We start from the raw sequence: 55956 nt of genomic DNA on the forward strand, positions 1-55956 counted from the left end.
GCGGAAGCGCATGTCCTTAGTTATCCACAAATATCCCTCAGGCAAACGCGTACACGACGTTATGATGCGCGCGCCTTGGTTGCCCAAGGAATCAATCCCTATGAGTACTGTAAACAACAGCGGCTTGCTGTACGTTTTGCTGTAGAGCATACCTTCGAGGCCGTGTTCAATCAGTGGGTGGGGTTCCGAAGGCTGAGCCTGAAAGAAGGGAGTCAGAGTACGCTCTCGCAGATCTTGCGAATCTTCAATAAAGACGTCTTGCCCGTACTGGGTGAGAGGTTTATCCACGATATCAATCGTCACTATATGCTGGATCTACTGAGCAAGATCAAACAGCGCATGGCTTTAACGACAGCGGAAAAATGCCCAACCTAGTTCAATCAATTTGTTTCGCTATGCGCTGTTAAAAATCCAGGGGCTGGAACACCATCCGGCTTCAGCCGTTGATGTGGTCGAAATCCCTAAGCTTTCGGTAACGCACAATCCATTTCTTCGTATGGGCGAGCTCCCGGGGTTGATGGTTGCTTTTCGAAACTACGATGGCGCGAACCAAATTCGGTTTGGCCTTCGGTTGTTGTTGCTGGCCGGAGTCTGTAGGGGCGAGTTACGGTTGGCGACACCCGATCAGTTCGATCTGGAAAAGCGTTTGTGGGTCATGCCAGCGGAAGTGGTGAAACAACTCCAGCTAGCGATGGGAAACCTGGGAAGCAGGCCCAAAATGTGCCGCCCTACATCGTCCCGCTGTCGTTTCAGGCTCTGGAGGTAGTGCGGTATGTGCTTGATCAGGTTTTCCCCGCGCAACGCTACTTATTTGCGCACCGAAGCGACCTTAACAAGCGCATCAGCGAGAACACTCTGAATTGCGCGTTACGTCGGATGGGGTACGCTGATCAACTCGCTGGTCATGGGGTGAGGGCGACGATATCGACGGCGCTGAACGAGATCGGGTACCCGAAGGTGTGGGTAGGTGCTCAGCTTTCTCATGCGGATCCGGACAAAGTTAGTGCGGCCTACAATCACGCGGAATATGTCGAGCAGCGCCGGACCATGATGCAGGGCTGGGCGAATTGTCTGGATCTTTGGGGGGGCAGGGCCAGCTGAAAGCGGCAACCCCTCCGCTGGCAATTCGTTTAAGAGGCGCAGCTTCGCTGCCGTTACTGGAAAACGCGAAGGGAAATGCCGTTCTGTACAGCAGCAGCTTTCCACAGGCAGCCGCTCCAGCCGCGATGCTGAACAGTTGCGAGCATGCCCCTCATGGGGTTCAGCCGATTGCCTGTCGTGGTCGCTCCGACACGGACTGAAAAAGCTCACAGCTCTCACTTGTCTGACATCCAGTCTGAGCGCGCGGAAATGTTGGTCACGTTTCAGGCTTCGAGTAACTTGGCCATTGCTGGCTTTCCCCGGGCGGGCAGGCAAATCCTGTGATCAGATCAATCGCGATATTAAGGCTCGGCGCCTGCTGTCTCTGGGCCTGGGGAATCGCGATCAGCGCATTCCCGATTTGCAGCTTGATCCATTGCGGTACAAATTGGTTCTCCCGGTCTCAGGATGCGGATTCAGTCGTTACGACATGGCCGGCCTTCGGAGGGGGGTACGAAGTTTTTCCATGCTGTTTGAGACTTTTCAAGTCCGGTGCCGTACGCATGATTAAGCCTCTGCTATCGCAAATTTTCCGGTTGCTTCGTGTCTACAAGAGCCCCGTTGATTAGTACGCCTGCCTTTAGCATCCGATAAGTTGGTTACACCTGGTCAACTTCAGGTGTAACTCATTCATCATCTTGGCTGCTTGAGCATGAGTTATGGCTTATCGCTCCGACTCAACCGCTTGAGCAAATTCGCCCAAGGTTCTGAAGTGATAGTCTGGTTGGGTTACACCTTCTTTCGGTGTGGGCGAACCGCCAAAACCTTCCTGGTCATGACGGCGCTCGATCCAGCACACCGCGTACCCCAGTTGTTTGGCGACGCCGATGTCGTGGAATTGGCTTTGCGCTACGTGCATGTAATCTTCGAGATGATATCCATGCACCCGCTGGGTACCGCGCAAATACGAGAAGAACTGAGGATTGGGTTTGCAGTTTTCGACATCCTCGGCGGTCACGATGTCGTCGAATGGTTCCTGTAGCGTCTTCGCCATTTCGCGAACAGACCAATTGTCAGCATTACTCGCGGCTATTAAGCGGAAGTGCTTGCGCAGTTGTTTTAACGCATTGATCGAGTCCGGGAAGGCCGGCCAGTCGGAGATGGACATACGCAGACCCTCGACATCTGCGTCCGCTTGAGAAAGGCCAAACTCGGACGCCATGATGCGATAGATGTGGGGGAGCATTGTGGTGAATGTTACGCCCGGAGTTTTGGCGTGGAGAGCGGTTTCAGCGGCAGCGAAGCTCAGAAGAATCTGCTCATCTGTCAGGTCGCCTCGGCCAGCTTTCTCAGCGACAGGGCGGATGTAGTTCACTACACCCTGTTCAAAATCAATTAGGGTGCCGACGACATCGAAGGTCAGGACTTTATGCTGTTTTAGTTTCATTTTTGTTTTTTCCAACAGGATGTGTGGTTGTGAATTGACTTTATCCCACTGCATCGATGCCGGAAATTGACATGTTGTCATGCCTGGATCGAATTTTGTCATGGGCTGTTTTGCTGTGGTTTGCGTAACAATAACGGTGTTGTGGATTTTCGTTGTGCTTGCTTTTCCTGTGCCGAGTGGAGTTTAAGTAACTTGGACTCCTAAGCCTGAGAGGATGGTTTGGTAGTTGGTTTCAGGTAGCGCCTAGCGCGTCGTTTTATAGGGTATCGTCGATAACAACAGTTGAGGTGCGCGCTTATGAAAGTACAGAAACTCAGCGATCCATCCCGCCTGCCTGATTTGGCTCCATGGGGTGAAGTGGGACTTCCCGGCTCGCCCGTTGTTAGCCTGTCAGGAGTCAAAGTAGAAATAGGGGGGGAGTCGGTTGATGCTGGCGTATTCGAATGTACGCCGGGGCGTTATCGTCGTTCGGTGAAGGAGGCCGAAGTCATGCACTTTTTGACGGGGGCAGGGAGCTTTACACCGGATGGTGAGGAAACCCTTGAGTTCGGTGTGGGCGATACATTCTTTTTTGAAGCCGATACTTACGGAACTTGGAGTATTTCTCAAACCATGCGCAAGCTGTACGTCATTCTGAAGTAACGATTGTGGCCGGGCCCGTGTTCGTGGCTCGTCGGCATCAAGGCAGTCACGTCAACGGGCGCATCTGGAACGCGCCGTCGCGCGTGACGCTTGGCTTTCATTACATTAAGATTTCGCATTCACGGTGTGGTGGCATGGTGCTAGTGATGCGATTAGATATCGATTCCCTGCGAGCGTTCAAAACGGTGCTGGAGCTTGGTGGGGTCACTCGGGCCGCAGAGAAGCTTCATTTAACCCAGTCTGCCGTCAGCCATAAAATTTCTCGCCTGGAGGAAAAACTGGGGCGTCCAATTTTGTGTAAAGGTCATCAGGGACTGATGCCGACTGCTGATGGTTTGCAGTTGCTTAGTTTTGCTAATCGTCTAGTCGCGATACATGATGAAGCCGTTGAGTTTTTCAAACGCTCCGATTTGTCGGGTGAGATCAGATTAGGAACTACCGAAGATGCGATTGACAGTAAAATATCAGCTGTCTTTGGACGTTTTCGACGCTCAAATCCCCTCGCTTCGATAAATATCAGGGTGGCTCAAAGTCTGCTGTTGAGTGAATGGCTGAATACATCAGAGATAGATTTGGCTATTTTGCAAGTTTTCGTTCATCAAAAAATGCCTGGCGATACTGAGTTATGGCGCGAGGACTTGCACTGGGTAGAGTCGGTCAATCACCCATTGGTATTCAATGGTCGTGTACCTTTCGTCTCCTTCGATAAAAACAGCTTTTATGGTCTTGCCGCAAAGCAGAAGTTGGAAGAAGTTGGCTTGAAGCTTGAAAGCGTATTTGAGTGCCCAAGTAGGGAGGGGATAAAGGCTGCTGTCTTGAATGGGCTCGGCGTTACACTTCTTAGTAGCAGGAACATAACGGAGGGGTTGACTGAGGTGGCAGGAGGTTTGCCTAAACTTTCGCAGGTTTGTCACGTACTGAGGCCGCACCCAGGGGCGGGAGGCCCTTTGTTGAGAAATTTGGTTGATGCGATACTTAACGAATTTTTGGAGACGCCGCTTTCCTGATTCAGAATTTGTACTCAAGTGTATGAAGGCGTACAGGATTTTTCAGGCTGGCCAGGCTGTTGTTTAATATCGATCAGCGTCTAAGCGCTAAAGCGCTGAGAGATGACAACTGAACTTTACAGCATGCGCCCCAACACCGATCGGCCCCGAAGCTGATGCCACAACACCGCAGACAGATGCAACACCACTAATGTAGCCAGTATGGCGCAGAGCACATGATGCACCTGCCGGGCTTCTGCCAAGGTTGGCAGCGCATGAAGTATCTGCGGTAAGGGCATGACACCCAGGAGCATGACTGGGTGGTTCATCATCATCACACCGGTCAGCAATACACCGCTCACACAGACATAGACCAGTGTGTGGGTAATCTTCGCGATGCGTCTTTGTAGACTTGCAGCACCACAGGACTGTTCGAACGGTGACTTAAGGTACAGCCAAAGACGCCAGGCAAATATCGGAATGAACAGCGAGGTTATTTGTGGATTGAAGGCTTCCACCCACTGGCGAAGTGGATAATTCACGGGAAGCAAAGCCACGCCAAAGCCGCTCACTGTGGCCCAGAGGATGACCAGCGCCGACAGCCAATGCAGGTAGATACGGGTCGTCGAGTAGGGGGCGGGCATTGATTGCAAGACGGGAGGAACCATAGGGGCGCGCAGTGCTCGCTAGTAGGAAGTGTTTCCATTTACATTTAACGATACTAGCTGATGATCCCCTCTGCAAGAGCGCTCCGAAACGCCTGTTACGGAGCGACACCGGCATCCAGGGTGTGACTTGCTCGGCATCCATGTATGCGAACCGACGGCATTAAAGCGCTGAATCACGATGCCGATCAAACCAAACGAGCCTGTGCTGCGACTTTCAGTGTGCCTGGTTTCTTGCTCCATTTCCTCAGGCAGATATTTAGGAGAAGTCTTATGGCATGGTTTCGTGATGCGAAATTGTCCAGCAAATTAATTGCTGCATTCGGGGTATGCGCACTCATTACTCTTGTGATCGGGATGTTGGGCAGCCGAGGTGTCTCTCAGTTATCTACGAAGGCTGGCTGTATTTGGCTGTGGTCTTGGATCTGTTTTCTCGTCAGGTCGTTGGCTGGTCAATGAAGTCGCAAATGACCAGTGATTTGGCCATTGATGCGTTATTGATGGTGGTTTGGAGGCGTAAACCGAAGCAGGAGGTGATAGTTGACTCCGACCAAGGTAGCCAGTACAGCAGCTCCGATTGGCGCAGTTTTGTAAGCGGATGGCGAACACACCTACCGAACTCCAGTATTTAGGGCGATGGTGTTCGCGTATTTTTAAGCGGACGCGATCACCCTTATCGCCAGGATTTCCGTGCGCCAACGCAGGTCTTACCCCAAACTATTCAAAGCCCAGGTCGTCCAGGAGTGCCTCCAGCCCGGAGCGACGATTTCCAACGTGACTATCCATCATGGCATCAACGCCAACGTTGTCCGCAAGTGGCTACCGCTTTACCGGGATGAATCAACTGCAACCTTGCCGCCTTTCGTTCCCGTAAAGCGGTACCAAGACGAGCAACAGACGAGATGGTGATCATCTCGCTGCCTCTGGGCAATAAATCCATCACCGTAAAATGGCCAGCGTAGGATCCGGACGGCTGCGCGTATTTTATTCGTGGCCTGACCCAATGATTCGCGTCGATGCCTTCTGGCTCGCCACTGAACCCATGGACATGCGTGCCGGCACTGAGACCGCATCGGCCAGAGTGATTGCAGTATTCGGTACGGCGAAGCCGCACTGCGCCTACCTCTTTGCCAACCGCCGGGCCAACCGCATGAAGGTGCTGGTGCATGATGGCGTCGGTATCTGGCTGGCGGCGCGGCGGTTGAACCAGGGCAAGTTTCATTGGCCGAGCATCCATCGTGGGACGGAGGTGGAACTCGACCTCCAACAACTTCAGGCGCTGGTACTTGGCTTGCCTTGGCAGCAAACAGATCAGCCCAGCGCAAAGCAGCTTGCTCGAAGACCTGCTCAATACCGACCTTGAAGCCATCGAGGCCGAACTAAAAGCTCTTCATCCATCACCTGTCCAGGCAGAACCACGCCAGCAACCCAAGCGCGCGCCGTTGCCGCCGCAGTTCCCGCGGACTGTGATTCATCACGAGCCAGACAACACTCAGTGCGCTTGCGGCTGCCAGCTTCAGCGCATCGGTGAAGACGTCAGCGATAAGCTGGACTACACGCCGGGCGTGTTCACCGTCGAACAGCGTGTGCGTGGGAAATGGGCCTGCCGGCAGTGCGAAATGCTGATCCAGGCGCCGGTACCGCCGCAGGTGATCGATAAGGGCATCCCAACTGCCGGCCTGCTGGCGCACGTGATGGTAGCCAAATTCGCCGACCACCTGCCGCTCTATCGACAGGAAAAGATCTTCGGCCGTGCGGGCCTGGCCATCCCGCGCTCGACACTGGCGCAGTCGGTGGGGCAAACCGGCGTGCAGCTTCAGCCACTGGTCGATGCGCTGCGCGAAGCAGTGCTGGCCCAGCGCGTAGTTCACGCCGATGAAACACCGGTACAAATGCTGGCTCCAGGAGAGAAGAAAACCCACCGCGCTTACGTCTGGGCCTAAAGCAGCACGCCATTCTCGGCACTCAAGGCAGTGGTCTACGACTTCAGCCCCAGCCGTGCCGGCGAACATGCGCGTAACTTCCTGGGCACGTGGAACGGCAACCTGGTCTGTGACGACTTCGCCGGCTACAAGGCAAGCTTCGAGCTAGGCATCACCGAAATCGGCTGCATGGCCCACGCGCGCCGCAAGTTCTTCGATCTGCACGTCGCGAATAAAAGCCAGTTGGCGGAGCAGGCGCTTCACTCGATTGGTGGGCTATACGAAGTCGAGTGACACGCCAAGGAAATGATCGACGAAGACCGTTGGCGATTACGCCAGGAAACGGCGGTACTCATCGCTGAAAAACTGCATGAATGGATGCTGGCCCAGCGTGAACTTGTGCCCGAGGGATCAGCTACGGCCAAGGCCCTGGATTACAGCCTTAAACGCTGGGTAGCACTGATGCGCTACCTGGAAGATGGTGCTGTGCCTATCGACAACAACCAGATCGAGAACTTGATCCGGCCGTTGGCGCTTGGGCGCTCGAACGGGCTGTTCGCCGGGTCGCTTCGCAGCGGCAAGCGGGCAGTTGCGATCATGAGGTTGATCCAGTCGGGGCGCATAAATAGGCATGATCCGTATGCCTATCTCAAAGATGTGCTGACGCGGCTGCCGACGCAGCGGGCGAGTGAGATTACAGCGTTGCTTCCGCATAAGGGGGGCGCCCGTTTAACTACGCAACGCGTGTTCGGCGGATGCTTACATGGTTTCTAAGGTTATGCGTAACAAATCTTATACCAACGTCAACCGCTCCCATATTCTCGCCCCAGAGAAACATCATAGGTTACTCAACAACCACTTCATGGAGGATGCACATTGCAAATACCTATCGCATTGGTGGCAGGCATGGGGGCGCAAAACCGTTCGATTGGCAAACGCCGGGGCCTGTTGCGCGTCGTTCCTGATGACCTTCAGCGATTCGCCGAAAAGACGATTGGAAAGCCCGTGATCATGGGCCGAAAAACTTTCGAATCGATCATTGTATTAAGTGGCCAGGCGCTCACGAAACGCCCCAATATCGTGCTATCTCGCGACCCCACCTTTAGTAGAGATGATGCGATTGTTTGTCGATCACTGGATTCGGCACTTGAGCGTGCGGCGCAGGATAACCCTGAGGAGATTCATATTGGTGGAGGGTCTGAGATTTATAGCCAAGTTATCCATAGGGTAGATCGGCTTTACCTCACTCTCTTCCATGACGATCAGGAGGGTGATACTGAGTTTCCAGAATTCGAGAATGCGTTCACCGAGGTCTCGCGCCATGGTGTCAGAGAACACAACGGCTTGCGATACGAATGGGTAGATTACGTTCGACGTTGAATAGCTATGCTCATCACTGTGCAGCCTAAAACTTCGGTAAATCCGTGTAAGCCCCTGGAAGGGCACTTTCGAAGCGCCCTTTGGCTATCAAAAGCATTGGGAAGGTGACTTGACCGGACGCTTACGCAGTTTTTTGAAGGCGAATAATTTGGTTGCCAGTATGAGTCGCCGAGGCAGCAGCGAGCGGGGCATGATTTTTTGGGGCTTGCCGATGTAGCGGAACTGGATCGAAGTGTCGGCTGATGGCTTGGGTTTAGGTGGCGCCGGCTAAACGAGACAGTGTGGTGGGTGGCAGTGATTGCAGGATCTCGAGGTCCTCTTCAGCCAAACCCAAGGCGCGACAGCGTTGAAGGTGGCCTTGGCGCAACTCGTGTAGCACCTGGTTGAGCATGGTGCTGTTCGGCATGGCGAAGATCGCGTTCATGAGAGTGCTCCCGAATCGTCCTCAGGTGCGGCCTGGGTCAGGTCCACAATACGTCGGGCTAGTACCACCAGCTGGATCCACCGGTTCAGTTGTGCGTCGGGAAGGCGCTGAAACTCGAATGACAACCTGGCGTGGCCCACGAGTGGTGTCAGATAGTCAACACCTGTGACTGTTCGGCGCGAGCGATGCTCACACAGAGCACCAACTGCTCTACATGTTGGAACGCCCAGCGGCTGTAAGGCTCGGTGTGCCAGTTGGCCAGGGTTGTTCCACAGGATGATCGCCATCGCAAGGCGTTGTTCCGATGCGTTGACAGGCTCTTGCACGGTGAACCGGAAGCCGCCGTCGCCAACCATCACCATCAAAGGCCGAAGCACCGAAGCCTTGCTGCGCAGTGCCGACCTTGCCTGCTACAGCACCAAGCAGGCCCGACGTAACCAAGTAGTCTGCGCCTAGGCCGTTGTGGCAACGCTCAATCCGCCTTGCGCCCCTGTTCACCCTTGGCCAGGATAGCGGTGTATTCGCCAGGGTCCACGCCATTGAGGTAGTAGTTGCCCACATGGTGCAGGCGCCAGCGAATCGGATCGTGGGTGGTGTGCACGCGGGCGTTGCGCCAGAAACGGTCGAGGTTCCATTTGCTCAGCGCCGAGCTGGCGCCGAGCAGGGAAAACATCTCGCTGGATATCTTCAGCGACGCGCTGTCGGAATGGGCTCGCACTGTCGCCACCGCCAGGATCAGCTCGCTCTGCAAGGCCGTGTCGTGCTCATCCAGCAGGTGCTGGTCGAACAACCGCGCGGCTTCGCGCAGCAGTGATTCTGCCGCGCGCAAGGCCACAGCAAATTCGCCGATCTGGCGGATAACATGAGGCTCTTCGCTGGCGCGTTCTACACCACTTTCCACCCAGGGCCGAGCGTGCTGGCGCAGGTACTCGACTCCTGCCTGCAGGGCGCCGGCGGCAATGCCGGCGTCGATGGCAGCGTGCAGAATCTGGGGAAAGGTCAGCCCGGTACGTTTCATCGGTCCTTCGCGCAGCAACACGAAATCCGGATCGAGGATAATCTCTTCAAACCGCACAGTGCCGCTCACCGAGTGCTGCTGACCGAAGGCGCGCCAGTCATCCACCAAGGTCAGACCCGGGGTGTCGCGGTGTAGCCAGATACCCGCGCCGCCTTGCTCCGAGGCGGCGGCCAGCCAGATCCAGTCGGCCAGGTAGGCACCGGTCGAGTAGAACTTGCTGCCGTTGAGCACAAGTTGCCCATCTGCGCGGCGCTCCACACGGGTCTTCAAGGCAAATTTGTTCTTCCCGCCGACTTCAGCCAGGGCGTTGGCCAAGCGCTTGCCGGCCAATACATCGTTGACGATGCGTTGGCGTGCCGTTTCGCTGTAGTCCTCTAAGATGCCGCGCAGCATCACATAGTGAATCTGCAGCAATTGGCCGACGCCACCGTCGGCGCTGGAAATGATCCGCACCACCTCTACCTGGGTCTGTACCGACGCCCCCAGCCCACCCAGCGTCTCAGGCACGCCTATCGCGGTCAGACCGTAATCGCTGAGCCATTGGGCCTGGAGGCTGGGCAACTGCTCGTTATGTGCAGGATCGTTGGCCAGTTGGGCGATCCGCACGGCGGCGGCAATGGCGGCGTCCACGGCCTGGCGTTCGCTGCGTAGGGGAAGAGGAGGGGCGATGTCGCTCATGAATGAAAGTCTCGCTGGGCAGATAAAAAAGAAGGTCCACCCGTGTGCAGAGCAAGTTTTGCGCCAGCGCCCGTTCGCCCGCATGTGCGGGCTGTGGCAGGGCGCGGGTGCTGAGGATTGTGGCAACAGCAGCAATGGTTGCTGGTGGCCTGCTGCGCAGGCAACAGTCGGTTTTTTTCCAGGCATGGGCTTCAGCTTAATTTCATTTAAATCAACAGGTTGCTCTGTTGGCATGGTCGTTGCGAAGGGCTGCGTATCTCCCCGTTGTCGGGTCTTTCATTCGTGTTGATCGGAGTTCCCATGCCCATTGCTACCCACTTGCCTACTTCCACGCTGGACACGTTGTGGTTCACCCGTTGCCCAGTGCCCACCGCTTCCGGTATTGCGTTCAAGTTGGGTTGGCTGGGCGAAGAATTCGCCGGCAACGGTATCCGCGTCGCCACCTTGCAGGACACCCAGCAACTAGGGCGTCACCATTACGATCACGAACTGCCTGGGCTGTTTCGCGAAGGCGGCAACGTGCCGGCCCTGGCCGCGCGCGGCGCAGGTACACCGACGCGCCTGATCGGTCTGACCTGGATCGAGGAATGGCAAACCCTCCTCGTACGTCCCGACTCGGGTATCCGCTCGCCTGCCGATTTGCGCGGCAAACGTCTGGCGCTGCCGGCTTGGGAGGTGGGAGACCGTCCCGGCAGCATCGCCCGCGCCATGAGCTTGTCTGGCTACAAAGGCGCGTTGTCGCTGGCGGGCTTGGACTTCAGTGATGTCGACCTGGTGGAAGTGGCATTGCACCCCCGCGACGACAGCCTGCCACCGGAGGAAGGTTTGCAGCGCATGTGGTCGGGCCTGGACTACCTGGTACGCGGTGAAGTGGACGCGGTGTACGTCAAAGGCGCCTCCGCCGCCGACGCCGCCCAGCGACTCGGGCTGGTGGTGGGCATCGACCTGGATCAGGTCGCCACGCCGCGCCAACGCATCAACAACGGCACGCCACGGCCCATCACCATCCACCAGAACCTGCTGGACGAGCACTACGAAGTCGTCGTGCGTTTTCTCGCACAAACCCTGCGCGCCGCGGATTGGGCCAGCCAGAATCTCGACGCCTTGCGCGGCATCCTGGCGGAAGAAACCCGTGCCGCCAGTGCCGGTGTGGAGGCGGCCTATCGCGGTGACTTTCACACCTCACTGCACCCTGACCTGTCGGCCGAACGCCTGGAATACCTTGCGCTGCAAAAGAACTTCCTTTATCGCCACGGCTTCCTCGAACACGACTTCGACCTTACCCAATGGGTCGCCCCCCAGCCGCTGCAAGACGCACGCGCATTGCTGTCGAGCCGCGCACCTGCCAAGCCGACTCAAGGACGCTAAGCCCATGCCAGCGCATTTTCGCTACAACCGCCTGTCCTGGGCCATTGCCGGCACCTTGGCGCTGCACGGTCAGATGGCTTTCGCCGGCGACACGCCAGCAGCCGTTAGCAACGATGCGCTGCCCACCGTGACGGTCACCGCGCAAAAGCGCGAAGAGTCCGTGCAGGATGTGCCGTCTGCGATCTCCGTGGTGAGTGCCAAGGACATCGAGGCTACCGGTGGCGGCTTCAGCGCTGGTAAGGCCTTGCGCAACGTGCCCAATGCCATCGCCCCGGAGTTCTCCGGGCACCAGCGGCCCCGCTGGTACATCCGCGGCATGGGCTCCGGCGACATGGCTTCGACCACGGTCTACCCGGTAGGCATCTACACCGACGACGTTTACATCGACCCGCATGTCGCTACCGGTTTCCCGCTGTATGACATGGAGCGTGTCGAAGTCCTGCGCGGCCCTCAGGGCACGCTGTGGGGCAAAAACACCACCGGCGGCGCGATCAACTTTGTCTCGCGCAAACCCACCTTTGAAGACCCCGCGGGCTACCTCAAGGCCGATGCCGGCAATTACAACGCCAAGCTGTATGAGGGCGCCTACGGCGGTGCCTTGCTCAAGGACAAACTCGCCGCACGCGTGTCGTTCATCGACCAGAGCAGCGACGGACAATTGAAAAACCAGGTGGACGGTCACACTGTCGGCGATATCCATGACCAGGCACTGCGCCTGCAATTGCTGGCGCAAATCAATGATGACCTGCAAGCCACCCTGCAACTGCATGCCCGTGACTACAAAGGCCAGGGCATCGCCACGCGTGCCTGGGGTGCGGGGCCGGGTGGCACCACGCTGTTCGGCCCGGCCCCCAAGCCGAATACCGGGCACGCGGCGTTCACCGGCAAGGGCGACGATCGCATCCAGCACAATGGTGTGCAGTTGGCGTTGAAGTGGAACTTGGGCGACCTGCAACTGGACTCGATCACCGCGTTCGACGACATCCAGGAAAAGGCCCAAGGCCCGAACATGAGTGTTTACGAGTTCGGCCGTTCCTATTCCGATGACCACTGGAAGCAAGCGTCCCAGGAGCTGCGATTATCGTCGGCGAAGCACCAGCCGGTCAGTTGGATCATCGGTACCCACCTGTTCCACGAACACCTGGACAGCGCCGCCAGCAGCGCGTTGCTGCCGGCCGACTACAACCAGGCGTTCGGCGTCGCCGATTACGGCAGGACCTCTATCGACCAGAACACCGACAGCTTCGCTATATTCGGCAGCACCACCTGGCAGGTCAGCGACCCCTTGAGCCTTACCACCGGCCTGCGCTGGACCCGTGAAACCAAGGATATCGACCTGCAACGGGTCGCGGCCCCCGGCAGCAGCGATGTGTCGTTCGGCAGTGCGGACCAATGGTGGAAGCACTACACCGGGCCGCTGGTCACGACCGTGGTCCAGGACGAGAAGCGCACTTGGAACAAACTCACCTACGACATCACCCCCGAGTACCAGCTCAACGACAACGCCCGTGTGTATTTTCGCTATGCCAAGGGCTTCCGCTCCGGCGGTTTTAGCGGTGGTGCGCTGGTGCAGGCCGAGGCCTCGGTGGTGGCGCCGGAAAACGTCGACGCCTACGAACTGGGCGTTAAGAGCGAGTGGTTCGATGAGCGCCTGACCGCCAACGCCAACGTCTTCTACTACGACTACTCGGATATTCAGGTCAACGCCGTGTCGGTGCGCGACGGCCAGGTGGTGTCGTTGCTGACCAACAGCGGCAAAGGCGTGATTCGCGGCGCCGAGTTCGAGCTTGAAGCCTTGCCGATCAACAACCTGCACCTGAATGCCTCGGCGGGCTTGTTGCACACCCAATTGCAGGACTTCGAATCCGGTGGCGTTGACTACTCCGGCAACCGCATCGCGCGTTCGCCGTCGCGCACCCTGGCGGTGGGCGCCAGCTACCGGATCCCGCTGGACAACGGTGCCTCGCTCAATTTCGGCAGCGACTGGCGCTACCAGAGCCGCATCTACTTCCTGCCTACTGCCCAGGAAGACCACAGCGTCTCCCAGGGCGGTTACACACTGAGCAGCGCCAGCGCCACCTACCACTTCGGCGGGGGGCTGGACCTGGACCTGACCGCCTACGTCAACAACCTTACCGACAAACAATACAAAACCGACAGCGTGCCCTTGCCCTTCGATGTGGCCTGGGACGCGCGGGGCGATCGACGCACCTTTGGTATCAGTGCGCTGACCCGATTCTAAAACCATGCCGTTGCGTGCATCTCTGACCTTTTTACTGGAGTGACAAAGCATGACGATCAAACTCTTGTGGTACCTCACCACTCCCGACGGCCCGTACCCATGGGAAGAAGCCGGGCGCTGGGTGACCGGCTTCGAGCAACTCAAACAGATTGCCGTGGTCGCCGATCGGCTCGGCTACTATGGCTCGCTGCTGGGCACCAGCCCCAATGCCAATCTGGCCACCGCCGCCGCATTGATCGACGCCACGAAGCACCTGCGTTTCCTAGTGGCGCAGTACCCTGGCGAGTTGTCGCCGGCGGTGCTGGCAAAGTGGGCATTGAGCTTCGATCAGTATTCAGGTGGACGCTTGTTGCTCAACCTGGTCAACGGCGATGACAGCGGCCTGGCGTCATTGGGCGTACATTTCTCCCACGATGAGCGCTACAACTTCAGCCGCGAATACTGGCGCGCGTTTCGCAGCGTGTATGCAGGCGAAACCCAGGGCTTTGAAGGCAAGTACATCAACTTGGCGCCGCGTGACCCGCAAGACGCCAATCACCCCTTGGGCGGTTGGTTGGCGCCGACGCAATCCACGCCCATCGAGTTCTGGGGCGCGGGCACGTCCGATGCCGGTGTGGCTCATTCAGCCGACCTGCTCGACGTGTACCTGAGCTTTGCCGACACCCCGCCACGCTTGGGTGACAAGTTTCGCCGCGTCGGCGCCGAGGCCGCCAAGCGCGGGCGCACCCTGCGTTTCGGTACACGCTTGCAGATCATCGTGCGCGAGACCGAGGAAGAAGCGTGGGCCCACGCCGAGTTGCTGTTGCAGCGCACCTCGCTGCAAACCGCCCTTGATAGCGTGGCGGGGCAATTGCCTGCGGGCGCGACGCTGGACAGTTACGTCAGCGAGGATCCCCAGGTGCAGCGCAACCTGCAGACCCTGCGCGACGGGCGTCTGCCTACGGCCAGGGAGCTGGAGATTTACCCCAACGTATGGGTCGGTCCTAGCCTGTTCGGCTTTGACATCCTGCGTCCGGCGGCCGGCACCTATCTGGTGGGCAGCGCAACCCAGGTCGCCGAGCGCTTGCGTGAATACCAGGCGCAGGGCGTATCGGCATTCATCCTCTCGGGCTACCCGCTGATCGACGAAGCGCAGCGTGTGGCTGACCTAGTGTTCCCTTTGCTGGACCTGGACCATGGCTTCGAGATTCCCTCGTTGTCGGTGAGGTAAACCCATGCGGTCTTTTCCCTGGCGCGCCCTGGCGGCCAATCGACAAGTACGCCAGGGCGCCGGCCTGAGCCTACTGGTAATCGGCCTGGCGCTCGTCGGGCCGTTGCTGGCGCCCCACGGCGTCAGCGAATTGCTCGGGCCGGTGTACGGCGCGCCTGCGGCTGGCGCGCTGCTGGGTTACGACTACCTCGGACACGACGTACTGTCGCGTGTGCTGGCGGGCGGCTGGAGCGTTGTGTGGATGTCCTTGTCGGCAGCGATCCTGGCCTTGTTGGTGGGTGTCAGTCTGGGGTTGCTTGCCGGATTTTCCCGCGGTCCACTGGACCGGTTGATCCGCTGGAGTGCCGACCTGTCGCTGGCATTTCCCGAGTTGATACTGGTGCTGCTGGTGGTGTCGCTGCTGGGACGTGAACCGTGGTTGATCGTACTGACCGTGGCCTTTGCCTTTTTGCCTGGCATGATTCGCCAGACGCGTGCCAGCACCCAAGCCGTGGCGGAGCAGGAGTACATTGAGGTGCTGCGTGCCATGGGGTTACCGTGTCGACACCTGTTGTTTCGCGAGGTGCTGCCGAACATCCTCACGCCCGTGCTCGTGCATTTCGGCAGCATGCTCACCTGGGCCATTGGTATTTTGTCGGGGCTGAGTTTCCTTGGCTACGGCGTGGCGCCACCGGCGGCGGACTGGGGCCTGATGATTAGCGAGAATCAGGGCGGGCTGGTCCTGCAACCCTGGGCTGTGCTGGTCCCGGCCTGGCTGATTGGCGTGTTCGCCTACGCCTGCAATATGCTCGTCGAAGGCATCGGCCGGGTGCGTGCCGGCGTATTGGAGCACACGCCATGAAGCCGTTGCGCGTAGAAAACCTGCGGGTGCAACTGGACAACGGCAGGTCGGTTATAGCCGACATTCAGTTTGAATTGAGCGCGGGGGAAATCCTTGGGCTGGTGGGTGAGTCCGGCTCGGGTAAAACCACCCTGGCCACCGCGCTGCTCGGTCATGTGCGCAAGGGCGCGCAGCTCACGGAGGGGCGGGTGATTGTCGCCGGCGTCGACCTGCTTAGCCTCCAGCGTGAAGCGTTGCGCAACGCTCGTGGCGGCTTGATTGCTTATATCCCCCAAGACCCTGCGATGGCGCTCAACCCGGCGTTGCGCATCGTAAGCCTGCTGCAAGAGACCTTGGCGGCCCATGCGCCGACTTTATCGCGCGCGGCGCGGCAACAGCGCCTGCGCGATACCCTGAAGCAGGTCGGGTTGCCGGATGATGCGGGCTTCCTCCGACGGTTTGCCCATCAACTGTCGGGCGGTCAGCAGCAACGGGTATTGCTGGCCCTGGCGTTTATCCTGCGGCCAAAGGTGGTGGTGCTGGATGAGCCGACCACCGCATTGGATGTCACGACCCAGGCGCACTTTCTGGCTTCCCTTCGTCAGTTGTGCAAAATCCAGGGTGTGGCGGCGGTTTACGTTTCCCACGATCTGGCGGTGGTCAAGTCCCTCGCCGACCGCGTGATGGTGCTGTACGCCGGCAGGGTGGTGGAATGTGCCGAGACCGCGCAGTTGTTTCGCCAGCCTGCCCATCCCTACAGCCAGCGGCTGGTCGCGGCGGCCACGTTGGTGGCCAGGCCATCGACATCGCTGACGCCGCAACCAGTGCTGCTGGCGGTCAGCGAGCTGGCGGTAAGTTATGCAGGGCGCCCCGTCGTCGAGGGGGTGAGCCTGCAGTTGCATCCGGGCGAGTGCCTGGCGTTAGTGGGTGAGTCCGGCTCGGGCAAAAGCAGCGTGTCACGTGCGTTGGTCGGGCTGGCGCAGGACGCCACTGGGCAGTTGCAATTTGCCGGTGAGCCATTGAGCCTGACCGTGGGCGCGCGCCCGGCGGAGCAGCGACGCCGTATTCAGTACATTTTCCAGAACTCTCTGCGTGCGCTGAATCCGCGTCACACTGTTGCGCAAAGCCTGGCCACGCCGTTGTGGTATTTCTTCTGTCTCAAGGGTGCCGCGCTGCGCCAGCGTATTGAGCAGGCGTTGCTCAGAGTGGCGCTGCCCGTGGCCATGGCTGATGCCTACCCCGGCAGTTTGTCGGGAGGCGAACGCCAGCGCGTGGCGATTGCCCGCGCGCTGGTATGTGAGCCCCGGCTGCTGATTTGTGATGAGATCACCTCCGCCCTGGATGTCTCGGTGCAAGCGTCGATCTTGGCGCTATTGCGAGGTTTGCAGGATGAAGGAATGGCGTTGCTGTTCGTCACCCATGACCTGAACCTAGTGCGGGCGGTGGCGGATCGGGTGGCGGTGCTCAAGGACGGCAGGCTGGTGGAGCAGGGCACCGTTGCCGAGGTGTTCGAGCAACCGCGCGCGGCGTACACGCGGCAGTTGCTGGAACAGACGCTTTAGGGCCGCAAACGCTGGGTGCGCAGAGTCGGAATAGACAGTGTGGCCAGTAGATCCGCGAGCAGATTCACGAGCACCACAAATGCTGCTATCGCACTGACCCCGGCCTGGATCACAGGCACATCGCGCCGGCGAATGGCGTCGTTGAGCAAGCTGCCCACCCCGGGAAACGTAAAGGCGATCTCCACCAGCAACGTGCTGCTGAAAAACACGCTGAGCGTCAAGGCCAGCCCCTGGATCAGCGGCAGCACGGCATTGGGTAAGGCATGCCCGAGCACCAGTCGCCAGGATTGCAGGCCACGCAGGCGCGCGGCTTCGACGTAGTCACTGTGCAACGCTTCGATCATCGCTGCACGCACCAGGCGGATCAGGTACGGCGCGCCGGCCAGTACCAACGTCGCCACCGGCAGTACCAGGTAGCGGCCCTGCGCGAATGCCGAGCGCTCCGGATCCAGTAGCGATACCGCCGGCAGCCAGGTGAGCACGCTGGTGGAGAACAGCATGATGAGCGCAATCGCCAGCACAAACCCCGGCAGCGACTTGAATATCACCAGCACCGGCAAGGTCAGGCGGTCGATCCAGCGGTCGCGGTACAGCGCCAACAGCGTACCCAACCCCACGGCCAGCAGCAGATCGCACAGCGCAACCAGGCTGAGCAGCGCAAGGGAGTTGGCGAAACGCTGGTCGAGAAGTTGGGTCACCGCTACCTGTGAGTCCAGCGACAGGCCGAGGTCGCCACGCAACGCCGCGCCGAGCCATTGCAGGTATTGTTGCCACAACGGCAAGTGCAACCCCAATTGCTCACGCAGCACCTGTAACGACTCCTCGGGGGCGCCGGGCCCGAGGATCACCCGGGCCGGGTCCGAGGGCAGCAGGCGGATTGCCAGGAACACCAGCACGCTGATCAATAACACCGTGCCGAGCCCGGATAACAGGCGCCGTGCCAGCCAGCTCACGCTGGTTCCTTGAGCCACAGGCTGTCGAAGCGCCAGGTGGGGAACAAGGTCTTCTCGGCCTGGGCGCCGCCGACGCGGTGTCCGATACCATCGAGCAGGTTGGCGTAGCCCCAGATCAGCATCCCGCCCTTGTCGTGCTGAATCTGTTGCGCTTCGTGCACCAGCACACGGCGTTTTTCCAGATCGGGCTGGGCCAGGGCCTCCAGGAACAGGCGGTCGAAACGCGGGTCGCTGAAATGGGTTTTATTGGCGACGGAGACCGGTGCGTCGGAGTGCAGCCCGCAGGTCAGGAACGGCGCACCGATGCTGCCTCCGGTGCTCAACGGCCACTGGGTCAGCTGCGGGCCGTTAAAGGTGGCGCTGTCCACTTGGCGCACGCGAATGTCGACGCCGGCACGCTTGGCCTGTTCGGCGAATACCAAGGCCGAAGCGACGGCGCCGCTGTCCTGGTCTGCCACCAATTCCACGCTCAGGTGTTCCTGGCCGGCCTCGCGCAGCAGGGTTTTGGCTCGTTCCAGGTTGTACGGACGTTGCGCGATGCTGTGGTTGAAGGTCGGATCGTTGGGTGCGTACAAGTCGTTGGCCACGCGGCCCTGACCGTTGAGGGCGCGCGCCACCAACTCGTCGCGGTCTGCCATAAGACGAAAGGCTTCGCGCACCCTGGGGTCGTCGAACGGCGCCTGGCTGAGGTTCATGTCGAAGGTCAGCCAGTTGCCGGTCACGGAGGTCAGCACCTGCAGTTTCGGATCGGCCTGGACCAGGCGCAGATGTTCGTTGGCCAAGCCGTTTGCCAGGTCGATCTGCCCGGATTGCAGGGCCGCCAGGCGTGAGGTCTGATCCTTGAAGTCGATGATTTCCAACTCATCGGCATAGGGTTTGCCGGCTTTGTAATAGTTCTCGAAGCGGGTGAACAGCGACCGTTGGCCAGCGGTGAAACTCTTGAGCTTGTAGGGACCGGCCCCCACCGGGTTGGTCACCGGGTGATAGTCCACCGGCACAATGCCGCCGAAGTTTACCCAGGTTTCCGGCAGCGGCACGAAACCGGCACCGTCCTTGAATCGCACGCGAAGGGTTCGCTCGTCCAGTTTCTCCAAGTTGTCACGGTCGATCCAGTGCAACAGCGCCGCATAGGGTGAGGCCAGTTGCGGATCGGTGAGACGGCGGATGGAGAACACCAGATCGTCTGCGTCGATGGTCTTCCCGTGGTGGAACTCCAGGTCCTTGTGCAGGCGCAACGTCCAGGTGCGTGCGTCGGGGCTGACCTCGGCCTCTTCGGCCAGGGCCAGACGCGGCAGCATGTGCTCGTCCCATTCCCACAGTTTGCTGTAGAGCGCAAAGCCGCGAATGATGCCGCTGCCCACGGGTTTATGGGCGTCAAGGTTGCCGCTGCGACTGCCATCGATGACCCCCAGGCGCAAGCGCCCGCCATACTGCGGGCTGCTGGGCGCAGTGCTCGTTTTGGCCTGCGGTGTCGCACCGTCGCCACAGGCGCTTAGCAGGCTGCTGCCCAGAACCAGGCCGGAGCCTAGGGTCAGGCTGTTGCCGAGGAAACGGCGGCGGCTGAAATACGTCTGGTCCATTACGCCACCTGTTCGGTGGCGTGCGTCGGCTGCCGAGCAGCAGGCTGACGCAGATGGCGGAAATGCGGGAGGATATGCTCGCCCAAGCGGTAGTTTTCTTCCAGATGCGGGTAACCGGCGATGAAAAACAACTCGATGCCCACCGCGTTGTACTCCTGAATGCGCTCGACCACTTGCGCGTAGCTCCCCACCAGCGCCACGCCCGGCGGTACGCCGATGTAACCGAAGCCTGACCACACATTGGGGTGGATGAAAAAGTCGTCAAAGCTCGCCGCCTGTTTTTGCGCGTACTCCTGTTCAAAGCCCAGCTTGCGTGCCGAGCGCAAGCCATCGTGGGCGGCAAGTTGCTGGACCACGCCTTTGGCCAGGCCTTCGTCGAAGAAGCGGCTGGCTTCGGCGCGGGCCTCATCTTCGGTAGGGCGGGTGACCACGTCCACCGACAACCCGAAGCGCAGCTTGCCGTTGCCATGGGCCGCGGCGCGTTGACGCACGTCCTCTATCAATGCACGGATTTCTTCCGGCCGCTCGGCGCGCATCAGGTAGTAATCCGCATGTTTGGCGGCGAATTCACGCGCCGCTTCCGAAGAGCCTGCGGTACAGATCAACGGCAGCTCGGCTTTTTTCTGCGGCCCGCGCAGGCCGCCGCCTTCGGCGCTGTAATAGCGCCCAGCGTAGTGAAAACTTTCGTGGTCCCAATAGCCCTTGACCACGTCCATGAACTCGGTGGCGCGCGCATAGCGGTCGTCGTGACCGGTGACGTCGCCGACCTGGCGCTGCATCACTTCGGAACCGCCGTTGATGATGTTCCACACCAGGCGGTTGCCGCTGGCGCGCTGGTAGGTGGCGGCCATTTGCGCGGCCACGAATGGAGAGAAGTGAAACGGCTGGAAGGCACTGACGAACTTCAGCGTGCGGGTTTCCCGAGCCAGCAGCGAACACACGGTCCAGGGCTCTTCGCCGCTCGGCGCATTGACCATAAGCACACCGCTGAAGCGATTGATTTCTGCGGCGCGAGCGATCTGCCCCAGGTAGTCGATGTAGGTGAACGGGTCGCCCACGGCAAAGTCAGAGACGGCGCCGGTGTTGTTCGCAGGTGCTTGCCAGTCGCCCCGATTGCGCGGGTCGCCGGGCAGGAATTGGGTTTCGCCATGCAGGGGCAGGCGGGTGAAGAAGTCGATGCTCATCAAGCGATCTCCGGGAAAGGGTTAGCGGGCGCTTTCGACCTGCGCCTTGAGGTTGGGCCACAGGTCCACCAGCCCCAGGTCACGAATGGCCTGGTTGGTGAAACGGGTGGCCAGGGACTGGCTGAGGTCGGGCTGGGTGCTGATCAACTGGTTGTTCAGGGCGTACTGGGACAAGGCGGCAAAGTGCTTGAGTAACTGCGCGTCGGTTTTCGGCGCCCAGCGCTGGGCCCATGGCACCGGGTCGCCCTGGTCGTCGCGGCGCAAAACGCTTTGTGGGGTGCCGGCCAGGGACGAGAAGCGGTAGTACTCATCGGCGTTGTGTTCGTCAGCCAGCCATTGGCTGGCTTTCACCCAGGCGGTAGCGACCAGTTGAGTCAACTGCGGCTGACCATCGACAAAGCGCTCGGTACCCCACAGATCCGACACCAGGCGCCAGTCGGTATCACCCTGTTTGCTCGACCAGAGCACCCGGCCCACTTGCTTGTCTTCCAGCAGGTACGCCTCGCTGAGTAGCACCGCGGCATCGACCTTGCCCGCCGACACTGCAGCCGCGCCGACTTGCGGGTTGATATTGGCTATTTTGAAATCCTTGAGCGCCAGGCCCTTGCTGGCCAGGAACTCACTGAAGGCGAACTCCCATGGACGGCCACGGTGCAGGGCCAGGCGTTTTCCCTTGAGGTCTTCAATGGTGTGCGCCGGCGAATCCTTGGGCACTACCAGGTAAATGTTATTGCCGCTGCCGCCGGGCACCACCAGTTTGCCCGTCACGCCACCGGCCAGGGCGATAACCGAGGGCAGGTCGCCACGCACGGCGAAGTCCATGCCATTGTTGGAAAAACCCTCGTTGATTTGCGGGCCGGCATTGGCGTGGGGCAGGGCTTGCCACTCGAGGGCTACGCCACGTTTTTTCAGTTCCTGTTCCAGCCAGCCTTCTTCGATTACCCGCCCGGGAATGCCACCGAATACCGGCTTGCCGCCCTGGGTGAACGAGACAATACCGATGCGCACCCTATCGGGGGTATCTGCGGCCCAGGCCGTCAGGAGCGGGCTCAGGGCCAGCGCCAGTGTGGCGATCAGGCGTTTGTAAGGCAGGTTCATGGCTGTACTCCAGCAGGCAGGTTGAAACCGTTGTTGGCCAGGTAGGCCAGGGTCACGCGGGACAGCGCACGTACACCCACCGGCAGGGCGTTGTCGTCCACCAGGAATTTGGGCGAATGATTGGGCCAGGTATGGGTCGGGTCGATACCGTCGGGGGTTACGCCGAGGCCGAAGAACACGCCGGGGATCCTGCGCGAATACTCGGCGAAGTCGTCAGCGGCATAGACCCCGGACTCGATGTCCACCGGCAGCGAGGTAGAGGCCTTGAGCTGGGGCAGCAACGCGTCCACCAGGGCGCTGTTGTTGTAGCCGGCAGGATAGGTGGGCGTGACGTCGATATTGGCAGTGGCGCCGGCACTTTCCGCGATTTTGCTGGCGGTGCGGCGCAGGCGTTCGATCACATCGTCGCGTTGGTCCTGGCTCAAGGTGCGCACGGTGCCTTCCAGACGTACCTGGGCGGGGATGATGTTGCTGCGTACGCCTGCGTCAATGCGCCCGACCGAGATGACCGGCGCCGGTAACGCCACTAAATCCATCTGCCGGCTCGGGATGGTTTGCCAGCCCAGGACGATCTGCGCTGCCAGCGGGATCGGGTCGATGCCGGCCCACGGGAAGGCTCCGTGGGTTTGCTCGCCGGTCACCGTGGCCACGAAGGTATCCGCTGCCGCCGTGGTGCGCTGGCGACTAATCGACAGCGCCCCCGAAACGCCCGGCCCCACATGCAGGCCAAAAATCACCGCGGGCGCCGGATCAGCCAGCACGCCTTGTTCAATCATCAGGCGCGCACCACCTTTTTCGCCCACCGGTACACCTTCCTCGGCGGGCTGGAAGATGAACTTGACCGTGCCGGGCAGGCTGTCCTTATGTTTGGCCAGCACTTCGGCTACCCCGAGCACAATGGCGATATGGGCGTCATGGCCGCAGGCGTGCATCACGCCGACGGTCTTGCCGGCCTGGCTGAGATCGTTGCCGCTGTAGGGCACCGTGACAGTGGACGCATAGGGCAGGCCGGTCTGTTCGGTGACCGGCAGCGCATCCAGCTCCGAACGGATCGCCACCACCGGGCCGGGTCTGCCGCCGCGCAAAATCCCTACCACGCCGGTATGGGCCACGTCGGTCTGTACCGTAATCCCAAGCTCGCGCAAGCGTTTGGCGACACGCTTGGCGGTCTCGAATTCGCGATTGCCCAGCTCGGGATGCTGGTGAATGGCATGGCGCAGTTCGATCAGTTGCGGGGTCGCACGCTGAATGTCCTGTTCCAGTTGGTTCAACCGCTGCGGGTCGAGTTCGGCAGCGCTTGCCAGGGGCAATGCCAGCAGTGCGGCGATAAAGGCAGGCAGGGGGCGGATCAATTTCATGCAAAAGCCTCGGAGGTCAAACGACGAATACCGGGCTACAACGCAGAATGCATGCCAGTCACCTCAAACCCTTGTAACCGGCGCTTTGGCTAGTTTTTAGAGTGGCTTCTGCTGATCAGGCAGCGACCTATTGCTGATGGATTGCTGCTCCAGCAGCAGGCATTTGTATATTCCTTAATTGAATATATAAATATTAATTAATAATTATTTTATCTATGTGGCTTGGTTCAATATGACGCCCAAGTACTTTGGACACAGGACCGTAAGATGTCATTGCTCACCCACCCTAACGCCCGTGAACTGAGCAAGACGGTTCGGGCCACCGTACTGGTTTTCAAAGACCCGCGGTCCCAGGAACTGCTCAACCGTATCGAGCGCCTTGCCCCCAGCGAAGCCAACGCGTTGATCATCGGTGAGACCGGCACCGGCAAGGAACTCGTGGCGCGCCAGATTCACAATTTGAGCCGACGCAGCCAGGAGAACTTTGTCGCGGTCAACTGCGGTGCCTTTCCTGAAACCCTGGTGGAGAGCGAGCTGTTCGGCCATGAGAAAGGCGCTTTCACCGGCGCCACCCAGAACAAGGCAGGCTGGTTTGAAGCGGCCAATGGCGGCACGCTGTTCCTGGATGAAATCGGTGACTTGCCATTGGGCATGCAGGTCAAGTTGCTGCGGGTGCTGCAAGAGCGTGAGGTGGTGCGCCTGGGCTCGCGTACGCCGATTCCGATCAATGTGCGGCTGGTGGCGGCCACCAATATCAACCTGGCTGACGCGGTGGTGGCGGGCAATTTCCGCGAGGATCTGTTCTACCGTCTGCATGTGGCGACCATCCGTTTGCCGCCGCTGCGCGAGCGACCGGGAGACATCCTGCCGCTTACCGAGTTCTTTGTTGCCGAACACTGCCGGCGCCTGGGCTACAGCAGTGCACAACTGAGCATCGAGGCCGAACGCAAACTGCTTGCCCACAATTGGCCGGGTAACATCCGCGAGCTGGAGAACGCCATTCACCACGCCTTGCTGGTGTGCCGTCAGCAGTTGATCCAGCCGGGGGATTTGCACCTGGTGGAAATGAGTGCCGCGGTTCGCCAGGAAATCCAGGCGCCCCTGGGGCTGTCAGCGGCTGGAGGGGATCTGGAATCGGCCTTGATCAGCCTGTTCGAGAAGAACCTGGACAATCTGTTCGATCACATCGAAGAACGCGTCTTTCGCACGGCCTATCAGTTTTGCCATGGCAACCAGTTGCAGACCGGGCGCCTGTTGGGCATCAGCCGCAATATCGTGCGTGCGCGGCTGGAGAAGATCGGTGAGTTGCCACCCATCGGTGGCTACCCGGTCAAGCCTGAGTAAGGGGAGGGCGGCATCAAACGTGATGCTCCCCCAGTAATTCGCTGCGCAGTTGCACCTTCAGCCCGTGCAGGTGCGGGGACAGAGGGTCCCTAGGGTGGGGCAGGCCCACCTTGATTTCCCGCCGAATCTTCCCAGGGTGCGCCTGCATCACAATCACCCGGTCCCCCAGGTAAAGCGCCTCTTCGATGTCATGGGTCACCATGATCACCGTACAACGTTGCTGCACCCAGATGCGTTGCAACTCCTGTTGCAGGTACACGCGGGTCAACGCATCCAGGGCGCCCAGTGGCTCATCCAGCAACAACACTTTCGGCGTATTGATCAGCGCGCGGGCGATGGCCGCGCGTTGGGCCATGCCGCCTGATAGTTGATGCGGGTAGGCGTCGGCAAAGCCTTCGAGGTTGACCTTGGCGATATGTTCGTCGACCAGTTGCTGTTTGGCCGTAGCGCTCAGGCGATGGTTTTTCAGGGCCAGGGCAATGTTCTGACTGACGGTCATCCACGGGAATAAACGGTGGTCCTGGAACACGATGCCACGGTCCAGGCTGGTGCCGGCCACAGGTTGACCGTCGAGCTGGATCTGGCCCTGGTAGTCGTTGTCCAGGCCGAGGATCAGCCGCAGCAACGTGGATTTTCCGCACCCGCTGGGACCGACGATGCTGACGAATTCCCCCGGCGCGACCTTGAGGTCGATTCCGTCAAGCACCCTGAGGCGCTGGCCCTTGAGGTTGTAGTCCTTGCTCAGCCCTTTGATCTCAAGGGCGCCGGGCAAGGTGTGGGGGGTAAGCGAAACGATGTCCGGTGCGATTGCAGTCATTTCCAAGCCTTTCAAAGTCAGGGGCGCCAGCGCAGCAGGTAGCGGCTTAGGCAGGTGAATAACAGGCTCATGCCGTAGCCCAGGGCGGCGATGCTGATAACGCACAACAGGATGATCTCCATCCGCGCGCCAGCTTCGGCATTTATCATGAGGTTGCCTAGCCCTGGGCCGGCAGACAGGAACAGTTCGCTGCCCACCGCCGTGACCCAGGCGAACGCAATCGCCTGCAGCACGCCGGTGCACAGGCTCGGCATCGCGGAGGGTAGCAACACCAGGGCGAAGCGCTGGCGGCGGGTAAGGACCAGGGCCTGGGCCACTTCCAGATAACGGTGGTCGACCTGGCGCAAGCCCTCGAAGGTGTTGAGCGCCATCGGATAGCAGGCAGCCAGTGCGATGATCAATACCTTGGAGCTTTCGCCATTGCCGAACCACAACGCAATCAACGGTATCCAGGCAAGCATCGGTACTTGGCGCAAGCTGTGGAACAGTGGCGCGATCAAGCGCTCACCCCAGACTGACAGGGCCATGGCGGCGCCCAACAGTACGCCGGCAACCACGCCGAACAGCAAGCCCTCGCTGGTGCGCAACAGGCTGGCCAGCAGGTTGGTCAGCAGTTCTCCGTTACCGATGACCTCCAGCAATCCGGCGCCGATCTGTGCCAACGGCACTAGCGCATAAGCGCCGCTGGCACCGCGACTGGAGGCGTAGTCCCAGGCCACCAGCAACAGCAGCGGCAGCACACAGCCACGTGCGTATTTGAACCCCGAATTCATGGCACCACCCCTGCCGGTCGCCAGCGCTGCAAGTGGCGCTCAAGGCGGCGCAACGACCAGTCCAGCGCGAAGCCGACAATGCCGGTGACTACGATGCCGACCATCACCACATCGATACGCAGCATCTGCCGCGCCATTTCGATCATCTGGCCCAGGCCGCTGTCGGCTGCCAGCAGTTCGGCGGCGACCAGCACCACCCAGGCTCGGGTCAGGCCGACGCGCAGCCCGGTGACGATCTGCGGCGTCACCGCCGGCAATGCGACTTCCTTGACCAGAATCAGCCAGGGCAGACGATACACCGCCGCCACTTCGAAATAGCTGCGAGGAATACCCTTGACGCCTTGGCTGGTGGCCAGCGCGAGGGGGAAGAATGTCGCCTCGGCAACGATGACGATCTTGAACACTTCATCGATGCCGAACACCAGCACCAGCAACGGGATCAGCGCCAAGCTGGGGATCTGCCGCAGGCTGTGGAACAGCGGCCCGCAGTAAGCTTCCACGGTCTTCGACAAACCCATCAGCAGGCCAAACAGCAACCCGCTGGAGGCGCCGATGCTCAGGCCAAAGCCCAGGCGGCCGAGGCTGGTGAGCAAGTGGTCCGGCAACTCGCCGTTGCCCACCAACAGCTCGAAGGTGCGCCACACCTGCAACGGGGGCACCAGCAGCTGCCGAGGGAACACGCCGGCTGCGGCGACGCCTGCCCACAGTGCGAGCAATGCCAGCGGCGAAATAAGCCAATAGAGCCTGGACGCAAGCGCCGGCAGTGTAAATTTGCGCATGGAAACACTCTTGTCAGTCTGCTCGCTGCAGCTGTTGCAGCTTGTATGCCAAGCCTCAAGGCCCCGCAAAGACAGGTGGATGAAGACAGTCGCGCTGCTGCGTATGCAACGCGCTGCTGGAGCACTGCTGCTGGGGCAGCAATCAGGCCGGCGCAGGCACCTGGCGCCGCGCCGTGTGCCAGGCCGTGGCGATCACCAGGATCAGCGCCCCCCAGCACACAAACAGCGGGCCGATGCCGATCATGTAGCTGATCAACCCGCCTGCCAGGGCGCCTACGAAACCGCCGGCCATAGAGGCGAGGTGGAACAGACCCGATACCTTGCTCTTGTCCTGCACCTGCTGGCTGAGCATGTTCATGTTCAGCAGGTGCAAACCGGCCGCTGCAATGCTCAGCAAAACACCCGCCAGTGCCAGCCAGATGAAATCCTGAGACAGCCCGATCAGCACCAATGCCGACACGCCGAGCGCCAGGCTCATACCGTAGGCCAGGCCCAAGCTTAGGTGACGCAGCACATACCCCAGGCCGAACAAGGCCATCACCGCGCCGATACCTTCGATCACCACCAGTGCCACCGCGCGGTCTTGGGACAAGCCCGTTTCTTGCAGCGCATACAGGATGATGAAGGTGCTGAACACTGAGGTGGTAGCGCTGTTGAGTGCTTCCATGGCGCACGGTTCTCGGATATTGCGATGGCTAAGCAGTGTGCGGGCTTCGCCGAACATGGCCGACAGGTTGACGGCCGGCGCTCGCTCACTGGGCGGCTCGCCTTCCCAAAAGCTCAGGCTGTACACCGCCATCGCGCCGAAGCACAGGCTGATCAACGTGAAGGCCCAGTGGAACTGACCCTCGGTGCTGAATTGATTACCCAGCAGTGGCCCCAGCAGGCCCAGACCGAGGGTCAAGGCACCGCGATACCAGCCGGCCTTGCTCAACCCCAGATGCCTGAGCTCGCGCAGGAACGCGCTGTTCATCGCCACGATACGGAACGGAATAAACAGCCCGATCAACCACTGCGCCAGGGCCAGCCACAGCCACCCGCTGAACACCGGGATCAGCAGGTTGACCAGCATCGGACCAAGGCTGGACAGGAAGTAAATAGGCCTGGCTCCATAGCGCGCGATCACGAACCCCGCGGGCAAGGTTAAAAACACCATGCCCAGGGATTCCATGGCCGAGATGATCCCTACCTGCATGGCATTCGCCCCCAGCGACAGGGCGTACAAGGTCGTGACAATCTTGGCCATACCGATGGTGGCGCCACTGAAGGTGGCGAGCAGCATGAAGTTGACCAGGAAACCCGTGCGAGAAGTTGTCATGGGAGGACTCAGAACTTCGCCGTCACGGTGACACCGGCCGTACGCGGATCACCAAACGCGGCCCAGTACGGCGCGCTGCCGCGATTGAGGGACAGACCATGAGTCTGGTATTGCTTGTTGGTGAGGTTGTTGACGAAGCCGGTTATGTTGTATTTCTCATCCGCCGTGGTGTAGCTCAAGTGCGCATTGCTGACGGTGTAACCGCTCTGGTTGAGCCAGGACCACTGCGACTGTTGGTAGGCCGAGATGAAGTATTCCTTGCTCTGGTAACGCAGGTCGCCACCTAGCACCAACGATCCGGGAATATCCAGCGGGAAGCGGTAGTCGGCACCCAGTGCGTAGGTGTGGCGTGGCGCACGGATAAAGCTGTTGCCTTTCCACAAATCGCCGGTGAACTCACTGCTGAACACCGATGCTGCCAATTGCAGGTGCAGGTTGTCGGTGGCCTGGGCTTCCAGTTCGAACTCCGCACCACGAGCCTTGCCTTCGGCGCCGTTGGTCAGCAACGACACCAGGCTGCCGCTGGCGGTGGTGGTCGTGGCGCTGACCTGCATGTCCTGGTAGTCGTAGTAGAAGATGTTGGCGTTGGCATGCACACGGCCATTGAGCCACTCGGACTTGAGCCCCAGCTCATAGGAGTTGAGGGTCTCTGGCTTGACCGTACTCAACTGTTCCAGGCTGCTGGACAATCCGGTGTTGAACGCGCCAGAGCGGAAGCCTTTGGCGTAGCGTGCGTACACTCGTAGGTTGTCGTTGATGCGGTATTCCGGGGTCAGGTCGTAGGTCACTGCGCTCCAGGTCTTGTTGCGCTGGGCGTTGCCGTTGGTGGTGGTGCCTGCGGCAGTCACGTCCACCGGGTTTTGCAGGGAGGCGGCATCCCACCAGTCGCCACTGAAGTTACTGCCGGTGGTTTGCACCAGGTCCAGGTCGATGTCTTTTTTCTCGCGGGTCCAGCGCAGGCCGCCGGTCACGGTGAACTGGTCGGTGAAGTCGTAAGCCAGGTTGCCGAACAGCGCGTAGCTGGTGTTCTTGTGATCGAACGAAGTGCCGGTGTAGCTGGCTTCCGAGGCGCCGGCATCCGGCAGCGCCGAGGTAGCTCCAGCGCTTTGCAGGTCTTCATGGAAGAAATGCGTGCCGAGGATCCAGCGCAGGGTTTCGCTGGTGGGCGAGGCGATACGGAATTCCTGGGAGTACTGGCGCCACCTGTTGTTGGTGTAGCTGCGGCCGCTTTCTACGGGGGACAGATCGTCGTCGCCGATCGCCCGCTGTTTGGTTTCGTCGTAGGCACTGATCGATGTCAGGCGGTAGTCGCCCAGGTCGTAGCTGAGGGTCAGGGACGTGCCGTCGTGTTCGATTTTCGATTGGTTGTCGACGTTGCTGTCGATGTAACGATGGTCCGGGTTGCTGCGGCTATAGCCACCCAGCCACGGGAAACGGCCTACCGGCAACAGGCCCGCTGCGGTGCCGCGGGTCTGGCTGTCGTGCAGGCTCCACAATGCGGTGAGGTTGGGGTTGAGCTTGGCGAGAAACTGTACGCGTACGGCTTTGTTGTCGACGCGGTCGTAATCCTTGTCGTCGTAGACGTTTTTGATAAAGCCGTCGCGCTCCTTGGAGTACAACGACACGCGAGCGGCCAGGCGGTCTTCTACCAGGGTACCGCCGAGCGCGCCGTTAACGATTTTTTCGTTCTTGCTGCCGTAGCCGAGGGTCGCGTAGCCGTCGTTTTCGAAGGTCGGTTTTTTGGTCAGAATATTCACCGCGCCGCCGGTGGTGTTCTTGCCATACAGGGTGCCCTGCGGGCCGCGCAGGATCTCGATGCGGTCGAGGTCGAACAGCGGGTCTCCGCCGGCCAGCGGTGCGTTGAGGTAGACGTCGTCGACATACACGCCCACCGGAAAGACCGTGGCGGCGCCCTGATCACCCGTGCCGACGCCGCGAATGTACCAGCGCGGCCGTGCATCGCCATCGGGGTTGTTGGCCTGGGCGTTCGGTACGAACTTGATAGCTTTGCCGATGTAGTCGGTACCGGTCTGGCCAAGGGTTTCCCCCGACACTGCGCTGACGGCGTTGGCGATGTCCTGCACGCTTTCTTCGCGACGCTGGGCGGTGACCGTCACCGATTTCAGCGTGGGCGCGGTGTCTTGTTCGGCGGCGGGCGCTTGCTCCTGCGCCAGTGCAGGCAGGCCGTGTAAAGTGCCCGTCAAGGCTGTGGCCAACCAGATGCTGCGGGTGATCCTGTTAATGCTGTGCATAACCCCTCCGAAAGTAATTTACCTGTCGCTTTTCGGTTTGCTTAAGTTGTCTTTTTAATGGGCTGCAAACCTTGAAAGTAACTGTGTATAGCAGAGGGTGTGCCAAGTTTTAATATCGGTATAAGTTACTGATTTAATTCAATTAATTTATTTTTTTAAGTCAGGTTTTCAACTGCTCTCAGAAGGCTTGCTGCCCCAGCAGCAGTGCGTCAGCAAGCGCTGTTTTAAATTTCAACAGGGTCAGTTTCAGGCAGGCGAAAAAAAGGCCGGTAGACCGGCCGAGGTTGCGCGACATGAAACTAGACCGACAATCTTGAAGTGGCCCCCAGGACACTTTCCAGCACGCTGAAATCAATCCAGTCACGCACATCGAAACGGCGCGGGATGAAGTGCCAGCGATGCAGGAAGTCTGTGAAATCCTGCAGCGCCAGGATCGACTGTTCGTCGAGCATTGTGCGCAGGCGCCGATGGGCATCTTCGCCGTAGGCGGTGGCAACCCAGTACTCGCTGGTGTTGAGTTCGCGGGCGAGGAATTGCCGGGTTTTTTCGGGGTTGGCCCATGCCCATTGTTCAGCGCGCAGCACGCAGTCGACGATGGTTTCCGCCGCGTCGAAATGATGTTCCAGCAAGTGCTGATCGACGGTAAGGGTACGTGGCGTACCGTTGTTGGATCGGATCATCGGGTCGGGGTGCGAGCCGGTGTCGATAACGATGTGCAGGCCGAACTCATCGGCCAGTTGCACGGCGTGGGCGCCCTTGAGAAAAATCGCATCAATGTCGCCGCGCAGCAGGCCGATCAATTCGTTGTTGCGCCGTTGAGTACGATTGAAGCCGAACGATACCTGGGCGCCGTGGACATGGCGCACCTGTTCGTCGCTGTAGGTGCCGCCGTAAGGGTAGTCCACCAGGTCAACGTCGCTGACGCTCATGCCTTCGAGCTTCAGCGCATTCTCCAGCCCACGCAGGGCCTGGGCACGGGTGAAGTCGATTTTCACATTGGCCCACTTGGGGATCCCGAAGCGACGGTGCTTGAGGTCGCGGACGGTTTTGACTCCGCTTTCGACGGTGGTCAGGATCAGTTGTACTTCATCACTCCACGATAACCCCAGCAGGCGCGTGTCGCTGCCATTGGCATAGGCCCAGATCGCCGGAATGTTGCCGCCATGACGGACCGAACTGGGCAGGTGATGGTCGAAGTGCGCTTCGCGAATATCCCGTTCACTGGACTCGCGTAGCGCCTGGATCGTGGTGCCTGACGGCAGGAATGCCTCGGCCAGGCGCCCGGATTCAACCGCAATGCCGAGGCCTGTGGGGACCGGGCTGTGGGTGTACCAGAGGGTGTCGAGAGGTGTTTTGCTCATGGTAATCCTTGTTCAGCGCGACGGGCGGTCATGGACCAGCGGCAACACTTCCTGGCCGATTCGCAGGGCTTCTTCCAGGTGTGGGTTGCTGGCTAGGATAAAGGTCGAGAAGCCTGCGTCACGGTACTCGGCCAGGCGTTCGGCGACATTCTCATGGCTGCCCACCAGGCCCACGGTAGGGCCGGGCTTGGCCTTGGCGAAACCGGCCCACAGGTTGGGGCCGATAATCAGGTCTTCGAAGCGATCGACGTTCTGGTGATAGGCCGTCTGGCGTGCCGCTCCCACTGAATCGGAGCCGCCGACGAAAGCCTTGGCCTCTCTGCTGCTGCGATTGCCTACGGCATCGAACTGGCGACGCAAATCACGCCAGGCCGCTTCTTCGGTTTCCCGAGCGAACAGGTCGACGCGCAGTCCGAAGCGGACTTCGCGGCCTTCCCGTGCTGCGCGTTCCCGTACGCGTTCCATGTGCGGTTTGAGGGTGTCAAGGGGCTCGGCCCAGTTCAGGTAAACATCAGCGTGTCTGGCGGCCACGTCCAGCGCCGGTTCGGAAAACCCGGAAAAGTACACACCGGGCTTGCGCTCCTCGCGCAGGCCGGGAGGCAGGGCGCCATTTTCCAGTTGGTAGACTTGGCCGTCATAAGAGAACTGCTCGTGTTCCCACAGGCCCTGGATGATGTCGAGGAATTCACCTGTGCGGCGGTAGCGCTGGTCATGGTCGAGGAAGTCACCCTGGGCACGCTGGCTGGCGGGATTGCCGCCGGTAATGATGTTCCAGTCCAGACGGCCGTGGCTCAGGTGCTGAAGGATGGCAGCCTGTTGCGCGGCATAGGCGGGCAGGGTCCAGGTGGCCTGGAAAGCGACCAGGAAGCGGATGCGCCGTGTCTCACGGGCCAGGGCCGCAGCGACGATCCAGGGCTCGGGGCCGGTGGGCAACAGTGCGCCTTCGAAACCGGCCAACTCGGCGGCTTTGGCCACTTGGGCGATGTAGTCGATGTAGGTAAAACCGTCCGGCTGACCGTTGGGCCGATGGCCAGGGGCGATATGCCCCGGGCTCGAATTGAAGCTGCCGCGATTGTGCAGGTCTGTACTCAGTTGCTGGCCGTCGGTGCCCAAGGGCAACCGCCAAAAAAACTCCGTGCTCATGCAGACTCCGAAACGAAATGGCAATAGCCGTGGCTGTTGTAAGCCAAGTAGCAACGCCCATGCCATACCCGCATAGCGGTGTAATCACGGGCCCAATCCTGACATGAGCCGGGCCAGGTGCTGCTGTGGCAGCAGTCAGTCAGCAGCGGCTGCTGTGGAGTCAACACTGGCGGGCGCGCACCCTGCGGATCACGGGCGTGCGGCGGCTGGCACAACTCGTGCTGTGGCGTTGGGGTGACTATTTCACCTGATCATGGAGTTCAAGAAATGAGCAAGCCTGCCCCGTTGAGTGAAGCCCAACTGCAACAGGTCGAACAGACCAAGCGCGACACCGCGAAAATTTTCAGGGTCTTGAAAGAGACCCGCACGCTGACGGCGACCAATACCTTCCAGGCCCATGTCCGTGTGCCGGGCACTGACCTGTTGATCGTTGTAGCCACTCCGGGACCCTGGGACGATAACCAAAGCATCCGCGCAGTGGTCGCCAGTCATGACGGCGTGGTGCATCTGGATGAGTTTCTTCCGGCAGGCACGCCACTGAGCGAAAGCCGCCAGGGTGGTGGTGGTCGGCGCTACGCAGAGGTGTTTCGCGCAGCGCCCCAGATCAATGTGGTGATCCATGTGCACACACCGTACCTGGGTGGCTGGGCGGCCGCGCACAGGGCGTTCCCGCTCAACTATGCGGCGGCACAAAGGGTGACGCTCGCCCGCGAGCTGCCGGTGTATATCGACCGCCGCCAAGCGGAGTCAGGGTTCATTCTCGATGCGCTCGCCGCCGACCCTCATGTGCCGGCGGTGCTGGAAGCCAATGGCGGCGCGACGTTCTTTGGGCCGCAGCTGCTGCAATCGGCGCAATGGATCCTGCTGTTTGAAGAGGGCGCCTACTTCCAGACCCTGGGGGAAAACCTGGGCGGTGTGCAGCCGTTCGGCGAAGGTGTGCTGGAGCAGCAGTGGCGCATGACGGGGTTGTGGGAGGAAGGGCGCAAGCTGATTCAGCACTGAGGCTGCCCCCATGACATCCCTGGTTCCCCCCCGACTTCCTACGGCAACATCAATCGCCAACTGTCAGTGATCTCCCGCCCAAGCCGTTTCAGCCTAGAGACCCTGGGCACTCCGGGGCGAAGTGCTTCCACCAGTCCGGTCGATCGGGTTGCTGTTGATAGGTCTGCACCTGGTCCGCCGCGCTGCCCAGCAGTTGCTCCACGCTGAGTCCGCGGCGCAGCGTGTACTCATCCAGTTCGTTGACCGCGCGGGACAGCACTTCATAGCCGCCTGTGAACACGGCGGAGGTCATCTCGGTGGCGCAGGCACCTGCCAGCAGCAGGCGGGCGACGTCCAGGCCATTTCGCGCGCCGTTGGTGGCGATCAGCGGATAGTCATCACCCATGGCCTTGCGCGTCATCATCAGCCAGCGTGCGGTCAATGGCAGCGCCCAGGCCCCGCCGATGGCGGCGCTGGTGCCGAGCAGCGGTAACCCCGTTTCGAGGTCCGGCAGGAACCCCATGAAGCGTCCCATCACTACCACGCTGTCTGCGCCACCACGGCGAGCGGCCTGGGCCAGCCCGACCACGTCCTCGCTCTGCCCGGTGAGTTTGACCCACAGGGGAAGGGTGGTGGCCCGGCGGATGCGCGCCACGATGGCCTCGATGCGCTGTGCGCCGCGCTCCAGGACGATGGCGCCCTTGGCGGCTTCATCGCCATGGGGCGCTCCGATGTTCAGCTCCATCACGCGCAGTCCCGCTTGTTCGATTTGCCTCGCGTAGTCTGCACACTGTTCAAGGTCGCTGAGGATCAGGCTCGGCACCACGTAGGCTTCCTGGGCCCGTGCTTGCACATCCAGCGTCGCCAGCTCTGCCAGCCATTCGGCAAAGTCGCGCTGCACCAGCCCGGAACGACCGAACAGGCTGGCGTCGGGCGGCGGTGAGAAATCCCAAGGCAGTCGATTCCAGCTGGCGTCCAGCAGCACATAGTCGGTTTTGTCCAACTGCTGTTTGGCGGCCACCGATTCGTTGGTGGATTTGGCTACTACCGCACCTGCGCCGCTGGCCAGCGCTGCGCGGATCGCGTCTGGCGTCATGGTCTGTTCGCCGGCACCACAGATGACGGGGTTCTTGAGCAGGACCTGTCCTATTCGTGTGATCAGTCGTGTCATGTCGATTTAGCTCACAGGTTCATCAGGCGGGAAGCATTGCCGGAGGTCAGCTTGCGAATATCTTGATCGCTGTAGTCCAGGTCCAGCAGTTGGCCTATCACATTGCGAAACCCCTCGGCGATGCTGGGGTTACCTTGCTGGCCGAGATCGGAGCCGAGGATGGTCAAATCGACTGTGCCGGCTTCGATCACTTGCCGCAGGAACTGGTCGTCGTAGAACTTGAACTTCGAGCCGGGAACCCACATGCACATCGAGTGCTCCATGAACACACCCTTGCTAGCCAGTTGGCGCATATCATCCAGCGTGGCGTCCACCACATAGGTTGGATGGTTGACCAGCAGACGCTTGACCCCGCGCTTGCGGGCTTCTTCAAACAATGGCCATATCTCGCGGATATTCAGGTGCCCGGCGGACAACACCACATCTTCAGCGGCGATCAGGTCGAGGATGGCCTTTACCTCTTCCTTGAGGTGGCCGCTGTCGTCGAGCACGGTCAAAGGGATCGGTTGCAGCATGCGCTGGGTGGTCTGCGGGAATTTCTCGGTGAACTTGGCATCCTGGTGGTGATGGGCGATGTGGTTGGCCGAGGAGAATGTCGGCATCCACACCAGCTGTGCGCCCAGTTTCAAGCCATGTTCCACCGCGTGGACGTTCAGCCCGCCCACCGCGTTGTTGAGTGGGACGCCCGACAGCATGTGCACATTCAGCTCACTGAAGTGTTTGTTCAGTAGCGTGGTAACGGGTGTGCAGCTGTAATAGTGATCCTTGAGCAGCACGGCTTTGAGTCCGGCTTCGCTGGCCTCGCGCATCGCTTCAATGTGGTCGCAGTAGCGCGGCATGACTGACGGGCCACTGTGACAATGCAGGTCGATGGCACCGCGCATCAGGTCGTCGATGTGGGCCTTGCGCTCTTCGCTGACGGGTGTATTGACGATGGCGTTCATAAGGGTGACCTCTTGTTGTTTCGATGGGCTCAGCGACTCAAGCCATGGGAGTGACGAACCTGTTGAGACCAGCCGGTACGCAGTACCGCCTGGTCCGAACCCAGAATGAAAAAACGCATGCCTTTGGCGCTGTAGCGCGCGAGGTCGTCGCTGCTGGCGACAAAAATTCCCGCTGCCTTGCCTGCTTGTAACGCCGCGTCCAGTACACGATTGACGGCCGACTCGACTCGCGGGTCGTCAAGTGAGCTCGCGCCCAGGGAAACCGCCAGGTCGGCACGTCCCACCAGCAGGCAGTCGACCTGCTCGACGGCGGCGATGGCCGCCAGGTTGTCGAGGGCTTCGCGGTCCTCGATCTGGGCGATGATTGCGTGGCGACCATCTTCGGCAGCTATGTGTTCGGCCAAATTGACGCGGCCGTAACCGCCGGCCCTCGGCGAGTTGGAGAAGCCCCGACTGCCATTGCGGTAACGCGTGGCCTTTAGCAATTGGCGCGCCTGGTCGGCATTGACGATATGCGGCAACACCAACCCATCGGCCCCCAGGTCGAGGGCTTGCAGCAGGGTAGTGGGGCGGTCATCGGCAACGCGCACCAACCCCGCGATATCGCCAGCCCGGCACGCCAGCAGGCTACGGTCCAGGCTTGTGGGGTCGAAGGGCGCGTGTTCGGCATCCAGTACCACCGCATCCAGACCACACTCACCGGCGATCTCGACGACCGCATGGCTGGGCGTCTTGATAAAGGTACTGAGCAGCGATTCCCCGGCCCGCAACCGCGATGAGAACCTCAGGCGGTTCATGCCTGTGTCCGCTCGGCTTCGGCGAATTCGGCGGCCTGGTATTCGACCATATGTCGATAGTCATCACGAATCGGCGAGAACACGTCAAGGTTCATCACCACGTCGTCGCCGACCGGTTCTGCGTAATGAATCACATGCGCCGGAATTCGGATCATGCTGCCCGGGCCGCCTTCGACCACGTCGTCGCCCAGGTGAAAGCGCACGCGGCCCTGCACGATGATCACCAGCTGTTCGAAGGTATGGCTGTGGGGAAACACGTCCATGCCAGGGGTCAGCCAGTTCATCACACACAGGGTGTCATCACCCCTGAAAGCCACGCGCTCGACGCCTTTGCGCACAGTCTCGCGGGGCAGTTCGTTCCAATTGTGAAGCAGGGCTTTGGCAAGGTTCATCGGTCGTTCCTTTTGTTTCTTTTGTAGGAATAGTGTTTCTTTGTAAGATAACGCTAGCGCTCGCAATGAGGGATCGTCAAGTGGCTTTTTCGACCTTGACAGTGAAGCGCTACAAAACCTAGGATTGAGCCAAACAGAGAAACCATGTTTCTTTCAGTGAAATACAACCTCATCCTTTGAAGGCCTTTTACATGCGCGTTATCGAATCCCTACTGATTGACGGTCAATGGTCCTCGGGCACCCATCCCCTCCAGGCTGACGTGTTCAATCCCGCCACAGGTGAACAGATTGCCAAGTTGAGCCTGGCGTCAACGGCCGATCTGGACCGCGCCTTGGCAGCGGCCCAGCGTGGTTTCCAGGTGTGGCGCAAAACCTCCCCCTACGATCGCTCGAAAATCCTGCGCAAGGCAGCGGATCTGGTGCGTCAGCGCTCGGATGAAATGGCGGCCTTGATCACCCTGGAACAGGGCAAACCGCTGGCCGAAGCCAAACTCGAAGCGTTCGGCGCGGGGGACCATATCGACTGGTACGCCGAAGAAGGTCGGCGTGCCTATGGCCGGGTGATTCCACCGCGCGCCCGCGGTGTGCGCCAGACGGTGCTGCGCGAACCGGTGGGCCCGGTGGCCGCTTTCAGCCCCTGGAACTTTCCCGTCAGCCAGTTGGTACGCAAGATCGCCGGGGCTCTCGCGGCCGGTTGTTCAATCATTGCTAAGGGCCCAGAAGAAACCCCGTCGTCCTGCATCGAACTGTGCCGTGCCTTCCAGGACGCCGGCGTACCGGAAGGGGTGTTGAATCTGGTGTTCGGCGTGCCTGCCGAAGTCTCGGATTACTTGATCCGCTCGGACGTCATCCGCAAAGTCTCCTTTACCGGCTCCGTGCCCGTGGGCCGCTCACTCGGCGCCTTGGCCGGCCAGCATCTGAAGCGTTGCACGCTGGAACTGGGTGGACACGCGCCGTTCATTGTGTGTGATGACGTCGATGTGAACGCTGTGGCCGCCCTGGGTGCCGGCCTGAAGTTTCGTAATGGCGGGCAGATCTGTGCCTCGCCGACGCGCTTCTACGTGCAGTCTTCGGTGTATGAGCAGTTTGTCGAAGCGTTCTGCAAGGCTGGTGCCGCCATCAAACTGGGTGACGGTCACGACGCCTCGACGCAATTGGGCCCGTTGGCCAACCCCCGCCGTGTCACTGCTGCGCAGGAATATGTCGATGACGCCCTGTCCCTGGGTGCGCACCTGGCATTGGGCGGCAAGGCGACTGGGGGGGCTGGTTTCTTTTACCCCGCCACGGTACTGACGAATGTGCCTGAAGGCGCACGCGTCATGTGCGAAGAACCCTTTGGCCCGATCGCCTCCATCGTGCGTTTCGACACCGTCGAAGACGTGATCGAGAAAGCCAACAGCCTGCCGTTCGGCCTAGCAGCGTTTGCCTTCACCCGTTCGATCCAGCGCGCCACTTTGCTGGCCGACGAGCTGGAGTCCGGGATGGTCTCCATCAACCACTTCGGCCTGGCTGCGCCCGAGACGCCTTTCGGCGGTGTGAAAGACAGCGGTTACGGCAGTGAAGGCGGCAGCGAAGGCCTGGACGCTTACTTCACGACCAAGTTCGTGAGCCAGATCGGCTGAGCCCCTCGACGCATCGAGAACAATAACAATGAAAACCGTTGACTACATTGTCGTCGGCGCTGGCTCCGCCGGCTGTGCACTGAGCGCACGGCTGGCGAGTGCGGGCAAGCAGGTGCTGCTGCTGGAGGCCGGGCCTGCCGACAATCACCCGTATATCCACATTCCCGGCACCTTCATCAGGATCCATGGCACGCGTCGTACCTGGATGTACCGCACTGAACCTGAACCCTTCGTCAACCAGCGCCAGGTGTACATTCCCCAGGGCCGCACGCTGGGCGGCGGCAGTTCGGTCAACGCGATGATCTACATTCGCGGGCAGGCGGAAGACTATGACCATTGGGAGGCCAGCGGCTGTCCGGGTTGGAGCTGGCAGGACGTGTTGCCGGTGTTTCGCCGTTGCGAATCCAACGCCCGGCTGGGGGGTGAACTGCACGGTCAGCAGGGCCCGCTCAACGTCAGCGATCCCAGCCACCATCATGCCTTGAGCCGTGCTTTCGTAAAGGCGGCTGTCGAGGCGGGGGTGCCGGCCACCGATGATTTCAACGGCGCACGCCAGGAGGGCGCAGGGTTCTATCAGACCACCACGTCCCATGGGCGGCGCGCCAGTTCGGCGGTGAGCTACCTGCGGCCGCTGCGTAAGAACTCGAACCTGGAAGTGCTCACCGATACACACGCCACCGAGTTGCTGTTCGACGGGCCGCGGGTCATCGGCGTGCAAGCCACCGGCCGCGACGGCGTATCGCGCACCTTCAAGGCCCGGACCGAAGTGATCGTCAGTGCTGGCGCGATTGCCTCGCCCAAGCTGTTGATGCTGTCGGGCATCGGGCCACGCCAGCACCTGGATGAAATGGGCATTGCCACCCGCGTCGACGCCTCGGGTGTCGGCGAAAACTTCCAGGACCACCTCAGTGCATCGGTCTACGCCCAGACGCGTAAACCGGTGAGCCTGTTGGGCCATGATCGTGGCCTGCACGCGTTGGGGCATGGCCTGAAATACCTGGCCAATCGCAGCGGCCTGCTGAGCTCCGGCGCTGGCCAGCGTCGTGAGCAACATGCTGTTGCTGCCGGATCACGACCACGTTTGCGACCAGATCCTGGAGGAATACGTGCGTAGCGTGGCCAAGACGGTTTTCCACCCGGTGGGCACCTGCCGCATGGGCGCCGATGCCGGCGCTGTGGTCGGGCCGGACTTGCGTGTCCATGGTGTGCAAGGGCTGCGGGTGGCCGATGCGTCCATCATGCCGACCATTGTCAGTGGCAACACCAATGCGCCGAGCATCATGATTGGCGAGCGCTGTGCCGACTTCATTCTGGGGTGTGCCACCTGATCCGCTGCCCCCCCCAAGCCTTGACCGGCGCTTCTTCGCCTGCACAACAATTACAAGAGTACAGCGATGAATCTCATCTCCCGAAACACCTTCGACAGTGCGCAGGATTGCGCGATCTATAATCGAATCGCCTGGCGTATTCTCCTGTTTCTGTTCGTGTTGTACGTGGTCGCCTTTCTGGATCGGGTTAATGTCGGTTTCGCCAAGTTGCAGATGGCCGCCGATATTGGCCTCGGCGACATGGCCTTCGGCTTTGGCGCCGGTGTGTTCTTTATCGGCTATTGCCTCTGCGAGATCTCCAGCAACATGGTGCTACAGCGCGTGGGTGCACGGATCTGGATCACTCGCATCATGATCACCTGGGGGCTATTGTCGGTCGCGATGCTGTTCGTCAAAACCCCGAACACCTTCTATGTGTTGCGCTTCCTGCTGGGCATGGCGGAAGCCGGGTTTTATCCCGGTGTCGTGCTGTACATGACCTACTGGTTACCGTCCTATGCCCGTTCCCAAGGCATGGCTTGGTTCAACCTTGGCATAGCCATGGCGGGAGTATTGGGTAGCCCGTTGTCCGGCTGGATCATGCAGACCTTCGCCGGTTACGGCGGCATGGCGGGCTGGCAGTGGCTGTTCCTGCTCGAAGGCTTACCTGCCGTGTTCCTGGGCATCGCCGTGTATTTCTACCTGGATGACCGGCCTGGCCAGGTGCACTGGCTAACGCCTCAGCAGAATGCCCGGGTGGTACTGCAACTTGAGGCACAGCGTCAGCAGCATGAGGCCGCGGGCGCCAGTCACAATTTCCGGGCGGCGTTTGTTAACAAAGGGTTGTGGTGTCTGATCTACGTCAACTTTGCGTTGCTGTGCGGCACCTATGGCGTGTCGTTCTGGTTGCCGCAGATTGTTCAGGGGCTCGGCGTCAAGAGCTTGTTCAATACCGGGTTGATCGCAGCCATTCCCTTTGCGGCGGCTTCGGTGGTGATGGTGCTGGTCAGCCGCCACTCCGACAGAACCCGTGAACGGCGTTGGCACGGCACGCTGTGCAACCTGGCTTCCGCGCTGGGGCTGGCGTTCGCGGCGTATTTCCACGAGCACCCGGTGCTGTCGCTGGCGGGGCTGAGCCTGGCGATGTCCGGAGGCCTGGCAGGTTTTTGTGTGCTCTGGGCGCTGCCGGGCGTGTTGTTGACGGGCACCGCAGCGGCAGCGGGTATCGCGCTTATCGCAACGGTGGGTAACTTGGGCGGCTATGCCAGCCCTTTCATGATGGGCTGGGTCAAACAGAGCAGCGGGCAATTGGAATATGGCCTGTATGTACTGGCAGCCATGACGTTGCTCGGCGCGTTCGTGATGTTTTGCGTCAAACTCCCTTCGGCGTGTGCCACCCCGGTGGCGGGCGAAGCGTCCGTTATTTGATATCGCAGAACAACACAACTGTTTCTTCAAGCGATACAATCGGGGCTTTCCCAGCTATCGCTTGAGGTGACCTCTTGGTACAGGATGACGAAAAGCCCAGCAGCGGCCCGGTGCTGCTGGAATCAGTGGAAATGGTTTTCCGCCTGCTGGATGAGCTGACAGCCGCGCGCCGTCCGCTGGGGGTAACCGAACTCGCTCATCAACTGCAGACCGCCAAGCCGAGGACCTATCGGCACCTGGCTTCGATGCGCCAGCTCGGCATTCTCGAGCAAGACCCCGTCAGCGAAAAATACCTGCTCGGCGCTCGCCTGGTGGCCTACGGCGAGGCCGCCGGCGAGCAGTTCGACTTGCGCGCCATTGCCGACCCTTACCTCACCCGTATCCGCGATGCCACCGGGCAGACCGCGTTGCTGGCGGTCGCGACCCATGACACGGCGCTGGTGGTGTCGTGCGTCGAATCCAAGGCCAATGTGTGCATTTCGGTGAAGCCGGGTAACCGCGTGCTGCCGTACTGCTCTGCCCAGGGGCGCACAGTGCTGGCGTTCGCGGATGCGGCCAGCCAGCAGCGGGTGTTGCGGCGCAAGATGCCGCGCCTGACCGAGCGTACATTGCATGATCCCGATGAGCTGGTGCAGCGCCTGGCGTTGATCCGCCAGCGCCTGTACGACGACGCCGACGGTGAAGTGACTCTCGGCATCAATGCGCTGTGCTGCCCGATCTTCCGCGAGAACGACCTGATTGTCGGGACCATTGGCATTGTTGGCCCGAGCGCGGCGATCCCGTCGCCGCCACCGGCCGCCATGCTGCGCGAGTTGCAGTCGGCTGCGGCTGAAATCAGCGAGCGACTGCACGCGGGTACTTACCGACGCCTGTAGCCGGGGTTAGGAACGTTGAGTGACCGAGCGCGACAACAGCAGCAACAATGTGGCTAACAACACCATGATGGTAGCGGCCGACAGCAGAACCGGGCTCAAGGCTTCGCGGGCGGTGGTAAACATCTCGCGGGGCAGGGTACGTTGATCTGGGCCGGCGAGAAACAACGTCACCACCACTTCATCCAGTGAGGTGGCGAACGCGAACAAGCCGCCCGACACCAGCCCTGGCGAGATCAGTGGCAGGGTGACCTTGCGTAACGTCATCCACGGCGTTGCGCCCATGCTCGCGGCAGCCCATAACAAGCGCTGGTTGAGTCCGCCCAACGCCGAGCCCACGTTCACTACCACAAACGGCACCGCCAGGGTGGTGTGCGCCAGGATCAGGCCAAGGTAGGTGCGCGTGAGGCCGGCGTTGGAAAACACGAAGTACATGCCCACGCCGACGATCACCGCCGGCACGATCATCGGCGCGATCAGGAGCACCTCGATCACGCGCTTGCCCGGCATCGCCGGATGGCGCAGCCCCAATGCAGCAAGCCCGCCAAGCATCATCGCCAGCACCGTGCTGGCAAGGGCAATGGTAAAACTGTTGAACAGTGCGCCCAGCCATTGCCTGGAAGAGAAGAAGTCCTCGTACCAGTGCAGGGTGAACTGCCCCAGCGGCAATGACATGTAGCGGTTGTCGCTGAACGACAGGGGCAACACGATCAGAATCGGCAGCAGCAGAAAGGCCAGGACCAGCCAGCCGCTCAGTGACAAGCCCAGATTGCCGAACCAGGCTGCCGGCCCGCTGTTTGGGTTACGAACCATCACTTCGCTCCTGTAGTGCGGCGCGCCAGATGCGCCTGGATGAGATAGAGCAGGGTGGTGGCCACTAGCAGCACCAGCCCGAGTGCCGAAGCCAGGCCCCAGTTCAAGGTGCCGGTGGTGAACTGCGCAATGTAAAAGCTGATCATCTGGTCGCCGGGACCACCCAGCAGTGCCGGAGTGATGTAAAAGCCCAGCGTTACGATAAACACCATCAGCGCGCCCGCCGCAACGCCCGGCAATACTTGCGGCATGTACACCTGAAAGAACACCCGCAGTGGCCGAGCGCCCATGGAGTAGGCCGCTTGCACTAGCAAGCGATTGCAGCCGGACATGGCCGCGAGCAAGGGGAACACCATAAACGGCAGCATCACATGCACCAGCGCCAGGATGACGCCGAAGCGGTTGTACAGCAGGTGCAAGGGGCTGTTGATCACGCCCAGTTTCAACAGCGCGGCGTTGACGATGCCGTTGTCTTGCAGCAGAACCATCCACGCGGTGGTGCGGACCAGGATCGACGTCCAGAACGGCAGCAGGATCAGCAGCAGCAGGGCATTGCGCGTTCGTGGCGTACGGCGGTCGAGATAGGCGCACAGCGGAAACGCCAGCAGCACACAAACCAGGGTGGTGATGGCGGCGATGCCAAACGTCCGCCCGAGGATGGAGCGGTACAGCCCGGCTTCATCTTTGCTGACCAGGCCCTGCTGGTAGTCGTGTTTCATATCCACGGCGGACAAAAGGTGATAGGTCCCCGCCGGTCCCGATGCGCGTTTGAAGGTTTGCCAGGTGGCGTTATCCAGCCAGCGTGGGTCCAGCTGTTGCATCTCTGCGGTACTGCCCACGAGGTTACCGGCTTCGCGCTTGGCAGCCATCAGCAGCGCGCGTAAGGTTGGCGCCTCGTAAGCCAGGCGTCGTGCGGCGGACGCTAGGTCACGCGGAGCGACGGTCTTGAGCTCTTCGATCAGAGGCTTGAACAAACGCTCATCGGGGGCCGAGCGGCCGTCCCATTGCGCCACCGCGAGGGCGGTGGCCGGCATTGCCTGGGGCAGCTCGGTGTCGGCAACCGCGCGCCAGAGCAAGGTACCGATCGGCCCCACGAAGGTCAGCAGCAAAAACACCACCAAAGGTACCAGCAGACTGTAGGCGCGCCAGAGCGCCCCCCGATCCTTGCGGGCAACCACGGGCACTGAGTCATTCAGAACGATTGTGCTCATGTCGTGTACTCAATCTCCATTACTGGGCCGACCAGGCGGTCCACTTGGCATTCAACTCGTCGATACGATCCACCCAGAATTTGTCATTGAGTAAGAGTATATTGACGCTGTTCTGCGGCGCGCTGGGGGAGTCGGCGAGGGCGGCGGGATCGGTCTGGGCGATACCTTCAACCGAGGTAATGCCGGTCGGTTGCAGGCTTGGCCATAGCTTCTGGTTTTGCGCCTTGCTCATCACGTTGAGCAGGCCGTAGGCCTTGTCCACATTCGGCGAGTTGGCCAGGATCACCCAGCTGTCCATGGTTTGCAGTGACTGGTTCCACACTAAGCCGAACGGCTTGTGGTCCTGGTGGATCGCATTGGTCACCCGGCCGTTGTAGGAGGTGGTCATGCTTACTTCGCCCGATGCCAGCAATTGCATCGGTTGACCGCCTGCTTTCCAGAAGAGCAGTTGGCTTTTGATGGTGTTGAGTTTCTTGAAGGCGCGCTCGACGCCGCCCGGGGTGTTGAGGGTCTTGTAGACATCCGCCGGCGCAACTCCGTCAGCCATAAGCGCGATCTCCAGGTTTCCCTTGGGGCCCTGGCGCAGCGCGCGTTTGCCGGGGAAGGTCTGGGTGTCAAAGAAGTCGGCCCAGTCCTTCGGGGCGCGGCTGACTTTGCTGGTGTCGTAGCCCAGCACGAAGTTGTACACCGCGCTGCCGACGCCGCATTCGCTGACGGCGCTGGGAATATAGTTGTCCTTGCCTCCGATGCGCTGGAAGTCCATCGAAACAAACAGCCCTTCGCTGCACCCCAGTTGCAGGTCCTCAGCCTCGACCTGCACCACGTCCCAGCCACTGTCAGCGCCTTCCGCGCGGGTGCGCAATAACCCGATACCGCCGTCCCAACTGTCGTCGATCACCTTGTTGCCACTGGCCTGACTATAAGGGGTGAAGAAGATCTTGCGCTGAACATCCTGGTAAGCGCCGCCCCAGGAAGCCACGGTCAGGTCGCGGGCTTGGGCGGTGCCGTGCAGCAGTGCGAGCCCGCAGAGGACGAAGGTAAAACTGCGAATGGAACATGGATTGAGCATGATGTGACTCCCGGCCTTTTGATGTGGTTATTGTCGGCAGCAGTACGGCAACAGATCGATACAGTCTTTATTCTTTTGGATGGTTCAGTGCAGGATCATTGCCTGCGTGCCTGGCAAGGCCAGCGAGAGCATTTCACCCGGTATCGGCGGCGTTCGCCCGAGGCTGACCGGGTTGTAGGTCATCGACAGCTCACTGCCCTGGGCCATGTTCAGGCGCAATTTGCAGTGGGCACCGTGGAAAATGTTATCGATCACGCAGGCTCTGACCGCCGCTTCGCCCGGTGCGGCGAGCCGCAGATTTTCGGGGCGAATGGCCAGCTCGGCTACGCTGCCCGCCGCCAACGCCGGGTCGGCGCAGCATGCTTCATGGATCGAGCCATCTTCGCTGAGCCGGATCTGCGCCATGCCGCCAGAGACACTGAGCACAACACCTTCCAGCACGTTGGTTTCGCCGAGGAAATTGGCGACAAAACGGGTTGAAGGACGGTTATAGATGGCTTGCGGGGAATCGATCTGCGCAATCTTGCCTTCATTGAATACGGCGACGCGATCGGACATGGTCATGGCTTCGTCCTGGTCATGGGTGACGTAGACGAAGGTGATGCCCAACTGTTTATGGATGGCCTTCAGCTCCAGTTGCATGTGCTCGCGCAGTGCCTTGTCCAATGCGCCCAGCGGCTCGTCCATCAACAGCATGCGCGGGCGATACACCAACGCACGGGCCAGCGCCACACGTTGCTGCTGGCCACCGGACAATTGTCCGGGATTGCGCTCCTCAAAACCCTCGAGGCGTGCGAGCGCGAGGGCTTGCTTAACTCGCTCCTTCGCCTCGGCCGAGGGCACCTTGCGCAGGTTGAGCGGGAAGGCGACGTTCTGCGCCACGCTCATGTGCGGGAACAGCGCGTAGCTCTGGAACACCACGCCCATGTCACGCTTGTAGGCGGGCAGTTTGCTGATGTCGTTGCCGTCCATGAGGATGCGCCCACGGTCCGGCGCGTCGAAACCGGCAAGCATCATCAAGGTCGTGGTCTTGCCTGATCCGCTGGGGCCGAGCAGGGACAGGAACTCACCTTGGCGGATGTTCAGGTCAAGGTTGTCGACCACCCAGCTGCGTTCATCATAGGTCTTGTGGACCCCTTCAAAGCGAACCAGCACCGGGCTCTGCGGGTGGGTTGAAGCAGTATCGGGTATTGGCATAGGGACCCTGGGTAGCGAACGAATAGGCTGTGAGGTCATGGGCGGATACTCGAAAGGACTTCATCCAGCGCCTCGCCTACGGCGTTGAGAATAGTCTGGATCTGATCGGCATCGACTATCAGCGGCGGGGCCATGACTAAGGTGTCGCCCAGGGCGCGCAACAGAATGGACCGGCGCTGCAGCGCGTTACTCACCTGAGTCGCAACTTTCAGTTCGGACGGGAAGGGCTCGCGTGTGTGTTTGTCTGCGACGAATTCCAAAGCCGCCATCAGGCCGATACCACGCGCCTCGCCTACCAGGGGATGTTCGGCGAAGGCTTTTACGCCCGCCTGGAATGCCTTGGACACTTCGATCACGTGCTCGACGATGTTCAATTCGTCGTACATGCGCAGAGTTTCTAAGGCCACCGCCGCTGCAACCGGATGCCCACCATAGGTGTAGCCATGACCGAGGCCTCCGAGCGCATTGCTCTGGTCGGCGATCACTTGATAGATTCGGTCGCTGATCAGCAGGGCCGAGATCGGTTGGAACGCGGCCGAAAGCCCTTTGGCACAGGTCAGCATATCTGGCTGGATGCCTACCGCCTGGCAACCCCAGTAGTAACCGGTACGACCAAAGCCGCAGATCACCTCGTCGGCGACCATCAGGATGTCGTATTTGCGCAACACTGCCTGCACTTTGGCGAAGTAACCCACTGGCGGCAGGATCACGCCGCCGGTGCCCATCACCGGCTCGGCGAAGAAGGCACCGATGGTGTCCGGCCCGGCGTCTAGGATGGTTTGTTCCAGTTCTTCTGCCAGACGTGTCGAAAATGCATCTTCGGTTTCCCCTGGAAGCCCTTGGCGATAGAGGTGCGGGCAGCGTACATGGATCACATCTGCCAGAGGGTCGCCCCAGCCTTTATGCATGTTCGGCAGACCGGTGAGGCTGGCGGCGGCCAGGGTGGTGCCATGGTAGCTGCGCTGCCGGGCGATGAGGCGGTGCTTACCGGGCTTGCCGAGGGCAATGTGGTAATAGCGCACCAGCTTGATGGCTGTGTCGATGGCTTCGGAGCCCGAACTCTGGAACACCACCTTGTCGAGTCCCGCTGGTGCGTGAGCGATCAGTTCAGCGGCGAGGTCCGCGGCCGGGCCATGGCTGCGGTGAGCGAACGTCTGTTGATAGGGCAGCTTGAGCATCTGCACATACGCCGCTTCGGCCAGGCGCGGCTGGTTGAAACCCAGCGTCGCACACCATAGCCCCGACATGCCCTCGATATAACGCTGGCCCTGGTCATCAAATACGTAGATGCCTTCTCCACGCTCAATCAGTAATGGCCCAACCTGCTCATGAACGCGCAGGTTGGTCTGCGGATGGAGGTGGTGGGCAATATCTCGCTTGGCCATCGCCGAATCACGAGCGGTCATGACGTCGTCCTCTTTATTCAATCGTATGCGTATGCGGTACGTTGTTTCATTTTTACGATTATTGAGCGCGGTCGTCAAATATTTTGTGTTTCGCTGAGAGTAATGTTGTTTCTTCTGGAGAACAAGACTTGATCGTGATTTGACTGCTGGACGAAGATCTATATCTAAATCATAGGTTTGTAGGGCGAGGGCAATTTTTTTGGCGTCGAAAGCGTGCGCAGCGCGAATTATCAGAATGGCACCTTGTTAACACTCAACGTGAAGCGGTATCGTTTCGCCTGTGCGAACAAGGTTTTTTAGTTGCAGCATAAAGCTTGCCAGGCCGACGGCCCTATGAGCGATTACGTCAAAAGGACTAGCGATGAGTGATGAAATAGCCAAGGGGGGGGTCAGGTCCGTACAGCTGGCACTTGATGTGTTAGAGCGTGTCGCCAGGGCCAGCGAGGAGGTGGGCGTCAGTGACTTGGCGACGCAACTCGGCACCACCAAGGGCTCGGTGTTCAGGCACCTGAAAACCCTGGTGGAGCGTGGCTACCTGAGCCAGAACCCGCAGACATCCAAATATCGCCTCGGTATCCAGGCCTACGTCCTTGGGAAAATCGCCGCCGACGGTATCGACCTGCTCAGCGCGTCGGCTGACGCGATCCGCGACCTGCGCGACGAGTTGGGACTGTCGGTGGTCCTGTCGGTCTTGCAGGGGCGTCGCCTGATGGTGGTCGAGACCCAGTTGGGCAAGTCGACCCTCGAAATCGGCGTGCGCACCGGCACTGAATTACAGCTGCATTGCAACGCCCAGGGTAAGGTGGCGCTGGCCTTCGCCAAGCAGTTGGGGATCGAGCAACTGCCCCTCGAACTGCCGGCCATCACGCCCTATACCGTTGTTGACCACGCCCAGCTGGCAGGCCAGATTAGCGAAGTGCGTAAGCAAGGTTGGGCCATTGCAATCGAGGAAGAAACATTGGGCATTTCTGCGATTGCCGCTCCAATACTGGGCATCAATGCGGAGTTTATCGGCACCGTGGCGCTGGTTGCTACGCTGCAAAACATCTCCCGGGAAACCAACCTTGAGCAGGTGCGGGCGTTGAAGAAGGCAGCCTTGCGTGCGTCTTGGAATCTGGGTTTCAAGGGTGATGTTTAGTCACTGCTTATTGCAGTGCCCCCACCTGCCGATAACGTTCTTCCGCCTTCTGCGTCTGGCGGGTCAGGTTGATTTTTTGGTCGAAGGGGTCGGTTTGCTGAAAAAAACTTCTTGAGGGGATGCTGGCGCAACGAGAACTTGTCCCAGAGGGCTCGGCTACGGCCAAAGCACTGGATAATAGCCTTAAACGCTGGGTAGCGCTGACGCGCTACCGGGGGGGTGGTGCTGTGCCCATCGACAACAACCAGATCGAGAACTTGATCAGGCCTTGGGCACTTCGGTGGTTGAACTGGTTTTGTGTGTCACGAAGGAGGCGTCATGGCGACGAGATGAAAACGGCGGCATGACAACTCCATGTTCCAAGATGGATGGAGGTAGGCCCTCCGGTCAGGGCGTGCAGGCGTACTGATCAAACGACCCGATGCTGCGAACATGTTCAGCATGTTGGTGGTGAGCGATTCGGGAAAAGACAGAGTAACTACTGTCACGTAAGGCTCAGGCAGTTGAGCGAAAGTGAACTGACTGATGACGCGACGAAATCTCCACTGGTGTTAAAACGGGCTTATATAGCCGGACCCCGAGAAGTGCAGAGGACACCTGTCTACCGACTGCACGGCACCCGTTGTTAAGGCAGCAAGAACCTGAGCCAGGCCGTTTTGGGGAACGTGAGAACCTATCCTCGGCACGTACCGTGAGGATAGGGACGGACTTACCCGTATTAGTGATGACAGACCTGTAATGGGGCTGGAGCGAAGGGGGAGCACTTTCGTTATGCGGGACACAACTCAAACGTGGATGACGTTTTAGTGCAGCAAAAAGCATTCGAGATACCGAAGTCGCTGGTATGGATGGCGTATCAGGATGTACGCCGACGGTCACCATCGCAGAGACAACATCCGTGACGCCCGGCAGTTGACCGTGTGCGCCCAGAGTGCGTAATTGGCTGCCGACCGAGGCGGCCTGGCGGTTGAGGTCAATGGAAAATACGCTGCCAAATATAAGGATTACGCAGCGATCACCGCACGGCTCAAAGTGCCATTTCACGGTGGAGAGCGGCGCTCTCGGCGGCTCATCCAAAATGCAACTGAGGTCGGACATAGTGTTCTCTATCCTCATGCGGCAGGCTAAGCATCGGCCACGCGCGTGCAGCGAGACAGAGAAAGCACGAGCTTTCACAGGTATCCGGCGCAACACAGCAAGGCTTCACGGCTTGAGAGTGCGCCGTCGCTCTAATGGCGACGGTCGCTTGAACAACGTCTTATTTGGCGAACAGCTGGCTCATATCCTTGAACGCCTTGAACTCCAGCGCATTGCCGCATGGGTCGAACAGGAACATGGTGGCCTGCTCGCCGACTTGGCCCTGGAAGCGGATGTAGGGTTCGATCACGAACTTGGTTGCGCGCGCTTTCAAGCGCTCTGCCAGCGCTTCCCATTGCGCCCACTCCAGGATGATGCCGAAGTGCGGAACCGGTACGTCGTGGCCGTCTACCGGGTTGCTGTGGACGCTTTCCTGCGACGCTGTCTTTGGGTGCTCGTGGATGACCAGTTGATGGCCGTAGAAATCGAAGTCTACCCATTGGTCGCTGGAGCGACCTTCGGAAAGACCGAACACCTCACCGTAGAAGTGACGTGTGGCGGCCAGATCGTAGACGGGAATTGCCAGATGGAAAGGGGAGAGGCTCACGGTGATTTCCTATTGATTTGTTTTGATCTGAATCAATTCTTATCCGGAAACACAGTGGGGAAAAGCGCAAATTCTGAGTCATGAGCACGAATTATTTCGATGATTAAGTCGGTAGTGCAGGCTTTTGCACCATTGTTGTTCATGCTGCACCACGATAGGTCGTACAAACGCTCAACAGCTTGCGGTGCCGCGGTTGATTTTCTATCGCTCAGATGAATTCGGACGGCATCACGCCGCATCAAGGACGCAGGTCCGGAAGATGTTGAACAGCGGTGAATGTTTTTGCCGATACTTTGAGACCAGTACGATCTCCCTGAAAAACGTGAGATGGCGCAACTCCAGCACCCTGACATCATCCGCATGTTCGAGCCATAGACCCGCCTTGGGTACCAGCGAAACGCCGAGCCCACTGCGTACCATTTTGACAATGGCATCCAGTTCATCCAGCTCCAGTGCCTGATGCACATGGATTTTTTGCTGCTTGAGAAACTGGGTGACCAGCCGCCCGCCAAACGAGCCTCGGTCATACCGCACAAAGGGTTGTTCCGCCAGAATCGCCAGCGGGTCGTCGCCCACTACATCTTTGGACGTGATCAATACGAAAGCCTCGCGCGCGATGACTTCGGCATGCAGATCCTTGGGTAGGGAAAAAGGCGGTCTGATCATGATGGCCAGGTCCAGCTCGCCAGCGTCCACCTGGCTGAGCAGGTTCAACGACACACCCGGGACAAGGTTGGTTTCGATGAAAGGCGCCTGTGACTTCAAAGCCACCAGCGCCTGCGGCAGGATCCCGGTCTGAACCGTGCCGATCGCGCCGATTCGCAGTGCGCCGTGGAAGTCATTGCCGCTGTCTGCGGCACCCATTCGACCGAAAAGCCGCAGGATTTCCTCGGCCAGGGGAATGGCACGTTGGCCTGCTGAATTGAGCGTGGCTGAGCGTCCGGTACGATCAAACAATTTGACGCCCAAGCTGTCCTCAAGGCTTTTGATCTGAGCGCTGACGGCAGACTGCGTCAGCCCAACCTGCTGGCCAGCCGCTGCGAACGTGCCCCGCTGCGTAACACATATAAATGTCTTCAACTCTCTGATCATGGTGCACCTGGATTCGTGATGGGGTGTTGGCGCAGAAGGTCGTCTGGTTCGCTGTGTGTATTGTTGAGTACTTTTTCCAGGTGCTCAACGAACACGCGCACTCTGTGCGGCACATGTTGACGTGTCGGTAGCACTGCCGTGATCGACAGTTGCTCGGGCAGCACATCCTCAAGGTTCACCTTTACGAGTGAGCCTTCAGCAAGTTCGTTGCGGATATCCCAATAGGTCAGCATGGCCAGGCCCAGACCTTGTTTGCTTGCAGTGCGCACCGCCTCGACACTGTTGGCGGAAAACGCGCCCTGAGCTCGAATGGCCACGGCGTTCTCGCCGTTGGTGAACGGCCAATAGGGCATTCCGTGCAACGCGATGCATCGATGATGATTGAGGTCTTCCAGCACCGTCGGTGTGCCCCATTGCGCCAGGTAGGCCGGGCTTGCGCACACGACACGCGGATTCGGCGCAAGGTTGGTAGCCACCAATGTCGAGTCGCGCAGCGTGGCGATGCGAATGGCCACATCAATGCCGAGCCCGGCGATGTCGATGATGCTATCCGATAGCGTCAGGTCGACCTTGAGGGTTGGGTGGTCAGCCAGCAGGGCTGGCAGCAGCGGCATGATGACGGTTTGGCCAAAGACGCTAGGCGCGGTGACCCTCAATGTGCCGCTGGCACTGCCCGCACTGGTTTTCAACGTGGCCTGCGCAGCTTCGTTGGCCTCAAGCATGGTCTTTGCGTAAGGCAGGTACATTTCGCCTTCCGGCGTGAGTGCGACGGAGCGTGTGGTGCGGTGTACCAGGCGCACACCCAGCTCTTTTTCCAGGGCCGCCAGACGCCGTGAGACGGTCATCGCCGACAGCCCAAGCCGCCGCGCAGCCTCGGACAAACTGCTGCTGATGGCGACGTTAGCGAACACCTCTATCTCGGGAATCTGCATGGTTATAACCGTTTGCGTTAAGGCGCCTTATTGCAAGCGTGCGCTTCTAATGGGCGATTGCCGCGCTTATCGTCGTGGCTGGCGAATAATTGAGGGCAAATCATGACAGCACTAAACTCGCGCATTGTAACGCCATTCGATATGGGCGCTCTTAAGCTGAACAATCGCATGGCGCTTGCTCCCATGACACGCGTCAGTGCGAGCGAGAGCGGCAATGCCACACCTGCGATGGCGCGATACTACGAGCGTTTTGCCCGTGGCGGTTTTGGCTTGGTCATCACGGAGGGGATCTACACCGATCGGCAATATGCCCAGGGCTACCTGAACCAGCCCGGTATCACGGACAGCGAACAGGCGCTTGCCTGGCGCGAGGTAGTCGAGGCGATTCATCGCCATGAGAGCGCAGCAATCGCGCAGATCATGCACGCCGGTGCATTGAGCCAGGCGAACCGTTTTGTTGAGCAATCTGCTGGCCCTTCGGCCATTCGCCCGAAAGGCGAACAGATGAAGTTCTATTACGGCGAGGGGGCGTATCGAGTGCCCCAGGCCATGAGCGATGAAGCTATCGCAGATGCCATTGAGGGGTTTGCCCAGGCGGCTAAACGGGCTGTTGGAATCGCGGGCTTTGACGGCGTTGAGATCCATGGTGCCAACGGCTACTTGCTGGATCAGTTCATGACGGGCTACTCCAATCAACGCGAAGATCGATGGGGCGGTGATGTTCGCCAGCGCTTGAGCCTGACGCTTGAGGTCATTGCAACGGTGAAGAAGGTGGTCGGGCACTTGCCGGTCGGTGTGCGTATATCCCAGGGCAAGGTCAATGACTTTCAGCACAAATGGGCGGGTGGGGAACATGACGCACAGACGATCTTCGGCAGCTTGGCTGACGCTGGGGTCGACTTCATCCATGTGACGGAGCATCAAGCCTGGCAGCCGGCCTTCAGCGGTAACGAGGCAAGCCTGGTAACGCTGGCTCGCCGTTATGCGCCTGGTGTCGCGTTGATTGCGAATGGCGGAGTGCAGGACTTGAGCAGCGTTGAACAAACCCTGCAGGCTGGCGCAGATATTGTCGCTGTCGGCAAGGCTGCCTTGGCCAATCCGGACCTTGTACAACGGTTGCTGGAGGGACGCGCGCCGGAACCCTTCGATCCGTCGTTGCTTGCGCCGATTGCCCACATCAAGGACAGCGAGCTGAATTAGGTGCAGTGAGTTACAGATCGGCGGGTGGATTCGCTAATATGTACGCCAATCACCGCCACCCTATCTAAGCCTTTGGAGCACCGAATGCCAAGCCAGAAGGACGTGGCCGCCGAAAGCGGCGCGCCGATGATTCCTGAACAGCGTCGCGAGTTGATCTTGCGTCAGTTGCGCAAACAGCATGTGCTGAGTGTTCACCAGTTGATGGAGATGTTCGACTGCTCACACATGACGGTGCGCCGCGATATCGCGTTGCTTGAGCAGGAAGGCCTGGCGTATTCGGTGACGGGCGGTGTGCGCATTGCCAGCCAGCTTCACAGTGAGCCCAGCCACCAGGTCAAGGCCGTGGTTGAGTTGCCGCAGAAGCAAGCGATGGCCAAACTCGCGGCCCGTCTCCTGTTGGCGGACATGACTATTTATTTGGATGCCGGCACCAGCACCCTGGAGATCGTGCCCTATATCAAACTGCTCAGTGGCATGACGGTGGTGACCAATGACTTCGGCGTGGTTCAGGCGTTGATGGATGCACCCCACGTGACGGTGATTCATACCGGTGGGCAGTTGGACCATTCCAATCATTCCTGTGTCGGCGGCCTGGCGGTGGCGACACTGCGTCAGGTGGTGACGGATATCGCGTTTATCTCGACCAGCTCCTGGGACCTGCGACGCGGCATCACTACACCGTCGGCGCTGAAGGTGGAGGTCAAGCAGGTGGCCATGCAATCGGCGTCCCAAGTGGTGCTGGTGGCCAGCAGCTCCAAGTACGGTACGTTCAGCATGTACAAAATTGCCGGGTTGGAGCAGTTCGATGTGATCATCAGTGATGACGCACTGGCGCCTGCGGCGGCGGATGGGATTCGCAAGCAAGGGGTCGAATTGATGTTGCCGTCCGACCCCCAGCCAGCCTAACGCGCCTTTTCAGTCTCTTGCATGAATTGCCCCAGCTCCTTGCTGTAAAACTTCGCCATGCTCGTGGTGCCATGGCCACGGGTGTCGGCACTGGCGGGGATGAGCAGCAGCCGTGCATGCTTGAGCTCTTTCATCGACGCTTCCAACCGTCCGGTTTCCGGAGGGTTGCGCTCATCGTCCGCCGAGTTGATGACCAGCACCGGCGCCTGGATCTTGTTCAGACCGAGGGCTGCGTTGTAGTCGGCGGAGGATTGCCATTGGTAGATGAAGTCATTAGCGTCTGCGGTTTGCGCGGCATTCAAGCGCTCATCCACCAACTTGTCGGCCAGCGCTCGGGTCGGTGCCGCCGCCTGATAGGCGAGGGTGCCGCCGCTGGTGCCAACGCTGAAC

The 55956-nt window shown here is 60.1% G+C and carries 49 protein-coding genes and 6 pseudogenes (2 of these 55 running past the window's edge); 24 read left to right on the top strand and 31 right to left on the bottom strand.

What is annotated here, in order from left to right; all coding sequences use genetic code 11:
• Positions 1-1651: pseudogene (locus tag ACEN2T_RS20250) on the top strand (tyrosine-type recombinase/integrase); it begins 140 nt to the left of the window's first position.
• Between the two features lie 153 nt (positions 1652-1804).
• Here ACEN2T_RS20250 and ACEN2T_RS20255 read toward each other — a convergent pair.
• The gene (locus ACEN2T_RS20255; RefSeq protein WP_442117389.1) at positions 1805-2629 is read right to left on the bottom strand and encodes an HAD-IA family hydrolase; all 825 of its coding nucleotides are present in this window, start codon (positions 2627-2629) and stop codon (positions 1805-1807) included.
• Between the two features lie 195 nt (positions 2630-2824).
• Here ACEN2T_RS20255 and ACEN2T_RS20260 point away from each other — a divergent pair, with 195 nt between their 5' ends.
• Positions 2825-3169, top strand: a complete 345-nt coding sequence (locus ACEN2T_RS20260; RefSeq protein ID WP_442117390.1) for a cupin domain-containing protein — start codon at positions 2825-2827, stop codon at positions 3167-3169.
• A gap of 146 nt (positions 3170-3315) precedes the next feature.
• Positions 3316-4176, top strand: coding sequence for a LysR family transcriptional regulator (locus ACEN2T_RS20265; RefSeq protein ID WP_442117391.1), 861 nt, complete (start codon positions 3316-3318; stop codon positions 4174-4176).
• 116 nt (positions 4177-4292) lie between these two features.
• Here the strand turns inward: ACEN2T_RS20265 and ACEN2T_RS20270 are convergent, their stop codons facing one another.
• Positions 4293-4799 carry a cytochrome b gene (locus ACEN2T_RS20270; protein WP_442117392.1) on the bottom strand — a complete coding sequence of 169 codons (507 nt, stop codon included), beginning with the start codon at positions 4797-4799 and terminating at the stop codon, positions 4293-4295.
• Between the two features lie 410 nt (positions 4800-5209).
• Here ACEN2T_RS20270 and ACEN2T_RS20275 point away from each other — a divergent pair.
• The 5 genes and pseudogenes from ACEN2T_RS20275 to ACEN2T_RS20295 form a co-directional block, all read left to right on the top strand.
• Positions 5210-5413: pseudogene (locus ACEN2T_RS20275) on the top strand (DDE-type integrase/transposase/recombinase); the annotation flags it as partial.
• A gap of 97 nt (positions 5414-5510) precedes the next feature.
• Positions 5511-5729 (top strand): transposase, encoded by a 219-nt coding sequence (locus ACEN2T_RS20280; protein ID WP_442117393.1) that lies wholly within the window; start codon positions 5511-5513, stop codon positions 5727-5729.
• A gap of 94 nt (positions 5730-5823) precedes the next feature.
• Positions 5824-6183: an IS66 family insertion sequence element accessory protein TnpB gene (tnpB, locus tag ACEN2T_RS20285; protein ID WP_442117394.1), complete on the top strand. Its 360-nt coding sequence runs from the start codon at positions 5824-5826 to the stop codon at positions 6181-6183.
• Positions 6122-7516, top strand: a pseudogene (gene tnpC, locus ACEN2T_RS20290) (IS66 family transposase); the annotation flags it as partial. The gene tnpB and the pseudogene tnpC, both read left to right, overlap by 62 nt.
• Positions 7517-7618: 102 nt before the next feature.
• Positions 7619-8122, top strand: coding sequence for a dihydrofolate reductase (locus tag ACEN2T_RS20295; protein ID WP_442117395.1), 504 nt, complete (start codon positions 7619-7621; stop codon positions 8120-8122).
• A 256-nt stretch (positions 8123-8378) separates the two neighbouring features.
• Here ACEN2T_RS20295 and ACEN2T_RS20300 read toward each other — a convergent pair.
• Both ACEN2T_RS20300 and ACEN2T_RS20305 read right to left on the bottom strand, forming a co-directional pair.
• A pseudogene (locus tag ACEN2T_RS20300) lies at positions 8379-8546 on the bottom strand (DUF2857 domain-containing protein); the annotation flags it as partial.
• Complete coding sequence (locus tag ACEN2T_RS20305; protein WP_442117451.1) at positions 8543-8908, bottom strand: thiamine pyrophosphate-dependent enzyme; 366 nt, start codon at positions 8906-8908, stop codon at positions 8543-8545. The gene ACEN2T_RS20305 and the pseudogene ACEN2T_RS20300, both read right to left, overlap by 4 nt.
• Here ACEN2T_RS20305 and ACEN2T_RS20310 point away from each other — a divergent pair.
• Entirely contained in the window at positions 8874-9002 is a 129-nt protein-coding gene (locus tag ACEN2T_RS20310; protein WP_442117452.1) for a hypothetical protein, read from the top strand. The two genes, ACEN2T_RS20305 and ACEN2T_RS20310, sit on opposite strands and share 35 nt — an antisense overlap.
• A gap of 16 nt (positions 9003-9018) precedes the next feature.
• Here the strand turns inward: ACEN2T_RS20310 and ACEN2T_RS20315 are convergent, their stop codons facing one another.
• Complete coding sequence (locus tag ACEN2T_RS20315) at positions 9019-10242, bottom strand: acyl-CoA dehydrogenase family protein (RefSeq protein ID WP_442117396.1); 1224 nt, start codon at positions 10240-10242, stop codon at positions 9019-9021.
• Positions 10243-10542: 300 nt separating this feature from the next.
• Between ACEN2T_RS20315 and ACEN2T_RS20320 the strand changes: the two genes are divergently transcribed.
• Genes ACEN2T_RS20320 through ACEN2T_RS20340 form a run of 5 tightly spaced genes read left to right on the top strand, consistent with a single transcriptional unit; the run spans position 10543 to position 17444 of the window.
• Positions 10543-11610 (top strand): ABC transporter substrate-binding protein, encoded by a 1068-nt coding sequence (locus tag ACEN2T_RS20320; RefSeq protein WP_442117397.1) that lies wholly within the window; start codon positions 10543-10545, stop codon positions 11608-11610.
• A 4-nt stretch (positions 11611-11614) separates the two neighbouring features.
• Positions 11615-13852, top strand: coding sequence for a TonB-dependent receptor (locus ACEN2T_RS20325; RefSeq protein ID WP_442117398.1), 2238 nt, complete (start codon positions 11615-11617; stop codon positions 13850-13852).
• Positions 13853-13901: 49 nt separating this feature from the next.
• Positions 13902-15062 (top strand): LLM class flavin-dependent oxidoreductase, encoded by a 1161-nt coding sequence (locus tag ACEN2T_RS20330; protein WP_442117399.1) that lies wholly within the window; start codon positions 13902-13904, stop codon positions 15060-15062.
• Positions 15063-15066: 4 nt separating this feature from the next.
• Positions 15067-15903, top strand: a complete 837-nt coding sequence (locus ACEN2T_RS20335) for an ABC transporter permease (protein WP_442117400.1) — start codon at positions 15067-15069, stop codon at positions 15901-15903.
• On the top strand, positions 15900-17444 hold the full coding sequence (locus ACEN2T_RS20340; RefSeq protein WP_442117401.1) for an ABC transporter ATP-binding protein: 1545 nt from the start codon (positions 15900-15902) through the stop codon (positions 17442-17444). Before ACEN2T_RS20335 ends, ACEN2T_RS20340 begins: the two co-directional genes overlap by 4 nt.
• Here the strand turns inward: ACEN2T_RS20340 and ACEN2T_RS20345 are convergent.
• Genes ACEN2T_RS20345 through ACEN2T_RS20365 form a run of 5 tightly spaced genes read right to left on the bottom strand, consistent with a single transcriptional unit; the run spans position 17441 to position 23617 of the window.
• Positions 17441-18397: an ABC transporter permease gene (locus tag ACEN2T_RS20345; RefSeq protein WP_442117402.1), complete on the bottom strand. Its 957-nt coding sequence runs from the start codon at positions 18395-18397 to the stop codon at positions 17441-17443. The genes ACEN2T_RS20340 and ACEN2T_RS20345 overlap by 4 nt on opposite strands.
• The gene (locus tag ACEN2T_RS20350; RefSeq protein ID WP_442117403.1) at positions 18394-19977 is read right to left on the bottom strand and encodes an ABC transporter substrate-binding protein; all 1584 of its coding nucleotides are present in this window, start codon (positions 19975-19977) and stop codon (positions 18394-18396) included. The genes ACEN2T_RS20345 and ACEN2T_RS20350 overlap by 4 nt, the downstream gene beginning before the upstream one ends.
• Positions 19977-21161, bottom strand: a complete 1185-nt coding sequence (locus tag ACEN2T_RS20355; RefSeq protein WP_442117404.1) for an LLM class flavin-dependent oxidoreductase — start codon at positions 21159-21161, stop codon at positions 19977-19979. The genes ACEN2T_RS20350 and ACEN2T_RS20355 overlap by 1 nt, the downstream gene beginning before the upstream one ends.
• 21 nt (positions 21162-21182) lie before the next feature.
• A complete protein-coding gene (locus ACEN2T_RS20360) occupies positions 21183-22259 on the bottom strand; it encodes an ABC transporter substrate-binding protein (RefSeq protein ID WP_442117405.1) in 1077 nt (358 codons plus the stop codon).
• Positions 22256-23617 carry an amidohydrolase gene (locus ACEN2T_RS20365; protein ID WP_442117406.1) on the bottom strand — a complete coding sequence of 454 codons (1362 nt, stop codon included), beginning with the start codon at positions 23615-23617 and terminating at the stop codon, positions 22256-22258. Before ACEN2T_RS20365 ends, ACEN2T_RS20360 begins: the two co-directional genes overlap by 4 nt.
• A 267-nt stretch (positions 23618-23884) precedes the next feature.
• Between ACEN2T_RS20365 and ACEN2T_RS20370 the strand changes: the two genes are divergently transcribed.
• Positions 23885-24961, top strand: a complete 1077-nt coding sequence (locus tag ACEN2T_RS20370) for a sigma-54 interaction domain-containing protein (protein WP_442117407.1) — start codon at positions 23885-23887, stop codon at positions 24959-24961.
• Between the two features lie 13 nt (positions 24962-24974).
• Here ACEN2T_RS20370 and ACEN2T_RS20375 read toward each other — a convergent pair whose 3' ends face one another.
• From ACEN2T_RS20375 to ACEN2T_RS20405, 7 genes are all read right to left on the bottom strand, one after another.
• Positions 24975-25778 carry an ABC transporter ATP-binding protein gene (locus tag ACEN2T_RS20375; protein WP_442117408.1) on the bottom strand — a complete coding sequence of 268 codons (804 nt, stop codon included), beginning with the start codon at positions 25776-25778 and terminating at the stop codon, positions 24975-24977.
• Positions 25779-25795: 17 nt separating this feature from the next.
• Positions 25796-26551, bottom strand: a complete 756-nt coding sequence (locus ACEN2T_RS20380; protein ID WP_442117409.1) for an ABC transporter permease — start codon at positions 26549-26551, stop codon at positions 25796-25798.
• Positions 26548-27330, bottom strand: a complete 783-nt coding sequence (locus ACEN2T_RS20385) for an ABC transporter permease (RefSeq protein ID WP_442117410.1) — start codon at positions 27328-27330, stop codon at positions 26548-26550. The genes ACEN2T_RS20380 and ACEN2T_RS20385 overlap by 4 nt, the downstream gene beginning before the upstream one ends.
• A gap of 142 nt (positions 27331-27472) precedes the next feature.
• Positions 27473-28648, bottom strand: a complete 1176-nt coding sequence (locus ACEN2T_RS20390; protein ID WP_442117411.1) for an MFS transporter — start codon at positions 28646-28648, stop codon at positions 27473-27475.
• An 8-nt stretch (positions 28649-28656) separates the two neighbouring features.
• On the bottom strand, positions 28657-30900 hold the full coding sequence (locus ACEN2T_RS20395) for a TonB-dependent receptor (protein WP_442117412.1): 2244 nt from the start codon (positions 30898-30900) through the stop codon (positions 28657-28659).
• Between the two features lie 299 nt (positions 30901-31199).
• Positions 31200-32261, bottom strand: a complete 1062-nt coding sequence (locus tag ACEN2T_RS20400) for an ABC transporter substrate-binding protein (RefSeq protein ID WP_442117413.1) — start codon at positions 32259-32261, stop codon at positions 31200-31202.
• 12 nt (positions 32262-32273) lie between these two features.
• Positions 32274-33404 (bottom strand): LLM class flavin-dependent oxidoreductase, encoded by a 1131-nt coding sequence (locus ACEN2T_RS20405; RefSeq protein WP_442117414.1) that lies wholly within the window; start codon positions 33402-33404, stop codon positions 32274-32276.
• 267 nt (positions 33405-33671) lie between these two features.
• Here ACEN2T_RS20405 and ACEN2T_RS20410 point away from each other — a divergent pair, with 267 nt between their 5' ends.
• Positions 33672-34406, top strand: coding sequence for a class II aldolase/adducin family protein (locus tag ACEN2T_RS20410; protein WP_442117415.1), 735 nt, complete (start codon positions 33672-33674; stop codon positions 34404-34406).
• An 88-nt stretch (positions 34407-34494) separates the two neighbouring features.
• Here ACEN2T_RS20410 and ACEN2T_RS20415 read toward each other — a convergent pair whose 3' ends face one another.
• Genes ACEN2T_RS20415 through ACEN2T_RS20430 form a run of 4 tightly spaced genes read right to left on the bottom strand, consistent with a single transcriptional unit; the run spans position 34495 to position 37689 of the window.
• Complete coding sequence (locus ACEN2T_RS20415; RefSeq protein WP_442117416.1) at positions 34495-35556, bottom strand: dihydroorotate dehydrogenase; 1062 nt, start codon at positions 35554-35556, stop codon at positions 34495-34497.
• Positions 35557-35567: 11 nt separating this feature from the next.
• Positions 35568-36500: a DUF6282 family protein gene (locus ACEN2T_RS20420; RefSeq protein WP_442117417.1), complete on the bottom strand. Its 933-nt coding sequence runs from the start codon at positions 36498-36500 to the stop codon at positions 35568-35570.
• A gap of 29 nt (positions 36501-36529) precedes the next feature.
• Positions 36530-37297, bottom strand: coding sequence for an HpcH/HpaI aldolase family protein (locus tag ACEN2T_RS20425; RefSeq protein ID WP_442117418.1), 768 nt, complete (start codon positions 37295-37297; stop codon positions 36530-36532).
• Positions 37294-37689, bottom strand: a complete 396-nt coding sequence (locus ACEN2T_RS20430; RefSeq protein WP_442117419.1) for a cupin domain-containing protein — start codon at positions 37687-37689, stop codon at positions 37294-37296. The genes ACEN2T_RS20425 and ACEN2T_RS20430 overlap by 4 nt, the downstream gene beginning before the upstream one ends.
• Positions 37690-37880: 191 nt before the next feature.
• Here ACEN2T_RS20430 and ACEN2T_RS20435 point away from each other — a divergent pair, with 191 nt between their 5' ends.
• The 4 genes and pseudogenes from ACEN2T_RS20435 to ACEN2T_RS20450 all read left to right on the top strand — a co-directional run bounded on the left by ACEN2T_RS20435 (position 37881) and on the right by ACEN2T_RS20450 (position 42921).
• Positions 37881-39311, top strand: coding sequence for an NAD-dependent succinate-semialdehyde dehydrogenase (locus ACEN2T_RS20435; RefSeq protein ID WP_442117420.1), 1431 nt, complete (start codon positions 37881-37883; stop codon positions 39309-39311).
• A 28-nt stretch (positions 39312-39339) separates the two neighbouring features.
• Positions 39340-40639: pseudogene (locus tag ACEN2T_RS20440) on the top strand (GMC family oxidoreductase).
• Positions 40640-40705: 66 nt separating this feature from the next.
• Positions 40706-42046, top strand: a complete 1341-nt coding sequence (locus ACEN2T_RS20445; protein ID WP_442117421.1) for an MFS transporter — start codon at positions 40706-40708, stop codon at positions 42044-42046.
• Positions 42047-42120: 74 nt separating this feature from the next.
• Positions 42121-42921 carry an IclR family transcriptional regulator gene (locus ACEN2T_RS20450; protein WP_442117422.1) on the top strand — a complete coding sequence of 267 codons (801 nt, stop codon included), beginning with the start codon at positions 42121-42123 and terminating at the stop codon, positions 42919-42921.
• Between the two features lie 6 nt (positions 42922-42927).
• On the opposite strand, the gene ACEN2T_RS20455 is transcribed toward ACEN2T_RS20450, so the two are convergent.
• The 5 genes from ACEN2T_RS20455 to ACEN2T_RS20475 all read right to left on the bottom strand — a co-directional run bounded on the left by ACEN2T_RS20455 (position 42928) and on the right by ACEN2T_RS20475 (position 48614).
• Positions 42928-43731, bottom strand: a complete 804-nt coding sequence (locus ACEN2T_RS20455) for an ABC transporter permease (RefSeq protein ID WP_442117423.1) — start codon at positions 43729-43731, stop codon at positions 42928-42930.
• Positions 43731-44942 (bottom strand): ABC transporter permease, encoded by a 1212-nt coding sequence (locus ACEN2T_RS20460; protein WP_442117424.1) that lies wholly within the window; start codon positions 44940-44942, stop codon positions 43731-43733. The genes ACEN2T_RS20455 and ACEN2T_RS20460 overlap by 1 nt, the downstream gene beginning before the upstream one ends.
• 19 nt (positions 44943-44961) lie before the next feature.
• Positions 44962-46011: an ABC transporter substrate-binding protein gene (locus ACEN2T_RS20465; protein WP_442117425.1), complete on the bottom strand. Its 1050-nt coding sequence runs from the start codon at positions 46009-46011 to the stop codon at positions 44962-44964.
• An 84-nt stretch (positions 46012-46095) separates the two neighbouring features.
• Positions 46096-47208, bottom strand: a complete 1113-nt coding sequence (locus ACEN2T_RS20470) for an ABC transporter ATP-binding protein (protein ID WP_442117426.1) — start codon at positions 47206-47208, stop codon at positions 46096-46098.
• Positions 47209-47243: 35 nt separating this feature from the next.
• On the bottom strand, positions 47244-48614 hold the full coding sequence (locus ACEN2T_RS20475) for an aminotransferase (RefSeq protein WP_442117427.1): 1371 nt from the start codon (positions 48612-48614) through the stop codon (positions 47244-47246).
• Positions 48615-48975: 361 nt separating this feature from the next.
• On the opposite strand from ACEN2T_RS20475, the gene ACEN2T_RS20480 reads away from it, so the two are divergent.
• Both ACEN2T_RS20480 and ACEN2T_RS20485 read left to right on the top strand, forming a co-directional pair.
• Complete coding sequence (locus ACEN2T_RS20480; RefSeq protein WP_442117428.1) at positions 48976-49752, top strand: IclR family transcriptional regulator; 777 nt, start codon at positions 48976-48978, stop codon at positions 49750-49752.
• 107 nt (positions 49753-49859) lie between these two features.
• Positions 49860-50045, top strand: a pseudogene (locus ACEN2T_RS20485) (IS66 family transposase); the annotation flags it as partial.
• Between the two features lie 202 nt (positions 50046-50247).
• On the opposite strand, the gene ACEN2T_RS20490 reads toward ACEN2T_RS20485, so the two are convergent.
• From ACEN2T_RS20490 to ACEN2T_RS20505, 4 genes are all read right to left on the bottom strand, one after another.
• Positions 50248-50868: a carboxyltransferase domain-containing protein gene (locus ACEN2T_RS20490; RefSeq protein WP_442117429.1), complete on the bottom strand. Its 621-nt coding sequence runs from the start codon at positions 50866-50868 to the stop codon at positions 50248-50250.
• Between the two features lie 142 nt (positions 50869-51010).
• Positions 51011-51436 carry a VOC family protein gene (locus ACEN2T_RS20495; RefSeq protein WP_034105550.1) on the bottom strand — a complete coding sequence of 142 codons (426 nt, stop codon included), beginning with the start codon at positions 51434-51436 and terminating at the stop codon, positions 51011-51013.
• Between the two features lie 228 nt (positions 51437-51664).
• Entirely contained in the window at positions 51665-52528 is an 864-nt protein-coding gene (locus tag ACEN2T_RS20500; RefSeq protein WP_034105548.1) for a LysR family transcriptional regulator, read from the bottom strand.
• Positions 52525-53460: a LysR substrate-binding domain-containing protein gene (locus ACEN2T_RS20505; RefSeq protein ID WP_442117430.1), complete on the bottom strand. Its 936-nt coding sequence runs from the start codon at positions 53458-53460 to the stop codon at positions 52525-52527. The genes ACEN2T_RS20500 and ACEN2T_RS20505 overlap by 4 nt, the downstream gene beginning before the upstream one ends.
• Before the next feature lie 102 nt (positions 53461-53562).
• Here ACEN2T_RS20505 and ACEN2T_RS20510 point away from each other — a divergent pair, with 102 nt between their 5' ends.
• Positions 53563-54660: an oxidoreductase gene (locus tag ACEN2T_RS20510; protein ID WP_442117431.1), complete on the top strand. Its 1098-nt coding sequence runs from the start codon at positions 53563-53565 to the stop codon at positions 54658-54660.
• 84 nt (positions 54661-54744) lie between these two features.
• On the top strand, positions 54745-55566 hold the full coding sequence (locus ACEN2T_RS20515) for a DeoR/GlpR family DNA-binding transcription regulator (RefSeq protein ID WP_032885529.1): 822 nt from the start codon (positions 54745-54747) through the stop codon (positions 55564-55566).
• Here ACEN2T_RS20515 and ACEN2T_RS20520 read toward each other — a convergent pair.
• Positions 55563-55956, bottom strand: the 3' end of a protein-coding gene (locus ACEN2T_RS20520; RefSeq protein WP_032885523.1) for an alpha/beta fold hydrolase. 677 nt of this gene lie beyond the right edge of the window; the window shows 394 of its 1071 coding nt (coding positions 678-1071); the start codon falls outside the window, past its right edge — the gene reads right to left on this strand; it ends in the stop codon at positions 55563-55565. The genes ACEN2T_RS20515 and ACEN2T_RS20520 overlap by 4 nt on opposite strands.

The sequence above is a fragment of the Pseudomonas sp. W22_MBD1_FP4 genome (genome assembly GCF_052113765.1).
In the GTDB taxonomy this organism is placed as follows: Bacteria; Pseudomonadota; Gammaproteobacteria; order Pseudomonadales; family Pseudomonadaceae; genus Aquipseudomonas; species Aquipseudomonas sivasensis.

Coding starts and splice junctions, on each gene's coding strand:
- ACEN2T_RS20255 (WP_442117389.1), bottom strand. CDS start 2,629: ATGACAAAATTCGATCCAGGCATGACAACATGTCAATTTCCGGCATCG.
- ACEN2T_RS20260 (WP_442117390.1), top strand. CDS start 2,825: ATGAAAGTACAGAAACTCAGCGATCCATCCCGCCTGCCTGATTTGGCT.
- ACEN2T_RS20265 (WP_442117391.1), top strand. CDS start 3,316: ATGCGATTAGATATCGATTCCCTGCGAGCGTTCAAAACGGTGCTGGAG.
- ACEN2T_RS20270 (WP_442117392.1), bottom strand. CDS start 4,799: ATGCCCGCCCCCTACTCGACGACCCGTATCTACCTGCATTGGCTGTCG.
- tnpB (WP_442117394.1), top strand. CDS start 5,824: ATGATTCGCGTCGATGCCTTCTGGCTCGCCACTGAACCCATGGACATG.
- ACEN2T_RS20305 (WP_442117451.1), bottom strand. CDS start 8,908: ATGGTGATGGTTGGCGACGGCGGCTTCCGGTTCACCGTGCAAGAGCCT.
- ACEN2T_RS20315 (WP_442117396.1), bottom strand. CDS start 10,242: ATGAGCGACATCGCCCCTCCTCTTCCCCTACGCAGCGAACGCCAGGCC.
- ACEN2T_RS20320 (WP_442117397.1), top strand. CDS start 10,543: ATGCCCATTGCTACCCACTTGCCTACTTCCACGCTGGACACGTTGTGG.
- ACEN2T_RS20325 (WP_442117398.1), top strand. CDS start 11,615: ATGCCAGCGCATTTTCGCTACAACCGCCTGTCCTGGGCCATTGCCGGC.
- ACEN2T_RS20330 (WP_442117399.1), top strand. CDS start 13,902: ATGACGATCAAACTCTTGTGGTACCTCACCACTCCCGACGGCCCGTAC.
- ACEN2T_RS20335 (WP_442117400.1), top strand. CDS start 15,067: ATGCGGTCTTTTCCCTGGCGCGCCCTGGCGGCCAATCGACAAGTACGC.
- ACEN2T_RS20340 (WP_442117401.1), top strand. CDS start 15,900: ATGAAGCCGTTGCGCGTAGAAAACCTGCGGGTGCAACTGGACAACGGC.
- ACEN2T_RS20350 (WP_442117403.1), bottom strand. CDS start 19,977: ATGGACCAGACGTATTTCAGCCGCCGCCGTTTCCTCGGCAACAGCCTG.
- ACEN2T_RS20355 (WP_442117404.1), bottom strand. CDS start 21,161: ATGAGCATCGACTTCTTCACCCGCCTGCCCCTGCATGGCGAAACCCAA.
- ACEN2T_RS20360 (WP_442117405.1), bottom strand. CDS start 22,259: ATGAACCTGCCTTACAAACGCCTGATCGCCACACTGGCGCTGGCCCTG.
- ACEN2T_RS20365 (WP_442117406.1), bottom strand. CDS start 23,617: ATGAAATTGATCCGCCCCCTGCCTGCCTTTATCGCCGCACTGCTGGCA.
- ACEN2T_RS20370 (WP_442117407.1), top strand. CDS start 23,885: ATGTCATTGCTCACCCACCCTAACGCCCGTGAACTGAGCAAGACGGTT.
- ACEN2T_RS20375 (WP_442117408.1), bottom strand. CDS start 25,778: ATGACTGCAATCGCACCGGACATCGTTTCGCTTACCCCCCACACCTTG.
- ACEN2T_RS20380 (WP_442117409.1), bottom strand. CDS start 26,551: ATGAATTCGGGGTTCAAATACGCACGTGGCTGTGTGCTGCCGCTGCTG.
- ACEN2T_RS20385 (WP_442117410.1), bottom strand. CDS start 27,330: ATGCGCAAATTTACACTGCCGGCGCTTGCGTCCAGGCTCTATTGGCTT.
- ACEN2T_RS20390 (WP_442117411.1), bottom strand. CDS start 28,648: ATGACAACTTCTCGCACGGGTTTCCTGGTCAACTTCATGCTGCTCGCC.
- ACEN2T_RS20395 (WP_442117412.1), bottom strand. CDS start 30,900: ATGCACAGCATTAACAGGATCACCCGCAGCATCTGGTTGGCCACAGCC.
- ACEN2T_RS20400 (WP_442117413.1), bottom strand. CDS start 32,261: ATGAGCAAAACACCTCTCGACACCCTCTGGTACACCCACAGCCCGGTC.
- ACEN2T_RS20405 (WP_442117414.1), bottom strand. CDS start 33,404: ATGAGCACGGAGTTTTTTTGGCGGTTGCCCTTGGGCACCGACGGCCAG.
- ACEN2T_RS20410 (WP_442117415.1), top strand. CDS start 33,672: ATGAGCAAGCCTGCCCCGTTGAGTGAAGCCCAACTGCAACAGGTCGAA.
- ACEN2T_RS20415 (WP_442117416.1), bottom strand. CDS start 35,556: ATGACACGACTGATCACACGAATAGGACAGGTCCTGCTCAAGAACCCC.
- ACEN2T_RS20420 (WP_442117417.1), bottom strand. CDS start 36,500: ATGAACGCCATCGTCAATACACCCGTCAGCGAAGAGCGCAAGGCCCAC.
- ACEN2T_RS20425 (WP_442117418.1), bottom strand. CDS start 37,297: ATGAACCGCCTGAGGTTCTCATCGCGGTTGCGGGCCGGGGAATCGCTG.
- ACEN2T_RS20430 (WP_442117419.1), bottom strand. CDS start 37,689: ATGAACCTTGCCAAAGCCCTGCTTCACAATTGGAACGAACTGCCCCGC.
- ACEN2T_RS20435 (WP_442117420.1), top strand. CDS start 37,881: ATGCGCGTTATCGAATCCCTACTGATTGACGGTCAATGGTCCTCGGGC.
- ACEN2T_RS20445 (WP_442117421.1), top strand. CDS start 40,706: ATGAATCTCATCTCCCGAAACACCTTCGACAGTGCGCAGGATTGCGCG.
- ACEN2T_RS20455 (WP_442117423.1), bottom strand. CDS start 43,731: ATGGTTCGTAACCCAAACAGCGGGCCGGCAGCCTGGTTCGGCAATCTG.
- ACEN2T_RS20460 (WP_442117424.1), bottom strand. CDS start 44,942: ATGAGCACAATCGTTCTGAATGACTCAGTGCCCGTGGTTGCCCGCAAG.
- ACEN2T_RS20465 (WP_442117425.1), bottom strand. CDS start 46,011: ATGCTCAATCCATGTTCCATTCGCAGTTTTACCTTCGTCCTCTGCGGG.
- ACEN2T_RS20470 (WP_442117426.1), bottom strand. CDS start 47,208: ATGCCAATACCCGATACTGCTTCAACCCACCCGCAGAGCCCGGTGCTG.
- ACEN2T_RS20475 (WP_442117427.1), bottom strand. CDS start 48,614: ATGACCGCTCGTGATTCGGCGATGGCCAAGCGAGATATTGCCCACCAC.
- ACEN2T_RS20480 (WP_442117428.1), top strand. CDS start 48,976: ATGAGTGATGAAATAGCCAAGGGGGGGGTCAGGTCCGTACAGCTGGCA.
- ACEN2T_RS20490 (WP_442117429.1), bottom strand. CDS start 50,868: ATGAGGATAGAGAACACTATGTCCGACCTCAGTTGCATTTTGGATGAG.
- ACEN2T_RS20500 (WP_034105548.1), bottom strand. CDS start 52,528: ATGATCAGAGAGTTGAAGACATTTATATGTGTTACGCAGCGGGGCACG.
- ACEN2T_RS20505 (WP_442117430.1), bottom strand. CDS start 53,460: ATGCAGATTCCCGAGATAGAGGTGTTCGCTAACGTCGCCATCAGCAGC.
- ACEN2T_RS20510 (WP_442117431.1), top strand. CDS start 53,563: ATGACAGCACTAAACTCGCGCATTGTAACGCCATTCGATATGGGCGCT.
- ACEN2T_RS20515 (WP_032885529.1), top strand. CDS start 54,745: ATGCCAAGCCAGAAGGACGTGGCCGCCGAAAGCGGCGCGCCGATGATT.